Raw genomic sequence first — 57671 nt, 5'->3', positions numbered from 1 at the left:
TACCGCAGGCAGCTCAGGTCCCGCCAGCAGGAGTCGCCGCGCAGTTTGATCAGCCCGGCCCCGAACTCCACCCGAAAGAGCAGCCAGCGGACCAGCAGCAGCATCGGGAACGGCGGCGCGACCTGCGCGTTTCCCAGGAAACAGGCGAGGAAACCGGCCTCCAGCAGCAGCGACTCCCAGCCGAAGGCGTACCAGGTCTGCCCCACGTTGACGATCGAGAGGTAGAGGAACCACAGCGCGGCCCAGAGCAGCATCGAGGCCCACAGCGGCACCGCGTCCGCCAGCCCGGCGCAGATCCCCGCCGCGAGCGCGGCCCCGCTCCAGGCGACGGCGGCGAAGCGGCGGTCCGAGTACCCCCACTGGAAGAGGCTCGGCGCCTCCCGCCACCCCCGGTGGCGCAGGTAGCGCGGCACCGGCAGCAGTCCGTGCTCGCCGATCAGCGCCCGGAACTGCTGGGCCGCCGTCAGGAACCCCGTCAGGTAGACGGCGGCCAGCAGACGCTGCAGGACCAGTCTGCTCAGTGCGTAGTCGGGCGCGGTGAACCACTCCACGCGCCCATCCCACCACCTGCGGCTACGGCTTGCGGGCCACCGCGCCGTAGTAGTACGCCGAGTCGACGTCCACGCCGTCCGGCACCTCGCCCCAGCCGAGCACCGGCACCACGCCGGGCTCGACCAGCTCCAGGCCGTCCAGGAAGCGCGCCACCTCGGCGCGCGAGCGCGGGGTGAGCGTCACGTGCGCGTGCTCGGCGGCCCGCACCGCGATCGCCACCTCCTCGGGGGCGAAGTCCCCGCTCGGGTGGGTCAGGGCCACGTAGCTGCCCGAGGGCAGCGCGTCGATCAGCGCGCGGACCATGGCCCACGGGTCCTCGGCGTCCTTGAAGAGCATCAGCACCGCGATCAGCAGCAGGCCGACCGGCTGGTCCCGGTCGATGATCTTCCCGAAGGCCGGGTGGCCCAGGATGTCGGCCGGCTTGCGCAGGTCGCCGAGGATGAAGGAGGTCCGCCCCGCCGGGTGGCTGGAGATCATCGCCCGGGCGTGGGCAAGCACGATCGGGTCGTTGTCGACGTAGAGCACCCGGCTCTCCGGGGCCAGCGCCTGGGCCACCTCGAAGGTGTTGCCGGCGGTCGGGATGCCGGTGCCGACGTCCAGGAACTGCCGGATGCCGCCCTCGGTGACCAGGTGGCTGACGGCCTTGGCCAGGAAGTCCCGGTTGGCCCGGGCCATCGCGCGCATGTTGGGCACGGCCGCGATGATCTGCTCGGCCAGTTCCCGGTCGGCCGGGAAGTTGTCCTTGCCGCCCAGCCAGTAGTCGTAGACCCGCGCCGAGTGGGCGACGGTGGTGTCGATCTCGACGGGCTCCCAGTCGTCCGACAGCTCCGACTCGGTCACGGTGATCCTCCCCAACAGTGGCAACCCGATGGCCGCGCCGCGCAGCCTATATGACTGATCGTCATGCTGCCCGGGCAACTGTCCGAACGGTGTCAAGGTAACCGTCCGGCTCCCCACAACAGGCGCCCGACCTGCACTCTTCGTAGGCTGGCAGGTATGTCTGATGCGCACGCGGCCCGCCGGGAGCGGCTCAGCGAGTACTGCAGTGCGGGCGGAGCGGACGCGGCGCTGATCACCAAGCCCGCCAACGTCCGGTACCTCACCGGTTGCGCCCCGTGCGGCGCCACCCTGCTGCTCACCCGGGAGCGCGCGCTGCTCGTGCTGCCCGCCGGCCTGCCGCCGGACGACACCGGCGAGCACCCGTACGCGGTCGACCTGCCGCACCTGACCGCCGAGCCGGAGCAGGACACCGCCGAGGTCGCCGCCGAGTCGGCGGCCGGCCTGCGGGTCTCGGACCTGGCGGTGGAGGAGCACGACCTGACGGTCAGCCGCCTGCGCGCGGTCGCCGCGCTGGCCCCGGCGGTGCGCCTGACGGACCTCAACCGGGCGGTCGAGCACCTGCGGGTGGTCAAGGACGAGCAGGAGATCGCCGACCTGCGGATCGCCGCCGAGATCGGCGACCAGGCGCTCGGCGAACTGCTGGAGTCGATCCTGGTCGGGCGGACCGAGCGGCACCTGGCGATGGAGCTGGAGCGGCGGATGATCGACCACGGCGCGGACCGGGCCGGCTACCCCGTCTCGGTCGGCACCGGCGGCCACTCGGGCCGCAGCGCCCACCAGCCCACCGACCGGCGGGTCGAGGAGGGCGACTTCCTCACCGTCTCGCTCGGCGCCCAGTACCGCGGCTACACGGTCTGCAGCACCCGCACCTTCGTGATCGGCGCGGCCCCCGCGGCCTGGCAGGTCGAGCTGCACCGGCTGGTCTTCGAGGCCCAGCGGGCCGGTCGGGAGGCGCTGCTGCCGGGCGTGCCGGGCAGCGCGCCGGACCGCGCGGCCCGCGAGGTGCTGCGCGCGGCGGGCCACGTCGAGCAGTGGCCGCAGCCGTTCGGGCACGGTGTGGGGCTGGAGGTCAGGGAGGCGCCGCAGCTGGGACCCGACGAGATGGGTAAACTGGACAATCGCGTGCCGGTCACCGTCGGTCCAGGGGTTCACCTCCCGGGCCGCGGCGGGGTCCGGATCGAGGACACGCTCGTCGTACGCCCCAGTGAAGCGGGCGGGCCCGAGCTGCTCACCATCACCACCAAGGAGCTCCTCGCCCTGTGACCACCGACTCCGGTGGAACAGGCGCGCACCCCTTGGTTCCTTGACAGCTATATCAGGAGTAAGTGCGCCCGTGGCTTCCACGAACGATCTCAAGAACGGCATGGTCCTCAAGCTCGACAACGACCAGCTCTGGTCCGTGGTCGAGTTCCAGCACGTCAAGCCGGGCAAGGGCCCTGCCTTCGTGCGCACCAAGCTCAAGCACGTACTGAGCGGCAAGGTCGTCGACAAGACGTTCAACGCGGGCACCAAGGTCGAGACCGCCAATGTCGACAAGCGCGGCATGCAGTTCTCGTACAAGGACGGCGAGCAGTTCGTGTTCATGGACATGGACACCTACGACCAGCTGATGATCGGCCCCGAGGTCGTCGGCGACGCCGCCAAGTACCTGCTCGAGGGCTTCGAGGCCCTGGTCGCGGTGTACGAGGGCAACCCGCTCTACATCGAGCTGCCGGCCTCCGTCGAGCTGGTCATCGAGGAGACCGAGCCCGGTCTGCAGGGCGACCGCTCCACCGGTGGCACCAAGCCGGCCAAGCTGGAGACCGGTGCGGAGATCGCCGTTCCGCTCTTCATCACCACCGGCGAGAAGATCAAGGTCGACACCCGTGACGGCAGCTACCTCGGCCGGGTGAACAAGTAACCGTGTCGGCCGCACGCAGCAAGGCCCGCACGCGCGCCTTCCAGATCCTCTTCGAGGCCGACCACCGCGGCGTCGATCCGCTCTCGGTGCTCGCCGACTGGGTGGCCCGTGCGCGGGAGCCCAAGCCGGACGAGGGCGTCCCGCAGGTCGCCGAGTACACCATGCAACTGGTCGAGGGCTATGTGCAGCACGCCCGCCGGATCGACGAGCTCATCTCGAGCTACGCGGTCGGCTGGACGCTGGACCGGATGCCGGTGGTGGACCGCAACGTCCTGCGGCTCGGTGCCTACGAGCTGATCTGGGAAGACGGCGTGCCGGACGCGGTCGTCCTGGACGAGTCGGTGGAGATCGCCAAGGAGTACTCCACGGACGACTCGCCGGGCTTCGTCAACGGACTGCTGGCCAGGTTCCAGGAGAACAAGGCCTCGATCCGCCGCTGAGCCCCGCCACCGAGCCCCCGTGCTCCGATCGGCATGCGCTGATGGCCGCCAGACGAATCGTCTGGCGGCCATCGCCAGTTCACCGCCCTGGAGTAAGCTGCCTACTGGCCAGTAACTTCGTAGAGAGGGCGGCGTTCGCATGACCACCGCGACCGCGACAAGCAGTGAGTTCGACCAGGGCATCGCGCTGCACCCGGACGGCGAGTCCGGGTGCTACCGCGGTGAGTTGGGAACCGGCTGGCAGATCGGCGGCGGGATCAACGGCGGCCTTCTGCTCGCGGTCGCCGCCAACGCGCTGCGCCAGGAGCTGCCCGAGCACCCGGACCCGCTCTCGATCAGCTGCTACTACCTCTCCGCCTCCCGCCCCGGCCCGGTCTCGGTCCGTACCGAGGTGGTCCGGCGCGGCCGTTCGCTCTCCACCGCCACCGCCGTGCTCTACCAGGACGACGAGGACGGCACGCCGGTCGAGCGGCTCAGAGTGCTGGCCAGCTACGGCGAGCTGGCCGCCCTGGACGGCGAGGTGCAGACCTCGGCCACCCCGCCCGCCCTGCCGCCCAAGGAGCAGTGCATCGGGGTGGAGCACGCCCCGCCGGCCTTCGTCGAGCAGGCCGCCCTGCTGCAGCGCTTCGACCTGCGGCTGGACCCGGCCACCGTCGGCTGGGCGCTCGGGCAGCCGTCCAAGGAGGGCCGGATCCAGGGCTGGTTCCGCCTGGCCGACGGTCGCGAGCCCGACCCGCTGGCGCTGCTGCTGGTCGCCGACGCGCTGCCGCCGGTCACCTTCGACCTCGGGATACCCGGCTGGGCGCCGACCATCGAGCTGACCGTCCACCTGCGGGCCGTGCCGGCGCCGGGCTGGCTGCGGGTCAGTCACGCCACCCGCAACCTGGCCGGCGGCTACTTCGAGGAGGACTGCGAGATCTGGGACGAGGCGGGCCGCCTGGTCGCCCAGTCGCGCCAGCTGGCCCGCGCGCCCCGCGTGCAGCAGTAGCACCGCAGCGCGCAACGCGACCCGGCCGCCTCGGCCGAGCCCCCGAGCGCCCGGCGCATCCGGCAACGACAACGGCGCGGCCCGCAAGGGCCGCGCCGTGACGTTTCTTCAGCTAACGAGACTGGGCGGAGCTCAGCTCGCGTCCTCCTCGCGGACCGCGCGGCGCGCGTCGGAGTTGAGCACGCCCCAGCTGATCAGCTGCTCGGTGAGGATCGACGGCGACTGGTCGTAGATCACGGCCAGCGTGCGCAGGTCGTCCTGGCGGATCGACAGCACCTTGCCGTTGTAGTCACCGCGCTGGGACTGGATGGTGGCCGCGTAGCGCTGCAGCGGGCCGGCCTTCTCGGACGGGACCTGAGTCAGTCTCTCCAGGTCCAGCACCAGGCGCGGCGGCGGCTCGGCCGCACCGCCCGGGGTGCCGCCGGGCAGCAGCTCCTGCACCGGGACGCCGTAGAACTCGGCCAGCTCGGCGAGTCGCTGCACGGTCACCGCGCGGTCGCCGCGCTCGTAGGAGCCGACGACGACTGCCTTCCAGCGCCCCTGGGACTTCTCCTCAACGCCGTGCAGGGAGAGCCCCTGCTGAGTGCGGATGGCGCGGAGTTTGCCTCCGAGCTGCTTCGCGTAGTCGCTGGACATTGTTCTCCCCGGACGAGAATTGCGTGTTCATGGTGGTCACGGGGGAGAGGAGGGGTGCCCCGCTGCCCAGAACGTCCGACCGGTGGGTTCGACGCCCGTTCCGTAACTCACTGTGAGGTTACGTAGAGTAAGGTAGCCGCGTCAAGCCGAATGGGGCAGTCGTGCGAATGGTCTGCTACCTCTGCGTGAACACGACACAAAGGCTGGCGGGCACCGCATGATCACCCTGGTAGCATGGCTGAGGCCTCCGGCACGACCGGGCAGCCATCCCAAGACATCCTTTAAGGCCCGTCCAGTGAGGCGGGGAAGGAGGTCCGCTTCGGCATGACCACACAGACTGACACACCGCGTCCGCCGCACCAGGTGCTGGACGGCGCGGACATCTCCCGGGTGATCACCCGGATCGCGCACGAGATCGTGGAGCGCGCCAAGGGCGCGGAGGACGTCGTCCTCCTCGGCATCCACACCCGTGGCGTCCATCTCGCCCGCCGGCTGCACGCCAAGCTGACGCAGATCACCGGCCGCGAGATCCCGCTCGGCACCCTCGACATCACCATGTACCGGGACGACCTGCGGCTCAAGCCCGCCCGCGCCCTGGAGCACACCGAGATCCCGCCCACCGGGATCGACGGCAAGCTGGTGATCCTGGTCGACGACGTGCTCTTCTCCGGCCGCACCGTGCGCGCCGCCCTCGACGCCCTCGGCGACATCGGCCGCCCGCGCGCCGTGCAGCTCGCCGTCCTGGTCGACCGCGGCCACCGCGAGCTGCCCATCCGCGCCGACTACGTGGGCAAGAACCTGCCCACCTCGCTGCGCGAGGCCGTGCAGGTCCAGCTCTCCGACACCGACGGCCAGGACGCCGTGCTGGTCGGCGACCGCGACTACGCCGCCCGCAGCTCGCAGGCCCTCGCCGCCCCGTCCACCCCGGAGTAGAACCACCTGTGAAGCGCCACCTCGTCTCCGCCGCCGATCTCAGCCGCGACGACGCGCTGCTGATCCTGGACACCGCCGAGGAGCTCGCCCAGCTCTCCGGACGGGCCGTCAAGAAACTCCCCACGCTGCGCGGCCGCACCGTCGTCAACCTCTTCTTCGAGGACTCCACCCGTACCAAGACCTCCTTCGAGGTCGCCGAGAAGCGCCTCTCGGCCGACGTGATCAACTTCGCCGCCAAGGGCTCCTCGGTCTCCAAGGGCGAAAGCCTGAAGGACACCGCGCTGACCCTGCAGGCGATGGGCGCCGACGCCGTGGTGATCCGCCACCACGCCTCCGGCGCGCCGGCCCGCCTCGCCCAGTCCGACTGGCTGCACGGCAGTGTGATCAACGCCGGCGACGGCACCCACGAGCACCCCACCCAGGCCCTGCTCGACGCCTTCACCATGCGCCGGCACCTCAACCCGGGCCTCGGCAAGGACCTCAACGGCCGCCGGATCACCATCGTCGGCGACGTGCTGCACAGCCGGGTGGCCCGCTCCAACGTGCTGCTGCTGAACACCCTGGGCGCCCAGGTCACCTTCGTCGCGCCGCCCACCCTGCTGCCGATCGGCATCGACAACTGGCCGTGCGAGGTCAGCTACGACCTCGACGCCACGCTCGCCAAGAGCGACGCGCTGATGCTGCTGCGGGTCCAGCGCGAGCGGATGAACGCCGCGTTCTTCCCGACCGAGCGCGAGTACTCGCGCCGCTACGGGATGGACGGTCTGCGGATGGCCCGGCTGCCCGAGCACGCCATCGTGATGCACCCCGGCCCGATGGTCCGCGGCATGGAGATCACCGCCGAGGTGGCCGACTCGCCGCGCTGCACCGCCGTCGAGCAGGTCGCCAACGGCGTCTCGATCCGGATGGCCGTCCTGTACCTCCTGCTGGGTGGGGCAACCCTGGCAGACAACCACAGCACCAACACCAGTGAGGCCGCCAAGTGAGTAGCTACCTGATCCGCAACGCCCAGATCCTCGGCGGCCCCGCGCAGGACATCCTCATCGTGGACGGCCTGATCGAGCAGATCGGCACCGGCCTGACCGCCGACGCCGACGTGGACATCGACGCGCACGGCCTGATCGCCCTGCCCGGCCTGGTCGACCTGCACACCCACCTGCGCGAGCCCGGCCGCGAGGACGCCGAGACCGTGCTGACCGGCACCCAGGCCGCGGCCAAGGGCGGCTACACCGCCGTCCACGCGATGGCCAACACCTTCCCGGTCGCCGACACCGCCGGTGTGGTCGAGCAGGTCTGGCGGCTCGGCCAGGAGGCCGGCTACTGCGACGTGCAGCCGGTCGGCGCCGTCACCGTCGGCCTGGAGGGCAAGAAGCTCGCCGAGCTCGGCGCGATGCACGACTCGGCCGCGAACGTGCGGGTCTTCTCCGACGACGGCAAGTGCGTCGACGACGCGGTGATCATGCGCCGCGCGCTGGAGTACGTGAAGGCCTTCGACGGGGTGGTCGCCCAGCACGCCCAGGAGCCGCGGCTGACCGAGGGCGCCCAGATGAACGAGGGCCAGGTCTCCGGCGAGCTCGGGCTCGGCGGCTGGCCGGCCGTGGCAGAGGAGGCGATCATCGCCCGCGACGTGCTGCTCGCCGCGCACGTCGGCTCCCGGCTGCACGTCTGCCACGTCTCCACCGCCGGATCGGTGGAGATCATCCGCTGGGCCAAGGCCAAGGGCTGGGACGTCACCGCCGAGGTGACCCCGCACCACCTGCTGCTCACCGACGAGCTGGTCCGCTCCTACGACCCGGTCTACAAGGTGAACCCGCCGCTGCGCACCGCCGAGGACGTGCACGCGCTGCGCAGCGCGCTGGCCGACGGCACCATCGACGCGGTCGCCACCGACCACGCCCCGCACCCCGCCGAGGACAAGGACTGCGAGTGGGCGGTCGCCGCGATGGGGATGGTCGGCCTGGAGACCGCGCTCTCGGTGGTCCAGCAGGCCATGGTCGACACCGGCCTGCTGACCTGGGAGGGCGTCGCCGACCGGATGTCGCACCGCCCCGCGCGGATCGGCCGGCTGGCCGGCCACGGGCGGCCCGTCTCGGTCGGTGAACCGGCCAACCTGGTGCTCTTCGATCCCGCGTACCGTGGCACCGTGAACCCCGACAGCTTCGCCACCCGCAGCCGCAACACCCCTTACAAGGGCCTTGACCTGCCGGGACGGGTGCACGCCACCTTCCTGCGCGGGGTGGCCACCGTGCTGGCCGGCGAGCTGGTCGAGCCGGGCGAGCTCGTATGAGCGAGCGGAGCGAGCTCACGAACGGCACCGTGGGCGCGCTGCAGGCGATGGAGAAGGCCAAGGTCAACGACTGGCCGACGCACATCGGTTGGATCGTCGGCCTGCTGATCCTGGTCGCGCTGGTCTACTGGCTGATGCGCCAGGGCTGGAACTGGCGGCGGACCCTGCAGTCCGACCTGTCGGCCCTGCCCGCCGTGCCGAGCGAGACCGGCACGCCCATCCTGGAGAGCAGCGGCCGCTACCACGGCAGCACCACCGCCGGGAACTGGCTGGACCGGGTGGTGGCGCACGGGCTGGGGACCAGGAGCCTGGCCGAGCTGACCCTGACCGAGCGGGGCCTGCTGGTCCGCCGCCCGGGCGACGTCGACCTCTGGCTGCCCGCCGAGGAACTGACGGGTGCTCGGACCGACTCCGGCATCGCCGGCAAGGTGGTCCCGGCCGGTCTGCTGGTGGTCGGCTGGACCTTGCAGGGCAAGGCGTTGGAGTCCGGCTTCCGGCTGGACCACCCGGACCAGCACGCGGCCTGGGTCACCGAGATCGGCCGGCTGGCCGCCGAAAAGACTGCAGTACGTACGAAGAAGACGGAAGGCGTAACACCATGACCGCACCTGCCCCCACCAAGCCGCGCCCCTGGCGGGAGCGTGTGCCTGCCGTGCTGGTCCTGGAGGACGGTCGTACCTTCCGTGGCCAGGCGTACGGCGCGATCGGCGAGACCTTCGGCGAGGCCGTCTTCAACACCGGCATGTCCGGCTACCAGGAGACCCTGACCGACCCGTCCTACCACCGCCAGGTGGTGGTCATGACGGCCCCGCAGATCGGCAACACCGGCTGGAACGACGAGGACGACGAGTCCAAGCAGATCTGGGTGGCCGGCTACGTGGTCCGCGACCCCGCCCGGGTGCCCTCCAACTGGCGCTCGCTCCGCTCGCTGGACGAGGAGCTGGCCAGCCAGGGCGTGGTCGGGATCAGCGGCATCGACACCCGGGCGCTCACCCGGCACCTGCGCGAGCGCGGGGCGATGCGGGTCGGCATCTTCTCCGGCGAGGCGCTGGCCGAGCAGGCCGAGCTGCTGCAGCGGGTGCTGCGGGCGCCCGAGATGAAGGGCGCCGACCTGTGCGCCGAGGTGGCCACCACCGAGACCTACGTGGTCCCGGCGATCGGTGCCAAGAAGTTCACCGTGGCCGCCGTCGACCTGGGCATCAAGGCGATGACCCCGCAGCGGATGGCCGAGCGCGGCATCGAGGTGCACGTGCTGCCGGCCAACGCCACCGTCGAGGACATCTACGCGGTCAAGCCGGACGGCGTCTTCTTCTCCAACGGCCCCGGTGACCCGGCCACCGCCGACCACCAGGTCGCGGTGCTGCGCGAGGTGCTCAGCCGCAAGACCCCGTTCTTCGGGATCTGCTTCGGCAACCAGATCCTCGGGCGCGCGCTGGGCTTCGGCACCTACAAGCTCAAGTACGGCCACCGCGGCATCAACCAGCCGGTGCAGGACCGCACCACCGGCAAGGTCGAGGTCACCGCGCACAACCACGGCTTCGCCGTGGAGGCCCCGCTGGACAAGGTGAGCGACACCGCGTTCGGTCGCGCCGAGGTCTCCCACGTCTGCCTCAACGACGACGTGGTCGAGGGCCTGCAGTGCCTGGACACGCCCGCCTTCTCCGTCCAGTACCACCCGGAGGCCGCCGCCGGTCCGCACGACGCGGCTTACCTCTTCGATCGTTTCGCGCAGCTCATGGAGGGCCAGCGTGCCTAAGCGCACTGACATCAAGTCCGTTCTGGTCATCGGCTCCGGTCCGATCGTGATCGGCCAGGCGGCGGAGTTCGACTACTCCGGCACCCAGGCCTGCCGGGTGCTGCGGGCCGAGGGCCTGCGGGTGATCCTGGTCAACTCCAACCCCGCGACGATCATGACCGACCCGGAGATCGCCGACGCCACCTACGTCGAGCCGATCACCCCCGAGTTCGTCGAGAAGATCATCGCCAAGGAGCGCCCCGACGTGCTCCTGCCCACCCTGGGCGGCCAGACCGCGCTGAACACCGCGATCTCGCTGCACAAGGACGGGACCCTGGAGAAGTACGGCGTCGAGCTGATCGGCGCCAACGTCGAGGCGATCAACAAGGGCGAGGACCGCGAGCTCTTCAAGCAGGTCGTGGAGGCCGTCAAGGCCAAGATCGGCCACGGCGAGTCGGCCCGCTCGGTGATCTGCCACTCGATGGAGGACGTGCTGGCGGGCGTCGAGACCCTCGGCGGCTACCCCGTCGTGGTCCGCCCCTCCTTCACCATGGGCGGCGCCGGCTCCGGCTTCGCGCACGACGAGGAGGACCTGCGCCGCATCGCCGGCCAGGGACTGACCCTCTCGCCGACCACCGAGGTGCTCCTGGAGGAGTCGATCCTCGGCTGGAAGGAGTACGAGCTCGAGCTGATGCGCGACCGCAACGACAACGTCGTGGTGGTCTGCTCGATCGAGAACTTCGACCCGATGGGCGTGCACACCGGTGACTCGATCACCGTCGCCCCGGCGATGACGCTGACCGACCGCGAGTACCAGATCCTGCGCGACATCGGCATCGCGGTGATCCGCGAGGTCGGCGTCGACACCGGCGGCTGCAACATCCAGTTCGCGGTCAACCCCGAGGACGGCCGGGTCATCGTCATCGAGATGAACCCCCGGGTCTCCCGCTCCTCCGCGCTGGCCTCCAAGGCGACCGGCTTCCCGATCGCCAAGATCGCCGCCAAGCTGGCCGTCGGCTACACGCTGGACGAGATCCCCAACGACATCACCGAGCAGACCCCGGCCTCCTTCGAGCCGACCCTCGACTACGTGGTGGTCAAGGTCCCGCGGTTCGCCTTCGAGAAGTTCCCGTCCGCCGACGCCACGCTGACCACCACCATGAAGTCGGTCGGCGAGGCCATGGCGATGGGCCGCAACTTCACCGAGGCGCTGCAGAAGGCGCTGCGCTCGCTGGAGAAGAAGGGCTCCCAATTTTCTTGGGGTCAGAGGGGCACCTGGATCGGCGAGGTCGGCGACAAGGCCGAGCTGCTGACGAAGGCCCAGGTCCCGACCGACGGCCGGATCAACACCGTGATGCAGGCGATCCGGGCCGGCGCCACCCCGGCGGAGGTCTTCGACGCGACGAAGATCGACCCCTGGTTCGTCGACCAGCTCTTCCTGCTCGACGAGATCGCCCAGGAGCTGGCCGGGGCCGAGCTGCTCGACCCGGAGCTGCTGCGGCACGCCAAGCGGCACGGCTTCTCCGACCAGCAGATCGGCGAGATCCGCGGCCTCAAGCCGGACGTGGTCCGCGAGGTGCGGCACGCGCTGGGCATCCGCCCGGTCTTCAAGACGGTCGACACCTGCGCCGCCGAGTTCGCGGCCAAGACCCCGTACTTCTACTCCTCCTACGACGAGGAGAACGAGGTCGCGCCGCGCACCAAGCCCGCGGTGATCATCCTCGGCTCCGGCCCGAACCGGATCGGCCAGGGCATCGAGTTCGACTACTCCTGCGTGCACGCCTCCTTCGCGCTCGCCGAGGCCGGATACGAGACCGTCATGGTCAACTGCAACCCGGAGACCGTCTCCACCGACTACGACACCTCCGACCGGCTCTACTTCGAGCCGCTCACCCTGGAGGACGTGCTGGAGATCGTGCACGCCGAGCAGCAGGCCGGACCGCTCGCGGGCGTCATCGTCCAGCTCGGCGGCCAGACCCCGCTGGGCCTGGCCCAGGCGCTCAAGGAGAACGGGGTGCCGATCGTCGGCACCCAGCCCGAGGCGATCGACCTGGCCGAGGAGCGCGGCGCGTTCGGCCGGGTGCTGCGCGACGCGGGCCTGCCGGCCCCCAAGCACGGCACCGCCTTCTCCTTCGAGGAGGCCAAGGCGATCGCCGACGAGATCGGCTACCCGGTGCTGGCCCGCCCCTCCTACGTGCTCGGCGGGCGCGGCATGGAGATCGTCTACGACGAGGCCAGCCTCGCCTCCTACCTGGAGCGGCACGCCGGTCTGATCTCCGAGCACCCGGTGCTGATCGACCGCTTCCTGGACGACGCGGTGGAGATCGACGTCGACGCGCTCTACGACGGCACCGAGCTCTACCTCGGCGGCGTGATGGAGCACATCGAGGAGGCCGGCATCCACTCCGGCGACTCGGCCTGCGCACTGCCCCCGATCACCCTGGGCGGCTACGACATCAAGCGGCTGCGCACCTCCACCGAGGCGATCGCCAAGGGCGTCGGCGTGCGCGGTCTGATCAACATCCAGTTCGCGCTGGCCGGCGACATCCTCTACGTGCTGGAGGCCAACCCGCGGGCCTCCCGGACCGTGCCGTTCACCTCCAAGGCGACGGCCGTGCCGCTGGCCAAGGCCGCCGCCCGGATCTCGCTCGGCGCCACCATCGCCGAGCTGCGCGCCGAGGGCCTGCTGCCGGCCGAGGGCGACGGCGGCACGCTGCCGGCCGACTGCCCGATCTCGGTCAAGGAGGCCGTGATGCCGTGGAGCCGCTTCCGCGACATCCACGGCCGCGGCGTGGACACCGTGCTCGGCCCGGAGATGCGCTCGACCGGTGAGGTCATGGGCATCGACAAGGTCTTCGGCACCGCGTACGCCAAGGCCCAGTCCGGTGCCTACGGCGCGCTGCCGACCAAGGGCAAGGTCTTCGTCTCGGTGGCCAACCGGGACAAGCGCAACCTGGTCTTCCCGGCCCGGGCGCTGGTCGAGCTCGGCTTCGAGGTGCTCGCCACCGCCGGCACCGCCGAGGTGCTGCAGCGCGGCGGCATCCCGTCCACGCTGGTGCGCAAGCACAGCGAGGGCGAGGGTCCGAACGGCGAGAAGACCATCGTGCAGCTGATCCACGACGGCGAGGTCGACCTGATCATCAACACGCCGTACGGCACCGGCGGCCGCCTGGACGGCTACGAGATCCGCACTGCGGCGGTCTCCCGGGGCGTCCCCTGCCTGACCACCGTGCAGGCGATGGGCGCGGCCGTCCAGGGCATCGACGCGGTGACCCGTGACGACGTCTCGGTGATGTCGCTGCAGGAGCACGCGGCGCTGATCAACGCCGGCCGCAAGTAGCAGCATCCTGAATGGGAGGCGCCCCGTGGGGTGCCTCCCATTCCCATGCGAGGAGCCCTGTGTACAAGATCCTGTTCAACCTGGTCTTCCGGAAGATGGACCCGGAGAAGGCCCACCACCTGGCCTTCTTCTGGATCCGGCTGGCCGCCTCGGTACCCGGTCTGCGGCAGCTGGTCGCGCTGGTGCTGGCGCCGCGCGACCGGGCGCTGCGCACCACCGCGCTCGGGCTCGACCTGCCCGGCCCGTTCGGGCTCGGCGCGGGCTTCGACAAGAACGCGGTCGGCATCGACGGCCTGACGATGCTCGGCTTCGACTTCGTGGAGATCGGCACCGTCACCGGTGAGCCGCAGCCCGGCAACCCGCAGCCGCGGCTGTTCCGCTTGGTCGAGGACCGGGCGCTGATCAACCGGATGGGCTTCAACAACCAGGGCTCGGCCAGGATCGCGGCCCGGCTGGCGGCCCGTCAGCGCGGTTCGCTGTCGCCGGTGGTCGGGGTCAACATCGGCAAGACCAAGGTGGTCGAGGAGGCCGACGCGGTCGCCGACTACGTGAAGAGCACCGAGCGCCTGGCCAAGCACGCGGACTACCTGGTGGTCAACGTCTCCTCGCCGAACACCCCCGGGCTGCGCAACCTGCAGGCCGTCTCCCACCTGCGCCCGCTGCTCAGTGCGGTGCGCGAGGCCGCCGACGCGGCCACCGCGCACCATGTGCCGCTGCTGGTGAAGATCGCGCCCGACCTGGCGGACGAGGACGTGGACGCGGTCGCCGACCTGGCCCTGGAACTCGGCCTGGACGGGATCATCGCGAACAACACCACGATCGGCCGCGAGGGTCTGATCGCACCGGCCGCCCAGGTCGAGGCGATCGGCATGGGCGGGCTCTCCGGCGCGCCGATCAAGGACCGCTCGCTGGAGGTGCTCAAGCGGCTGCGCTCGCGCACCCAGGGCCGGCTGGTGCTGGTCTCGGTGGGCGGCATCGAGACCGCCGAGGACGCCTGGCAGCGGATCCTGGCCGGCGCCGACCTGGTGCAGGGCTACAGCGCGTTCATCTACGAAGGGCCGTTCTGGATGCGCCGGGTGCACAAGGGCCTGAGCGCCCGGCTGCGGCGCGGCGGGTACCAGAGCCTGGCTGAGGCGGTCGGGGCCGGGGCCGGCACGGGGGCCTAAGGTTTCGTGTACCACCAGCTCGGAGCGGTCGAAAGGTGTCCGTCCATGGCCAACCCCCTGCAGCTGCGAGCCGAGGTGCTCGCCAACCGGTCCGAAGGGGCCTACCACCGGCTGGTGCTGCGCGCGCCCGGCGTGCCGGAGCGGGTGCGGCCCGGGCACTTCGCGACCCTCGCGGTCGGCGGTGAGAGCAGCGCCCTGCTGCTCCGCCGGGCCTTCTCGATCCACCGGGCCGACCCGGTCGAGGGCACCGTCGAGCTGGTGCTGGCCGCGCACGGGGCGGGCACCAGGGAACTGGTCGCCAGCCCGGTCGGCGCCGAACTCGACCTGATCGCCCCGCTCGGCACCCCGTTCCCGCTGCCCGACGGACCGGTCAGCGCGCTGCTGGTCGGCGACGGCTACGGCAGCGCGCCGCTGTTCGCCCTCGGCGCCGAACTGCTGCGGCGCGGCGGCCAGGTCGGTTTCATCCTCGGCGCGGCCACCGCCGACCGGCTCTACGGCGTCGACCAGGCCCGGGCCCTCACCCCCGACGTGCTGGTGCTCACCGAGGACGGCTCGCTCGGCCTGACCGGACGGGTCACCGACCCGCTGGCCCAGGCCGTCGAGGCGATCGACGCCACCGTGGTGCACGCCGGCGGACCGATGCCGACCCTGGCCGGGGTCAGCGCGATCGCGGCCGAGCTCGGGATCCGGGTGCACACCTCGGTGGAGGCCGAGATGGCCTGTGGTGTGGGCATCTGCATGAGCTGCGTGCTGCCGGTGGTCGGCGAGGACGGCCGCAGCCGGTTCGTCCGGTCCTGCACCGACGGCCCGGTCTTCGACGGCGCCCGGGTGCGCTGGGCCGACCTCGGGACCGTGCCGGCCGATCTGGAAGGCGCCGCCGCGATGGGGGTGCACGGATGAGCGAGGGTGCACGGATGAGTGGGGACGCACGGATGGTCGGGGATGCACCGGTGATCGCCGCCGAGGACGTCGACCTGAGCGCGCCGCTCGGCCCGCTCACCCTGCCCAACCCGCTGAGCACCGCCTCCGGCTGCGCCGGCTACGGGCGCGAACTGGCCCGGTTCGTCCCGCTGGACCAGCTCGGCACCGTCACCACCAAGACGATCATGCCGTACCCGCGCTCCGGCGAGGCCGCCCCGCGGATGGCCGAGACGCCCTCCGGCATGCTCAACGCGATCGGCCTGCAGGGCTCGGGCATCGAGGCCTTCGTCCGCCAGGAGCTGCCCTGGCTGGCCGAGCGCGGCGCCCGGGTGCTGGTCTCGATCGCGGGCGAGCGGCTGGAGGAGTTCACCGAGACCGCCGAACGGCTGAACGGCCAACCCGGTGTGGTCGGCATCGAGGTCAACATCTCCGGCCCCAACGTCGCCGACCGCGGCCTGGTCTTCGCATGCAACCCGGCCACCTCCTACGACGTGGTGCGCGCCGTACGGGCGGTGGCCGACCCGCAGCTGCCGGTCTACGCCAAGCTGACCCCCGACGTCACCTCGATCACCGAGATCGCGGCCGCGTGCGTGCACGCCGGGGCCGACGGCCTGTCGATGATCAACACCGCCCTGGGCCTGGCGATCGACCTGGACACCCTGCGCCCGGCCCTGGCCGCCGGCGCCGGCGGGCTCTCCGGCCCCGCGCTGCGCCCGATCGCGGTGCGCTGCGTCTACCAGGTGCACGCCGCGATGCTCGCCGGGCGGATCCCGCAGGTGCCGATCCTCGGCATGGGCGGCATCCGCAACGGCCGCGACGCACTGGAGTTCACCCTGGCCGGGGCCGCCGGAGTGGCGGTCGGCACCGCGCTCTTCCAGGACCCGGCGGCGCCGCTGCGGATCCTCGCCGAGCTGCGCGAGCTGCTCGCGGCCCGGGGACTGGCCAAGTACACCGACGCGGTGGGACTGGCCCACCGCGCAGACTCGCAAAGGACATCATGACCCCCTTCGACCCCGAGCCCTTTGGTGGGCGCCTGCGCCACGCCATGGACGAGCGCGGCCAGCTCTGCGTCGGCATCGACCCGCACGCCGCGCTGCTCGCCGCCTGGGGCCTGGGCGACGACCTGGCCGGACTGGAGACCTTCAGCCGCACCGTGGTCGAGGCGCTGGCCGACCGGGTCGCCGTGCTCAAGCCGCAGGCCGCCTTCTTCGAGCGGTTCGGCAGCAAGGGCGTCGCGGTGCTCGAGCAGACCGTGGCGGACGCCCGCGCGGCCGGCGCCCTGGTGCTGATGGACGCCAAGCGCGGCGACATCGGCTCCACCATGGCCGCCTACGCCGAGGCCTTCCTCGCCCCGGGCAGCCCGCTCTTCTCCGACGCCGTCACGGTCAGCCCCTACCTGGGCTTCGGCTCGCTGCAGCCCGCCCTCGACCTGGCCCGGGCCAACGGCTGCGGCGTCTTCGCGCTGGCGCTGACCTCCAATCCCGAGGGCTTCGAGGTGCAGCGCGCCACCGGCCCGGACGGGGTGAGCGTGGCTCAGCAGGTGCTGCGCCGGCTCGCGGCCGAGAACGCGGGCGCCGAGCCGCTCGGCTCCTTCGGCGCGGTGGTCGGCGCGACGCTGGCCGACGCCGGTGTGGACCTGGCGATCAACGGCCCGCTGCTGGCCCCCGGGATCGGCGCCCAGGGCGCCACCATGGCCGACCTGCCGCGGGTCTTCGGCGGCGCGGTGCGCGATGTGGTGCCGAGCGTCAGCCGGGACGTGCTCAAGCACGGGCCGTCCGTTGCGGCGCTGCGGGAGGCCGCGCAGCGCTTCGTCGACGAGGCTCGGGCCGCGGTCGCGATGTGAGCGCTGTCACATTCGTTTGACGAACTGGGCTCAAAGCGGGCCGATTTCTCCCGAAAAGTCCTGGCCTACCTATGCTGACCAGGACTTTTCGGGTTCTTTTCCTGACGTGGGCGCGCAATGCGGGTAATGTCCGGCGGTAGGTGCCCTTGGCGGTGCGTTTCTCGTTGCTCTCGCAGGTCAGAGCGGCTAGGTTCCACTGCGGCCACAGCCCCGGGGGGTTGCGGCAGGCTCCTGGTTCGACCAATGTCCTAGCACTTCATTTCCTTCCAGACCCTGAGGTGAACGGCGTGGCTCTTCCGCCCCTTACCCCTGAACAGCGCTCCGCTGCGCTGGCCAAGGCCGCCGAGGCTCGCCGGGAGCGCGCCGAGGTGAAGAACCGGCTCAAGCACTCCGGCGCCTCCCTGCACGAGGTGATCAAGGCCGGCAAGGCCGACAACGAGGTCATCGGCAAGATGAAGGTCTCCGCACTGCTGGAGAGCCTTCCGGGCGTCGGCAAGGTCCGCGCCAAGCAGATCATGGAGCGGCTCGGCATCAGCGAGAGCCGTCGGGTCCGCGGCCTCGGTACCAACCAGATCGCCTCGCTGGAGCGCGAGTTCGGTGGTACCGCGTCCTAGTGGGGACCGGTGGTCCCGGGTTCGTCCAGGATCCGGGATAATCGGTGCATGAGTGAACGTCCGCGGCTGACCGTGCTCTCCGGCCCTTCGGGGGTCGGCAAGAGCACGGTCGTCGCTCATATGAGGCAGCAGCACCCCGAGGTCTGGCTCTCGGTCTCGGCGACCACCCGGCGCCCCAGGCCAGGCGAGAAGGACGGGGTCCACTACCACTTCGTCGACAACGACGAGTTCGACAAGCTGGTCGCCAACGGCGAACTGCTGGAGTCGGCCGTCTTCGCCGGCAACCGGTACGGCACCCCGAGGGCCGCGGTCGAACAGAAGCTGGAGCGCGGCGAGCCCGTGCTGCTGGAGATCGACCTGCAGGGCGCCCGCCAGGTCCGCGAGTCGATGCCCGAGGCGCAGCTGGTCTTCCTGGCTCCGCCGAGCTGGGAGGAGCTGGTCCGCCGGCTCACCGGCCGGGGCACCGAGCCGCAGGAGGTCATCGACGAACGGCTGGCCGCCGCCCGGGTCGAACTGGCCGCCGAACCCGAATTCGACACCACGCTGGTGAACACCTCGGTCGAGCAGGTCGCGGCCGAGCTGCTAGCCTTGCTCGGTGTAGTCTGACCTTTTCTTTTCCACCCTTTCGGAAGGTTTTCGCGTGTCCTCTTCCATGACCGCGCCCGAGGGCATCATCAACCCGCCGATCGACGAGCTGCTCGAGGCCACGGACTCGAAGTACAGCCTGGTGATCTACGCCGCCAAGCGTGCCCGCCAGATCAACGCGTACTACTCGCAGCTCGGCGAGGGTCTGCTGGAGTACGTCGGCCCGCTGGTCGACACCCACGTGCACGAGAAGCCGCTGTCGATCGCGCTGCGCGAGATCAACGCGGGCATGCTGACCGCCGAGGCGGTCGACGCCGCCTGACGGCTGCTCACTGCCCAGCAGGGGCTCACCGGATTCCTCCGGTGGGCCCTTTTGCGTATTCGCGAACGTCTGAGCAATAAGCTGACCGCGTGAGTGAGACGAGCCCCCTGAATCAGCCCCGTGTCGTGCTCGGCGTGAGCGGCGGGATCGCCGCGTACAAGGCGTGCGAGCTGCTGCGCCGCTTCACCGAGTCCGGCCACCAGGTGACCGTGGTGCCGACGGCGGCCGCGCTGCACTTCGTGGGCGAGGCGACCTGGGCGGCGCTCTCCGGGCGGCCGGCGGCGGTGGAGACCTGGGAGCGGGTGCACGAGGTCCCGCACGTGCGGATCGGCCAGCAGGCCGACCTGGTGGTGGTCGCCCCCGCCACCGCCGACCTGATGGCCAAGGCGGCCCACGGCCTGGCCGACGACCTGCTGACCAACACGCTGCTCACGGCCCGCTGCCCGGTGGTCTTCGCGCCCGCGATGCACACCGAGATGTGGGAGCACCCGGCCACCCAGGAGAACGTCGCCACGCTGCGCCGGCGCGGCGCGGTCGTGCTGGAGCCGGCGGTCGGCCGGCTGACCGGCAAGGACACCGGCAAGGGGCGGCTGCCCGACCCGGACGCGATCTTCGCCGCCTGTCGACGGGTGCTGGCCCGGGGGACGGCGGCGCCGGACCTGGCGGGCCGCCACGTGGTGGTCTCGGCCGGCGGCACCCGGGAGGCGCTGGACCCGGTTCGGTTCCTGGGCAACCGCTCCTCCGGCAAGCAGGGGTACGCGCTGGCCGTCACCGCTGCGGCGCGCGGCGCCAGGGTCACCCTGCTGGCCGCCAACGTCGAGCTGCCGGACCCGGCCGGGGTCGATGTGATCAGGGTCTCCTCGGCGCTGGCGCTGCGCGAGGCGGCCCACAAGGCGGCCCTCGACGCCGACGCCATCGTGATGGCGGCGGCGGTCGCCGACTTCCGTCCGGCCGTATATGCCGAAGGCAAGATCAAGAAGGTCGAGGGCGAGGAGCCGGCGCCGGTGGCGCTGATCCGCAATCCGGACATCCTGGCCGAGCTGTCGGCGCAGCGGGCCCGGCCCGGCCAACTGGTCGTCGGATTCGCCGCCGAGACCGACAACGTGCTGGTCAACGGTCGGGCCAAGCTGGCCCGCAAGGGGTGCGACCTGCTGGTGGTCAACGAGGTCGGCGAGGCCAAGGGTTTCGGGGCGGACACGAACGAGGCCGTGGTGCTGGGGGCCGACGGCTCCGAGACGGTGGTTCCGGACGGTCCTAAGGAGGACCTCGCGGACTTGGTCTGGGACTTGGTGGCTGTGCGACTGGTGTGACTCCTGGGCTTCCCGAGGCGTGAGACAGAGTGTCCAAGAACATGGTGGGGGAGTGTTGAACGGCGATAGCTGACCGTTACACTCCAGGAATCAAGTCTTTCCGGATGCCCCGGCCCGGCCGGGAGCGTTCAGTCAGCAGCCGCTGCAACCCCAGGGAGCGCTGTGTCTCGCCGCCTGTTCACCTCGGAGTCCGTCACCGAGGGACACCCCGACAAGATCGCTGACCAGATCAGCGACACCATTCTCGACGCCCTGCTCAAGGACGACCCGACCTCCCGGGTCGCTGTCGAGACGCTGATCACCACCGGCCTGGTGCACATCGCCGGCGAGGTCACCACCAAGGCCTACGCGCCGATCGCGCAGCTGGTGCGCGAGAAGATCCTGGAGATCGGGTACGACAGCTCGAAGAAGGGCTTCGACGGCGCCTCGTGCGGCGTGTCGGTGTCCATCGGCGCGCAGTCGCCGGACATCGCGCAGGGCGTGGACTTCGCGCACGAGGCCCGGGTCGAGGGCGACGAGGACGACCTGGACAAGCAGGGCGCGGGCGACCAGGGCCTGATGTTCGGCTACGCGTGCGACGACACGCCGGAGCTGATGCCGCTGCCGATCACGTTGGCGCACCGGCTGTCGCGTCGGCTGACCGAGGTGCGCAAGAACGGGACGATCCCGTACCTGCGCCCGGACGGCAAGACCCAGGTCACCATCGAGTACGACGGCGACCGGGCGGTCCGCCTCGACACGGTGGTGGTCTCCACCCAGCACGCCAGTGACATCGACCTGGACTCGCTGCTGGCGCCCGACATCCGCGAGTTCGTGGTGGAGCCGGAGCTGCAGGGCCTGACCATCGACACGTCGAACTACCGGCTGCTGGTCAACCCGACCGGGCGGTTCGAGATCGGCGGCCCGATGGGTGACGCCGGTCTGACCGGCCGCAAGATCATCATCGACACCTACGGCGGCATGGCCCGCCACGGCGGCGGCGCCTTCTCCGGCAAGGACCCGTCCAAGGTGGACCGTTCGGCCGCGTACGCGATGCGCTGGGTGGCGAAGAACATCGTCGCCGCGGGTCTGGCGACCCGGGCCGAGGTGCAGGTCGCGTACGCGATCGGCAAGGCCGAGCCGGTGGGCCTGTTCGTGGAGACCTTCGGCACCGAGACCGTGCCGGTGCTCAAGATCCAGGAAGCCGTCACCCAGGTCTTCGACCTGCGCCCGGCCGCGATCATCCGCGACCTGGACCTGCTGCGCCCGATCTACGCGCAGACCGCGGCGTACGGGCACTTCGGCCGTGAGCTGCCGGACTTCACCTGGGAGCGGACCGACCGCGCCGAGCAGCTGAAGGCGGCGGCGGGCGCCTGAGGCTCACCTGCTTGTCGCGCTGAGCCTGCTCTGCCGAGCGGGTCGGCGCGCTGACATGCCGCGGCGGCGGCCACCCTCCGGGTGGTCGCCGCCGCGGCATGTCAGCGCGCCGTGGTACCACTGGGGGCGAGCGGCCCAGGGAAGGACAGATGAGCAGCGAAGACACCACCCCGGGGGCACCCCCCGAGCAGCTGGCGCTGATCCGGGAGACGGTGCGCCGGGCCAAGCCCCGCACCTGGCGCGGCGCGCACCTGGCCGAGGAGCTGCCGGTGGCCCGGGTGGTGGTGGACAAGGGGCTGCTCCACCTCGACCAGTACTACGACTACGCCGTCCCGGTGGCCATGGCCGAGTCCGCCCAGCCGGGGGTCCGGGTCCGGGTCCGGTTCGGCGCCCGGATGACCTCGGCCGGCCGGCGCGAGGGCGGCGAGCTGCACGACGGATTCGTGGTCGCCCGCCTCGCCAGTAGCGACTACCCCGGGGTGCTGGCTCCGCTGGCCCAGGTGCTCTCGCCGGAGCGGGTGTTGACGCCCGCTCTGCTGAAACTCAGTCGGACCATCGCCGACCGGTACGCGGGCACCCTCGCGGACGTCCTCCAGCTCGCCGTGCCGCCCCGGCACGCCAAGGCCGAGGCCGAGCCCTCGCCGGCTCCGCTGCCGCCGCCGGTGGCCCCTGCCCCCGGCAGCTGGCAGCGCTATCCGCAGGGCCCCGAGTTCCTGGCGGCGCTGACCGCGGGGCACGCCCCGCGCGCGGTCTGGACGGCGCTGCCCGGGCCCGACTGGCCGCAGGAGATCGCGCTGGCGGTGGCGAGCACGCTGGCGGGTGGGCGCGGGGCGCTGGTGGTGCTGCCGGACGGGCGGGCCGTGGCACGCGTTGAGCAAGCGCTCACTCAGCTGCTCGGCGGACCGGAGCGGCACGCCGTGCTCACCGCCGACCTCGGCCCCAAGGAGCGCTACCGCAACTGGCTGGCGGTCAGCCGCGGCTCGGTCCGGGCCGTGATCGGCACCCGGGCGACCGTCTTCGCCCCGGTCCACGACCTCGGCCTGCTGGTGGTCTGGTCGGACGGCGACAGCAGCCACAGCGACCCGCGGGCCCCGCACCCGCACGTGCGCGAGGTGGCGCTGCTGCGCGCCGCCGAGGAGGGCGCCGCGGTGCTGCTCGGCGGGCTGGCGATGACCGTCGAGGGCGCGCAGCTGCTGCGCACCGGCTGGGCCCGCCCGCTGGCCGCCGAACGCCCGGTGGTCCGGGAGACGGCGCCCCGGGTGCGCACCGTCGAGGACGCCGACCAGGCCAGGGACGCCGCCGCCCAGGCCGCCCGGCTGCCCTCGGTCGCCTGGCAGGCGGCCCGCGAGGGGCTGCGCGAGGGGCCGGTGCTGGTGCAGGTGCCGCGCCGCGGCTACGTGCCGCGGCTGGCCTGCGAGCGCTGCCGTGAGCCCGCCCGCTGCGCGCACTGCGCCGGGCCGCTGGAGGCGGTCGGCGCGGCCGAGGCGCTGCGCTGCTCCTGGTGCGGGGTGCCCGAGGGGGAGTGGCACTGCGTGGAGTGCGGCGGCTTCCGGCTGCGGGCCCAGGTGGTGGGGGCCCGGCGGACGGCCGAGGAACTGGGCAAGGCCTTCCCCGGCATCCCGGTGCGGACCTCCGGGCGGGACTCGGTGCTGCCGGGCGTCCCCGCCGAGCCGGCGTTGGTGATCTCCACGCCCGGTGCGGAGCCGGTGGCCGAGGGCGGGTACGCGGCCGCGCTGCTGCTGGACGGCTGGGCGCTGTTGAACCGGCCCGACCTGCGCGCGGGCGAGGAGGCGCTGCGGCTCTGGCTGGCGGCGGCCGCGCTGGTGCGGCCTGCGACCCGGGGCGGGGTGGTGGTGGTCGTGGCGGAGCCGACGGCCCGTCCGGTGCAGGCGCTGGTCCGCTGGGATCCGGCCGGACACGCGGATCTGGAACTGGCCGAGCGGGCCCAGCTGGGCTTCCCGCCGGTCTCCCGGATGGCGGCGGTCACCGGCTCGCCGGCCGCTGTCGCCGACCTGCTGGGCGTCACCAGACTGCCGGACGGCGCGGACATCCTCGGCCCGGTGCCACTGCCGCCGTTGCGCGGTCAGGAGCAGGAGCGCGCCCTGCTGCGGGTGCGCCCGGGGCAGGGCGGTGCGCTGGCGGCGGCGCTGAAGGCGGCGCAGATCGCGCGGTTGGCGCTGCGCGGGGCGGAGCAGGTCAAGGTGCGGATCGACCCCACGGACATCGGCTGACGGTGGTGGGCCGTCGTCGGTTGACCCGGTGCAGGAAGTCGGCCCGGCCGACTTCCTGCGCACTTTGGATGGTTCCTGCGCACACCTTGGGCGGTTTCAGCCGCGCAGTTGAACGCCGGGCCGGTCGCTGAGGCCGCCCTGGCGGGCCGCCGGGACCGTCCGGGCGGCGGCCAGTGGGGCCGGCGCCGGGGCGGGGGCGGCGGATTCGTCGTCGCGCGGGGCGGCCGGGGAAGGCACGGCGGGCGCCGGCCCCACTGGCAGCGCGGCACCGGCCGCGCCGAGCAGCTCGGTGGCCGAGCGGCGCATCCCGTACCGGCGGTGCACCGCCTGCTTGGTCACGCCGAGGGCCGAACCCACCGAGTCCCAGGAGAACCCGAGCGCCCGGTCGAACTCCACCGCCGCCGCCACCAGGGTCTCCACGCTCTCGCGCAGCTCCTGGGCCAGCCGCACGGTCGGGGCCGGCGCCCGTCCGTAGACCACGAACCCGCCGGAACTGCTGGGGCGGCGCGGGCGGTAGACGTTGCCCAGCTGGGCGGTGAGGGTGCGCAGGGCGTCCACCTGGCGGCGCACGCGTTCGATGTCACGCACCAGCAGGTGCAGACTCGCCCGTGCCCGGGTGTCGTGGTTGATCTGCTCGGCCATCGGCTCGGGCCACCTTCCGGTGTGACTCTCATGGTCGGTCAATCTCACTTGACCAACGCGAAAGCGGGGTCCGGGGTAACGCGTCACGCCAGATCCGGGATATGCCATCTCCGCGGGCCAACTAGACTGACGTGCTGCCCTGTGGGAAAGGAGCCCGTTGCCGTGGCGATCCAGCCGATCCGGATCTTCGGTGATCCGGTACTGCGCGCGAAGGCGCAGCCGGTGACCACCTTCGACAAGGAACTGCGCAGGCTGGTGAAGGATCTCACCGACACCATGCTCGACGCCCCGGGCGCCGGCCTGGCCGCGCCCCAACTGGGGATCTCGTTGCGGGTGTTCACCTACCACGTGGACGGGGTGACAGGCCATCTGATCAATCCTGACCTGTCGCTGTCCGAGGAGGAGCAGGACGGGCCCGAGGGTTGCCTGTCGCTGCCCGGGCTGCGGTTCGACACCAGGCGCGCCTTCGGCGTGGTGGCCCGTGGCTTCAACGAGTACGGCGACCCGGTGACCGTCGAGGGCACCCAGCTGCTGGCCCGGTGCATCCAGCACGAGACCGACCACCTGGACGGGATCGTCTTCATCGACCGCCTCGACCGCGAGCTGCGCAAGGAGGCGCTGCGCGCGATCCGCGAGGCCGACTGGGGCGGTGGCCCCGCGCCCGAGGTGCGGCTGTCGCCGCACAGCACCTTCGGTCCGATCCGCTAATCCCTTTTCGAAAGGCACCCCCTTGCGTCTTGTCTTTGCCGGAACCCCCGAGGTCGCCGTCCCCGCCCTGGAGGCCCTGCTCGCCTCCGACCGGCACGAGGTGGTCGCGGTGGTCACCCGTCCCGATGCTCCCGCCGGGCGTGGGCGCAAGCTGGTCGCCAGCCCGGTCGGCCAGCGCGCGGCGGAGGCCGGGATCGAGGTGCTGAAGCCCGAGAAGCCCGGTGACCCCGAGTTCCTGGCCCGGCTGACCGAGCTGGCCCCCGACTGCTGCCCGGTGGTCGCCTACGGCGCGCTGCTGCGCGATCCGGCCCTGGACATCCCCGCACACGGCTGGGTCAACCTGCACTTCTCGCTGCTGCCCGCCTGGCGCGGCGCGGCTCCCGTGCAGCACGCGGTGCTGGGCGGCGACCAGGTGACCGGCGCCTCGACCTTCCGGATCGAGCGCGGCCTGGACTCCGGCCCGGTGTTCGGCGTGATCACCGAGGAGATCCGGCCCACCGACACCAGTGGTGAGCTGCTGGACCGGCTGGCCCGCTCCGGCGCCGGGCTGCTGGTCGCGACCATGGACGGCATCGAGGACGGCAGCCTGCTCGCCGTCCCGCAGCCCGCCGACGGGATCACCCTGGCGCCGAAGATCACCGTCGAGGACGCCCGGATCGACTGGGCCCACCCCGCGCTGCGGATCGACCGCCTGGTGCGCGGCTGCGCGCCCGCGCCGGGTGCCTGGACCACCTTCCGGGGCGAGCGGCTCAAGCTCAGCGGGCCGGTGAAACTGCTGACCGGCGCCGCCGAACTGGGCATCGGGGAACTCGCGGTGAGCAAGAACAGCGTGCGGGTCGGCACCGGCAGCCACGAGGTCGAGCTGGGCGAGGTCCAGCCGCAGGGCAAGAAGCCGATGCGGGCGGCGGACTGGGCGCGCGGGGTGCGGATCGAGAGCGGCGAGCTGCTCGGAGTCTGAGTCCTCGGAGTCTGAACCCGCAGAGTCTGACGCTGAGGTTTAGCTTTACTGTTTACCCATACTTCCGTAGCACCTTGAGGACCTCCCGATGAGCACCACCCCCGCCAAGCGCGCCCCCCGTCCGCACCGCCGGCCGAAGAAGGACCCGGCGCGGATCGTCGCCTTCCGCGCACTGCGCGCCGTCGACGAGCGCGACGCCTACGCCAACCTGATCCTGCCCTCGCTGCTGCGCGAGGCCGAGCAGAAGCAGGGCATGGACCGGCGCGACGCCGCGCTCGCCACCGAGCTGGTCTACGGCACGCTGCGCCAGCAGGGCAGCTACGACGCGATCATCGCCGCCTGCATCGACCGGCCGCTGCGCGAGGTGGACCCGCCGGTGCTGGACGTGCTCTCGCTCGGCGCGCACCAGCTGCTGGCCACCCGGATCCCCAGCCACGCGGCCGTCTCGGCCACCGTGGAACTGGCCCGGGTGGTGCTCGGCGACGGGCGGGCCAAGTTCGTCAACGCCGTGCTGCGCCGGATCAGCGCGCAGGACTTCGACGCCTGGATCGCCCAGGTCGCGCCGCCCTACGAGCAGGACGCCGAGGACCACCTGGCGGTCGTCCACTCGCACCCGCGCTGGGTGGTCGCCGCGCTCTGGGACGCGCTGGGCCGCTGGCAGCCCGGCTCGGCCGGGCGGGCCGCGATCGAGGAGCTGCTGCGCGCGGACAACGAGCGCCCGGAGGTCACCCTGGTGGCCCGGCCCGGGCGGATCGCCGTGACGGAACTGGCCGAGGCGCTGCCGGAGAGCACGCCGGGCCGCTGGTCGCCGTACGCGGTGCGGCTGGCCGAGGGCGGCGACCCGGCCGGGGTGACGGCGATTCAGCAGAACCAGGCCGGCGTGCAGGACGAGGGCAGCCAACTGGTCGCGCTCGCGCTGGCCGCCGCGCCGTTGGACGGTCCCGACCGGGTCTGGCTGGACGGCTGCGCCGGCCCGGGCGGCAAGGCCGCGCTGCTCGGCGCGCTGGCCGCCGAGCGGGGCGCCGCGCTGGTCGCCTCGGAGCGGCAGCCGCACCGGGCCCGGCTGGTGGCGCGCGCGTTGGACGGCAACCCCGGCCCGTACACCGTGATCACCGCCGACGGGACCAAGCCGGCCTGGCGGCCAGGCAGCTTCGACCGGGTGCTGGTGGACGTGCCGTGCTCCGGTCTCGGCGCGCTGCGCCGCCGGCCCGAGGCGCGCTGGCGCCGCCGTCCCGAGGATGTCGCGGGCTTCGGGCCGCTGCAGCGCGACCTGCTCCGCTCGGCGCTGGACTCGGTCCGGGTGGGCGGCGTGGTCGGCTACGCGACCTGCTCGCCGCACCTGGCGGAGACCCGCGCGGTGGTGGACGACGTGCTGCGGGAGAGGGCGGGCAGCGTGGCGTGGGTGGACGCCCGGCCGCTGCTACCCGGCGTGCCGGCGTTGGGCGAGGGGCCGGACGTGCAGCTCTGGCCGCACCTGCACGGCACGGACGCGATGTACCTGGCGTTGCTGCGCCGGACGAGCTGACGGGAGCCTTCCGGGCTGCGCCAATGACCCGGGGGAGGGATTCGGGCGGCCCCGGACGCGGTAGGGATGGGGGCATGGACGCGACTGAGCAGGTGGTGGCGCGGTTCGTGGCCGAGCTGCGGCGGAGCGTGCCGCTGCTGGCGGTCTGGGCGCACGGCTCGCTGGCCCTGGGTGACTACCAACCGGGGCGCAGCGACCTGGACTTGCTGGCGGTGATCGAGCGCGCCCTCGATCCCGGCGAGCAGGCCGCACTGACTGCCTTGCACCGCACGCTGGAGGACACCGCACCGCTGGCCCGGAAGCTGCACTGCTCGTACCTGGTCCAGGGGCGTCTTGGCGACCCCGCTGAACGCCATCTCACATGGGCTCACCGGGAGTTGTTCACCCGGCCGGTCTCGGTGGTGACCCGTCGCGAACTCGCGCTGGGCGGGCGGACCTTCTTCGGGCCGCCGCCGGGGGAGTTGGTTCCGCCGGTCAGCGACGAGGAGTTGGCCCAGGCGATCCGGGCCGACCTGCGCGAGTTCTGGATGCCGGCCACCGCGCGGTGGCGGCGCTGGCTGCGCGACGACTGGGTGGACGTCGGCCTCTTCACGCTGGCCCGGGCCTCGGTGACGCTGCGCACCGGGGAGCTGCTGACGAAGAGTCAGGCGCTCGCGGTGCTGCCCGAGTTCGGCGTCTCGGTGGAGCTGCTGCGGGATCTGGCGAACCGCAGGTACGGGCGTGCGGTCTCGCAGACCTGGCGCTGGCGCCGGCGTCGCGCGGACGAGGTGCGGCGGGTGCTGCGGGCGGGGATCGCGCGGGTGGCGTGACCGAGCCCCCGCGTGAGGGAGCCCCGCGTGAGGGGGCCCCGCGTGAGCGGGCGCCGCGTGACTGGGCCCCGCGTGAGCGGGTGCCGGGCCGGGCTGCCGGTCGTCCGTCAGGGCTCGAGGATCACCGGACGCGACAACCTCCACCTGGTCGGCCGCTTCCACCGCCTCGGCGCCCGCGAGGCCCGCCGCCGCAGCGCCGAACTGCTGGAGCGCTTCGGCCTGGCCGAGGTCGCCGACCGCCTGGTGCGCAGCTAGTCCGGTGGCCTGCGCCGCCGACTGGACCTGGTCGCCTGTCTGGTCACCCGGCCACCGGTGCTCTTCCTGGACGAGCCGACCACCGGCCTGGACCCCCGCAGTCGCGGTGAGATCTGGGACGCCGTGCGGGAGTTGACCGACACCGGCAGCACCGTGCTGCTCACCACGCAGTACCTGGACGAGGCCGACCGGCTGGCCGACCACGTGCTGGTGATCGGCCAGGGCCGGGCGATCGCCGACGGCCCACCGGACCGACTCAAGGCCTCGATCGGCGCCCGGGTCGAGGTGGCCGTCGGCAGCGTGGCCGAACTGCCGGAAGCCGCCCGGGTGGTGGCCCGGTTGACCGGTGGCGAGCCGCAGACCGACCCGCACCGGCTGCTGGTCGTCGCCGTCTCCCGGCCCGGCCGGGAGACCTCGCTGCCGCACCTGGTCCGGGAGTTGGACGCAGCCGGGGTGGCCGCCCGGGACGTCGCCCTGCGCACACCCACGCTGGACGACGTCTTCCTCGCGCTGACGGCCGGCGCCGCGGAGCAGGTGGCGGCCTGATGAACGACGCACTCACCTCGGCCCGTCGGATCCTGCTGCACTACCGCCACGCCCCCGGCCTGGTCGCCGCCTCGCTGGCGGTGCCGGTGCTGATGGTGGTGGTCTTCGGCTACGTCTTCGGCAGCGCGATGAACGTCCCCGGGAACTACCGGGAGTTCCTGCTGCCCGGCTTGCTCGCCATGGTCGCCGTCAACGGGATCATGCCGACCATGGTCGGCTCCGCCCGCGACCTGGACCGCGGCGCGGCCGACCGGATCCGGCCGACGGCGCTGGGCTGGTCGGTGCTGCTGCTGGCGGTCTGCGGCCCGCTCGCGGTGCGCAGTTACGTCAGGCACGGTCGGTGAGCCGGTGTCACTGATGGGGCGAAGCCATGGTCGAGCTGTGAACGACAGGAGAGGAAATCGGCCGAACTCCTACTGGACTGGCTGAATGATGATCCGTCAGGACCTCTTCCTGGTCAAGAAGATGAAAAAATTCCTATGATCAATTCGGGCATCCTTCGCAGACCCTGATGAATTCGAACCGCTGTCCGAAATAAGTGCTGTACCACTCACTCGGACGACAGGTATGAATGGGGCCGCCCATCGCCGTGCGGGTCTTGGGCATGAGCAATCCGTGGAGGAACGGTCGTGCCCCACTCTCTTCTCTCGCCTGCCCGAAAGGCCTGGCTGCGGCGGATTGTCGCGGTTCTGACCGGGCTCGGTGTGCTGTTCGCCTTCGCCACCGTGGACGCGGCGGCGTTCACCGCGAAGCTGGCGGCGGCGGCCGTGGGATCCGGTGCGAAGCCGGTGACGCCCGGTCAGCTGTCCGGCGGCGCGGACGGGAAGCCGGGCTCGGTGCCGGCCGGCGCGACGGACCGGGACGGCCGGTCGAACGACACCTCGCACCGGCCGGGCGCCGGCGAGCTGCCCGCGGCCAAGGGCACGGGCGGCGCGGGAGCGACCCGCGGCTCCGACGGACCGCCCGCGCCGGTCGCGGGCCGGGCGGCCACGCCTCCGCAGAGCCTCCAGCCGAAGCCGCGCACCGCCAAGAACGAGAGCGGCAAGGACGTCCGGGACGGCGGCCGGGCGGTCGACGACGGCAAGAAGGGCCAGGAGGGCGGCAAGCCCGCCACCATCGTGCCCGGGCCGGCGGCCGAGGGCGTCGAGGACGTCAGCAAGCGCACCGACAGCGCCTCCGTCTTCGTCAACCCGGACGGCACCAGGACCGTCCGGGTCTACCCGCGCCCGGTGCACTTCAAGGCGGCCGACGGCAGCTGGGCCGACATCGACACCACGCTCGCGCAGGACAGTTCGGGCCGCTGGACCGAGGCGGCCAACAGCCGGCAGGCGAGCTTCGCGGGCCGGGCGGACGATCCGAAGCTGGTCAGCTGGACCCTGGACGCCGGCCACCAGGTGTCGTACGGCCTGCGCGGCGCGTCGGGCGTTGCCGGCGCCGCCGCGGGCGAGCAGCTCAGCTACCCGGGCGCCCGGCCGGGCGCCGACGTGGTCTACAACGGCATGGCCCAGGGCATCAAGGAGTCGCTGGTCCTGCACGACGCCAACGCCCCGACCAGCTGGGACTTCCCGCTGAGCACGAGCGGCCTGACCGCGTCCCTGGGCACCGGCGGCCAGGTGCAGTTCCGCGACGAGCAGGGAACCGTCCGGCTCTCCATACCGGCCGGCTTCATGGAGGACTCGAAGATCGACCCGGCCTCCGGCGACGGGGTCTACAGCAGCGGTGTGAGCTACCAACTGCTCACCGAGGGCAGCACCCAGGTGCTGCGGATGAACCTGGACGCCGACTGGCTGCACGACAAGGCGCGGGTCTACCCCGTCAAGGTCGACCCGACGACCACGACCAGCGTCAACGTCGGCCAGTCCACCTACGTGGTGAACACCGACCACTCCAACTACTCCTCGGACTCCCAGCTGAAGATGGGTACGTACGACGGCGGTTCGCACCTGGCCAACACGTACCTGTACTTCCCGGCCGTCGCCAACATCGGCCTGAACTACATCGAGGCCGTCTCGCTCAACCTCAACAACTTCCACTCCTACGAGTGCTCACCGCACGATGTGACGGTCAGTCAGATCAACACGGCCTGGGACCCGCACTCGATCAACACCTTCCCCGGGGTGGACATCGGCCAGCAACTGGGCGACCGGGCCTGGTCGCACGGCGACACCTGCGGCGGGGCGGCCTGGGACTGGGTCAACCTCGGCCAGTCGCACAGCGATCCGGGCTCGCAGCTGGTCGAGAGCTGGGCACACGGCGGCTGGAACTACGGCCTGGCGGTGCACACCGACCCGTGGAACTCGTACTACTGGAAGAAGTTCTCCAGCGTCAACACCGCCTACCCGCCCTACCTGTCGATCGTCTACAGCGACTGGGCTGCCGCCTACTCGGTGCCGGGGAACTACAACCCGCCCACCGCCAACACGGCCGGCTCGCAGCAGGTGACGATGACCAACCTGGCGGCGAACTGGTGGAACTCCAACAGCATGCAGCTCAAGGCCCGGATCTTCGACGGGAACTGGGCCGAGCAGAACTTCAACGCCCCGCTCACCGGGGTCTCCGGGCTGGTGCGCACCGGTGACCAGGTGACCGTCAACGGCGTCATACCCCCGCTGCCGGTGGGCCGTTCCTTCATCCTCTGCTGGGACGGCTACGTCGGCGGCACCACCTCGCTGCACGACTCCTACGGCGTCCCGTTCGGCACCTGCACCTGGGTGGCCGCCAACAACGTGCCGCCGCAGCTGGACACCGTGGAGCCACTGGCCGACACCGTGGTCGGGGTGCTCTCCCCGCAGCTCTACGCGACCGGCCACGACCCGGACAACTACCCGGGCAGCGGCCTGCAGTACCAGTTCCAGGTCTACTCCGGCGGTGCCACGGTGGCCGACTCCGGCTGGGTGAGCACCTCCTCCTGGGCCGTGCCGACGGGCGCGCTGGCCTGGAACAGCTCGTACACCTACTCCGCCCGGGTCTTCGACGGCCAGGCGTCCAGCCAGTGGTCCACCCCGGCGCCCTTCACCACCGCCGTCCAGCAGCCGCTGATCACCTCGCGGCTGAGCGGCACGGCCGCCAACGGCTCCAGCCGCTCCTTCGACGCGCAGGTCGGCAACTACACCACCGCGGTGACCGACGCCTCGGTCAAGGCGGTCGGCCCGGCCCTCGAGGTGGCCCGCTCCTACAACTCGCTGGACCCGCGCAGCTCGACGCTGTTCGGTGCCGGCTGGTCCTCGGCGTACGACATGCAGGTGCTGCCGGACGCGGACACCACCGGCTCGGTGGTGCTGACCACCGCCGGCGGACGCACCGAGCGCTTCGGGCGCAACGACTTCCAGCTCACCCAGCTGGCCGGCATCGGCGACCAGACCGGCGACGGCATCGACGACGCGGTCGCCGTGGACTCCAGCACCGGCAAGCTCTGGCTCTACCCGGGACCCGACTTCTCGCAGGCCAAGCGCAAGTGGCTGGGCGACGGCTGGAACGGCATCTCGCAGATCACCGGCGGCGACGTGACCGGTGACGGCATCGGCGACCTGATCGGCGTGGTGACCGGCGACGGCAGCCTGCGCCTCTACCCGGGCAAGGCGGGCGGCGGCTTCGGCACGCCGATCACCATCGGGAACTCCGACTGGAACGGCATGGCCAACCTGTCGGTCTCCGCCCCGCTCGCCACCGACGGGCGCAAGGACCTGCTGGGCGTCGAGAAGTCCAGCGGCAACCTCTACGCCTACCCGATCAAGGCCGACGGCACGTTGGACGCCCGGGTCTCGCTGGGCTGGGGCTGGAACGCCATGTCCGAGCTGGTGGCCGGCGACTTCAACCACGACGGCAAGGGCGACGTGGTCTGCGTCGAGGCCGCCACCGGCAGGCTGTTGGAGTACCTGGGCACCGGCAACGCGACCCTCGGCACCTCCACCCTGGCCAGCCCGGTGCAGATCGGCACCAACTGGACCACCATGCGCGACCTGGCCGTGGTCAACGGTCTGCCCGGCGACAGCGGCGGCACCGACCTGCTCGCCGTCGAGAAGTCCACCGGCGTGCAGTACCTCTACCACAGCGCCGGAGCCTGGTCCGGACCGTCCCGGACCGTCACCGGCATGGCCTTCTACACCTCGCCGTCCGGCGAGTACGAGACCCTGGCCACCGACGCCGGGGCCGGCGGCTGGATCCTCGCCGACACCACCGGCACCGTCTACCGGTTCGGCCAGCCGACCAGCGGCGGCGGCTACCTGCTCACCCAGATCACCGACCGGGACCAGCACAGTCAGCTGCTGCACTACACCGGCGGCAAGCTGGACACCGTCACCGACCAGGCGTCCGGGCGCGCGCTGCACCTGACCTGGACCGCCGACGGTCGGCACGTCGCCGCCGTCACCACCGACCCGGTCACCGGCACCGACCAGAGCACCGCGCTGAGTTGGACCTACAGCTACGACACGACCAACGTCGACCAGCTCGCCCAGGTGTGCACGCCGCCGGCCGGCACGGCCACCACCCGCCCCTGCACCAAGTACTCCTACACCCCCGGCTCGCACCTGCGCTCGGCGGTGCTGGACGCCGGGCCCAGCTCCTACTGGCGGCTCGGCGACACCACCGGGACCAGCGCGAAGAGCGAGGTGACGGCCAATCAGGGCGTCGACAACGGGACGTACACCGGCGTCAGCCTGGCCGCTTCGGCCGGTCCGCTGACCGGCTCGGCGACCAAGGCGGCCGGCTTCGACGGCAGCACCTCCTCGGTCGCGCTGCCGAACGCGGCGCTGCGCAACAGCTACCTGGCGGTCGGCCTGTGGTTCAGGACCACCGCGCCCGGCGTCCTGGTGGGGTACCAGAACACCGCCCTGTCCGGCACCCCCTCGCACGCCTCCTCACCGCTCTACATCGGCACCGACGGCAAGCTGCGCGGCGAGTTCTACGGCCCGGCGATCGGGTTCAACCCGATCACCACCACCGGGACGGTGACCGACGGCAACTGGCACTTCGCGGTGCTGTCCGGCGCGGGTGACACCCAGAGCCTCTACCTGGACGGCAACCTGGTCGGCTCCGTCGCCGGCGCGATCGACCACCTGGACACCGACTACACCTACCTGGGTGCCGGGTTCACCCGCGGCATCCCGTGGCCGGTCCCGCCGGCGGCGGGCAGCGACGGCAACAACCACTTCAACGGCCAGCTGGCCGAGGTCGCGCTCTACCCGCGCAGCCTGGGCGCGCCCGCGGTCACCGCGCTGTGGGCGGCCGGGCACAACGCCGCGACCGAGCTGACCGGGATGACCACCCCGCTGGGCAAGACCAAGCTCGCCGTGGTCTACGACGCGGTCGCCGACCGCGCCGCGCACATCACCGACGCCAACGGCGGTGTCTGGGACCTCAGCGCGCCGACCGTCTCCGGTTCCGAGCAGGAGTACCGCAGCGCGGTGCTCGGCTCCCGCCCGTCCGGCTACTGGCGGCTGTCCGAGGGTGCGGCCAGCCAGGCCACCAACACGATCACGGTGGCCCGGCCGACCCCGAACAACGGCAGCTACTCCAACGTCGCGCTCGGCGCGGCCGGCCCGATGACCGGCTCGGCCGGGGCGGCGAGCTTCGACGGCAGCACCTCCTGGGCCGAGATCCCGGCGGCGTACGCGCCGACCAGCGGCCCGGGTGCGCTCGCACTGTGGTTCAAGACCTCCACCGCCGGAGTGCTGGTCGGCTACCAGTCCTACCCGGTCGGCGGCACCCGCCCGGCCGGCGCGGACTCGAACCCGGCGCTGTACGTCGGCACCGACAACAAGCTGCACGGTCAGTTCTGGACCGGTTCGGCCGCCGCCACCCTGGTGTCCAGCGCCACCGTGACCGACAACAACTGGCACTTCGCGGTGCTCTCCGCCGACAGCGACTCCGCCCAGACCCTCTACCTGGACGGCGCGGCGACGGCCGGCCCGCTCAACGCCAAGATCCTCTTCAACGGCGACGCGCACGTGTACATCGGCGCGGGCTCGGTCGGCTCGGGCTGGCCGAACTCGCCGAGCGACCCGTCCGGACACTTCACCGGCCAGATCGCCGACGTCGCCGCCTTCGCCCACGGCCTGGGCTACGGCACCCGGATCCCGGACCTGTACAAGGCGGCCACCACCAACGGCGCGGCCGCGTACGACGCCGCCGTGGTCGACGCCCGCCCGACCGGCTACTGGCGTCTCGCCGACCCCGGCGGCAACGTTGCCGGCGAGCTGCTGACCTCGGCCGCGCTGGCCCAGAACCAGGGCAGCTACCAGAACGTCACACTCGGCGCCGCCGGCCCGTACGCGACCGGCGGCACCACCGCGGCCTCCTTCAACGGCACCACCTCGCTGGTCTCGCTGCCCGGCACGGCGGTTCCGCGCACCGGCAACACCGCCAGCGTCGAGGTCTGGTTCAAGACCGCGAGCGCCGGCACCCTGTACGGCTACCAGTCGTTCCCGCTGGGCGCCGCGCACGGCGGCCCGGACTGGTGGAACCCGGCGCTGTACGTCGGGACCGACGGCATGCTGCACGGCCAGATCTGGAACGGCAACACCGCCAACACCGCCGTCTCCGCGAAGGCCGTCAACGACAACGTCTGGCACCTGGCCACCCTGGTGGTCAGCAGCTCCAGCGGCACCACCTCGCAGCAGCTCTTCGTCGACGGCCAGCCGAGCGGCAACCCGGTGACCGGCAGCACCAGGTGGTGCGGGGACTCCTACGCCTACCTGGGCGCCGGAACCGCCGACGGTTCGCCGAACGCGCCGACCGACGTCAGCGGCCACTTCAACGGCTCGCTCGCCGACTTCGCGTACTACCCGTACGCGATGTCCAACAGCACGGTGGCGCAGCACTACAGCGCGGCCACGGTGGCGGGCGGGGAGGCGGGCTCGCAGTCCGCCGCGTACCGCAGCAGCGTCACGCTGGCCAACCCGTCCGCGCTGTGGCGGCTCGACGAGCCGGTCGGCTCCCCGATCGCCCAGGACGCGCTCGGCTCCGCGCTGCCCAACCAGGACCACGGCACCTACACCGGCGTCACGCTGGGCACCGCCGGGCCGTCCGGCAACTCCGACGGCACCGCCGCCACCTTCAACGGCACCAGTTCCTCGCTCCAACTGCCCTCCGGCGCCTCGGTGGTCAACGGTCCGCACAGCGTCGAGCTGTGGTTCAAGACGGCTGCGGCCGGGGTGCTCTACGGCTACCAGTCCTTCCCGCTGGGTGCCGCGCACACCGGCGGCACCGACCAGTGGAACCCGGCGCTCTACGTGGGCACCGACGGCAAGATGTACGGCACCTTCTGGACCGGTGACGCCGCCAACGCGCTGGTGTCCGGCAAGACCGTCAACGACAACGCCTGGCACCACGTGGTGCTGACCGGCGACAACTCGGGCCAGACCCTCTACCTGGACGGGGCCCAGGCCGCCACCGGCAAGCCGACCTCGCCGATGTTCTACAACGGCGCCGCCTACGTCTACGTCGGCGCGGGAACGGCCGACGGCGGCTGGCCCAACCACCCCACCAGCACGGACGGCCGGTTCACCGGTTCGATCGCCGAGGTGGCCGCCTACCCGGTCCGGCTGGGCGCCGACGCGGTGACCGCGCACTACAAGGCGATGGGCAACGCCACCCAGCCGACCAAGATCACCTACGCCTCCGTCAACGACCCGCTCGGCCACACCGACAGCTGGCGCTGGGACACCCGGTCCGGCCGGCTCACCGCGACCGTCGACGCCACCGGCGGCACCACCCGCTACAGCTACGACTCGCACGGCTTCCTCTACAGCACCACCGACCCCGACGGACACACCGTCACCACCGGCCACGACGACCGCGGCAACACCGTCTCCACCACCACCTGCAGTACGGCGGCGGTCTGCCACACCGGCTACGCCTCCTACTACCTGGACGCCGTCAACCCGTTCAACCCGCAGAACGGCCATCTGCTGACGAAGGCCGATGCCCGCTCCGCCGGGCCGGACGACGCCGGCTACGCGACCGCGTACACCTACAACAGCGCCGGCGACCTGCTCACCACCACCCTGCCGGCCACCCCGGACTTCCCCAACGGCCGCACCACGTCGGTCAGTTACACCACCGGCAGTGAGCCGGCCGTGGGCAGCGCCGGCACCCAGCCGAGCGCCCTGGTGGCCACCACCACCGGGCTCGGCGGCAGCAGTGCGACCGCGAGTTACGACCGGGCCGGAAACCTGACCAAGGCGGTCTCACCCACCGGCCTGTCCACCAGCTACAGCTACGACAACCTCGGCCGGATGACCGGCAAGACGGTCAACTGCGCGGACTGCGGACCGGGGCTGACCAGCACCACCGCGAGCTACGGCTGGGACGGGCAGGGCCACCTGCTGACCCAGACCGACCCGGCCGCCACCGACGCCGTCACCGGTGTGGTGCACACCCGGCAGACCCGCGACGACTACGACCCGGACGGCGAGCACACCACCCGGACGGTCGCCGACACCACCGGCGGCGACGCCCCGCGCACCACCAACTGGACCTACAACACGACCAACAGCCTGGTCGCCAAGACCACCGACCCGCTGGGCCGCAGCACCTCGTACAGCTACGACGGCAACGGCAACATCACCTCGAAGACCGACGCCGCCGGCACCAAGTGGACGTACAGCTACGACGGGCTGCGCAGGCCGATGCGCACCGCGATCAGCAACTTCACCGGCAGCCCCACCGAACCGGTCGCCTCGCGCAACCAGGTCCTGGTGTCCCGCGGCTACGACCCGGCCGGCCGGGTGGCCACCGTCACCGACGCGATGGGCCGCACCCTCCACACCTACTACAACGACGACAACACGGTGGCCGAGGTCGACCTCGACGGCTTCCGCAACGCCGACGGCACCCAGCGCACCGTCGTGCTGGAGCAGGACAGCTACGACCCGGCCGGCCAGTTGGTCCAGCAGACCACCGGCGGCGGCCGCACCACCACCGACACGGTCTTCGACGCGGCCGGGCGCACCACCAGCAGCACCGTCGACCCCGGCGGCCTGAACCGCACCAACAGCTACAGCTACGACGCGGAGAACCGCGTCCTCGCGGACGTGCTGACCGGCGGCGGCGCGAGCCAGCGGACCGAGTACACCTACAACGCGGCCGGCGCGGTACTGACCCAGACGGTCAAGGGCGGCACCGCCGACGAGGTCACCAAGTACACCTACGACCAGCTCGGCCGGCGGACCGGCACCATCACCCCGAACGGCAACGCGGCCGGCGCCGACCCGACCTCCTACACGAGCAGCCAGGCCTACGACGCGCTCGGCCGCCCCACCGTCAGCACCGGGCCGCTGGTGACCGCCGAGAGCTACGACCCGACCAGCCGGGGCAGCACGCCCACGGCCGTGCGGCCCATCCTCAGCACCGGCTACGACACCTTCGACGAGCGCACCACCAGCAGGGACCCGCTCGGCAACACCACCACGACCACCTACGACGCGGCCGGCCAGCGGATCGCCACCACCGGCACCGCCTACACCGACCCGCGCACCGGGGCGAGCCTCACCCCGACCACCAACTCGGCCTACGACGTGCTCGGCCGGCTCACCAGCACCACCGTCGACCCCGGCGGCCTCAAGCTGACGGTCGGCTACCAGTACGACCAGCTGGGCCGCCAGGTCGAGCAGGACCTGCCGGCCGTCAACGGCAGCACCCCGAAGTGGCTCAACTCCTACGACCTGGACGGCGAACTGCTCGCCACCACCAGTCCCACCGGCCAACGCACCGAGGCGACCTACGACGACTCCGGCCGCCGGATCACCGCCACCCAGATCGAGCGCTTCCCGACCCCGACCGCCCTCACCACCACCTTCGGCTGGGACGACGCGGGCAACCAGATCAGCTCCACCCAGCCGAACGGCGGCACCACCAGGGCCACGTACAACGCGATCGGCCAACTGACCAGCAGCACCGACCCGTCCGGCCGAACCACCCGCACCGACTTCGACGGCCTCGGCCGCCCGGCCAAGGTGACCCGGCCCGACGGCACCGCCGGCACCTTCGGCTACGACGCGCTCGGAAACACCGTCAGCACCAGCACGCTGGACACCTCGGGCGCCGTCAGCGGTACCAGCTACGCGGGCTTCGACCTGGAAGGCCGCGCCACCAGTGGCACCGACCAGGTGGCCAGTCAGGCCGACACCGCCCTGCACACCACCAGCCTGACCTTCGACCCGGCCGGCCGACTGGTCAAGCAGGTCGAGCCGGTGGCCGCCGGACAGACCATCACCAGCACCTTCGGCTACGACGCGGCCGGCCACCGCACCCGCTTCACCAACGGCAAGAACATCCCGGTCTACTACACCTACAACTCCCTGGGGCTGCCCGAGTCCACGGTCGAGCCGCCGACCGCCACCGCCCCGAACCCCGCCGACGGGACCTTCACCACCAGCTACGACGCGGCCGGCCGGGCGACCGCGCTGAGCGAGCCGGGCGGCGTGGTGCGCCAGCGCGGCTACGACCCGCTCGGCCGGCTGACCCAGGAGAGCGCCACCGGCGCCGAGGTCAGCACGCCGACCCGCACCCTCGGCTACGACAACGACGGCAGGCTCACCTCGGTGGGCGCCCCGACCGGGACCGACACCTACACCTACAACGACCGCGGCCAGCTGCTCACCGCGGCGGGCCCGGGCGGCAGCTCCGCCTACAGCTACGACGGCGACGGCAACCTGACCGCCCGCACCAACGCCACCGGCACCACCGCGTTCAGCTACGACCCGGCGGACCGGCTGAAGACCGCGGCCGATCCGCTGACCGGACGGACCGTCAGCTTCGGCTACGACAGCGCCGGGCGGGTGCAGACCGAGCAGTACGGCGTCGGCGGCTCCAGCCGCAGCTACGGCTACGACACGAACGGTCGACTCGCCTCGGACACCGTCAAGAACCCGGGCGGGACCGTGCTGGCCTCGATCGGCTACGGCTACGACATCGAGGGCCGGCTCACCGCCAAGACCACCACCGGAACCGCCGGGGCCGCCGTCAACCAGTACGGCTACGACCTGGCCGGGCGCCTCACCTGGTGGAACAACGGGACCACGACCACGGCGTACACCTGGGACGCGGCCGGAAACCGCACCAGCGCCGGGGGAACGGCGGCCAGTTACGACGAGCGCGGGGAGCTGCTCGACGACGGCTCGAACAGCTACACCTACTCCAGCCGGGGGACGCTCAGCAGCACCACCGCGCGCGGTGCCCAGCCCTCGGTGGTCCAGTTCGACGGGTACGACCGGATGGTCAAGGAAGGCCCCGTCGGCTACAGCTACGACTCGCTGGACCGGGTGACGCAGTCCCAGTCCGCCGTGTTCAGCTACGACGGCGGTTCGAACAACCTCGTCTCCGACGGCACCACCAGCTACAGCCGGCTGCCCGGCGGCGCGGTCCTCGGGGCCGCGAACGCGGGCGCCACGCCCAACCCGCGCCTGATGCTGACCGACTCGCACTCCGATGTGGTCGCCACCCTCGACCCGGCCGGCAGCACGCTCGCCGGCTCGGCCGCCTACGACCCCTTCGGCAAGCCGACCGCCTCTTCCGGGGCGGGCAACTCGCTCGGCTACCAGAGCGGTTGGACCGACCCGACGACCGGCGACGTCAACATGGCGGCCCGCTGGTACCGCCCGGGCAGCGGCGGCTTCGCCTCCCGCGACTCGTGGACACTCGACCCGACCCCGTCGAGCCAGGCCGGCCGGTTCGGTTACGGCGCCGGCGACCCGATGGACCGGACCGACCCGTCGGGGCACTGCCCGATCTGTGTGATCGGCCTCATCATCGCGGCGCACGTGGTGTTCGACGTGGCCAAGCAGGTCGCCATGCCCGACCCGACCGGGCGCGACGACTGCTGGTTCAACAACGGGGTCTGCCCGGTTCAGGGCGACTCGGCGCACGACATGTTCTGCGACACCCACTTCTGGACCCGCCAGTGCGGCGGCGACGGAAACCGGCCCGGCAACAACTGGGCCCCCTCGCGCCCGACGAGCTGCGAGGACACCGGCAGCTGCGGTGGCGGCGGTGGTGGCGGCGGAGGCGGCAGCAACTACAGCAGCGGCCACCACAAGCACCGCAACCCGGTGATCGGCATCCCGATCCCGCGGCCCAAGCCGATCGACATCACGCCCACCAACTCCCGTCCGACGGTGCACCACGACCCGCTGGACTGGTTCACCGACACGGTCATCCAGGTCGGCACGGCCGTGGTGGTGGCCGGTGCGACGGACGCCGCGGCCTTCGTGGTCGGGGCGGCGGCGGAGGGCACCACGCTGGTGGTGGCCGGCGCCGAGGCGCTGATCACCATCACCGACGACCTGTTGGGAGAGGACCCGGAACCCGAGCCCAAGCCGATCCCCGGCCCGGACCCCGGTGACCCGGGGCCGACCGGCCAGCGGCAGAACCAGAACTGCCTGCGGGGCGGCAAGGGCTGGGTCGACTACGGGGCCACCGACCCCGCGAACGGCGACCGGGCCACCGGGGTCGAAGCCTGCCTGGACAGCGCCTACCTGGCCGATCACAAGGGCACCCGAACCGATGTGGAGAAGGTCGCACCGCCCGGGTACCTGTGGGCCAAGAGGTACGCCGGCTGGCTCGGGCTGGTCTCCAGCCAGGCGATCAACGCCTGTCACCTGCTCGGCAGCCAGCTGACCGGTTCGGGTACCGACCTGCGCAACATCTCCACCTGCTCGCGGTCTGCCAACACCTACGTCAAGCAGTCGCAGTACGGGATCATCCCGGAGAACATGAACTACTGGGAGGACAAGGTGAAGGCCGCCATCGACGCGGGCCAGATCGTCCACTACCGGGTGGTGCCCAAGTACGACGGCGACCGTACCGTTCCGGTCTCGTACGAGATGATTGCCCAGGGCGTGTACGCCGACGGCAGGCCCGGCATCGACTTCGACCAACCCGTGCCCAACATGATCTACAGCCAGAGCAAGGGCTGGAAGAACCTGGGCTCGGTGACCGACAGCAGGACCGGTGACCCGGTGCCGACCGGGACGACACCGTGACCAGGAGGGTGATCCGATGAGTCTGGACCGACTCAGGACCATGCTGTCCGCTCCGGCGGGCGGTGGGGACAGCGTGGACTGGGAGGCGGCCGAGGCGGCCCTCGGCCGGCGTCTCCCGAGCGACTACCGCGAGTTCATCGCCGTCTACGGCGCGGGCTCGATCAGCGACCACCTGGGCGTGGCGATCCCGGTCTCGACCAGTGGCCCGGGTGAGCCGCCGATCGACGTGGTCGAGGAGACCGGCGAGGCGCGGTTCACCTTCGCCCGGGTCCGCAGCGGACTGCCGGCGGACGTCACCGACGAGTCGGCGCTGCTCGGTTGGGGCCACAGCGACAGCGCCGACACGCTCTGCTGGATCACCACCGATCCGGACCCGGACAACTGGCCGGTCGCCGTGTGGAGCGACTTCGAACAGCAGTGGCTGGTGTTCAAAGTCGGCATGGTCGACTTCCTGATCGGGCTACTGGCCGGCGAGTTCGACGAGTGTCCGCTCAGCGACCTCTCGCTCTGGGGCCGCCCGAGCCAGCGCTACCTCAGCTGGCGGGAGGCCTAGTGCGGGGCCGCACCCGGGTGGCCGTCGCGGTGGTCGGCGGCCTGGCGGCCGCCGCGGCGGCCGGAGCGGTGCTGCTGCTGGGCGGCTCGGGACATGCCCCGGTGCGCCCCGCGAAGGTGGTCGCCAACGACGTCTCCGGGCGGGGCACCGCCTGCCTGGCGGCGGACAGCGCGACGGCCGCCGCCGGGGCGACGGTCACCGGGGTGTGGAGCGCGATGCAGGCGGCGGCCGGGACGGGGCAGCAGCAGCGCAACGTCCAGCAGCTGATCATGCCCGCCACCGACGCCGAGCAGGCGCGGCCGTACCTGGCGGGACTGCTCAGCCAGCGGTGCGACCTGATCGTCACGGTGGGCCGGCCCTTCGGGCAGGCCGCCCCCGCGCTGTCCGTCGGGCACCAGGGGGTGCGGTTCGTCGCGGTCGACGCGGCGCTGCCGGGCGACCCGCCGCCCGGCGTCACGCTGCTTGCCGGCGACCAGGCCCCCGACGCCGTGCGCCGGCAGGTGAGTGAGATGGCGGTGTCCAAGAAGTGAGTTGAGGCTACGTCAGATCCAACTTGCGGGTCGCTCTGGACAAACAGGGCCGGTGCGGCAGAGGGTGGACAATCATGGAGTACACCCACCTCGGCCGGACCGGCCTCCGCGTCTCCCGACTCTGCCTGGGCACGATGAACTTCGGCCCGCACACCGAAGAACCCGACGCCCACCAGATCATGGACGTCGCACACGAGCAGGGCATCAACTTCTTCGACACCGCCAACGTCTACGGTTGGGCCGAGAACCGCGGCCGCACCGAGGAGATCATCGGCAACTGGTTCGCCCAGGGCGGCGGCCGCCGCGAGCGCACGGTGATCGCCACCAAGCTCTACGGCGAGATGGGCGCCTGGCCCAACGAGGGCAAGCTGTCCGCGCTCAACATCCGACGCGCGGTGGACGCCAGCCTGCGCCGTCTGCAGACCGACCACATCGACATCTACCAGATGCACCACATCGACCGGGCCACTCCCTGGGAGGAGATCTGGCAGGCGATGGAGGTGCTGGTCGCCCAGGGCAAGATCATCTACGTCGGCTCCAGCAACTTCGCCGGCTGGCACATCGCGCGCGCCCAGGAGGCCGCCAAGGCCCGCAACTTCCTCGGCCTGACCAGCGAGCAGTCGCTCTACAACCTGCTGGAGCGCAGCATCGAGCTCGAGGTGCTACCCGCCGCCGAGCACTACGGTCTGGGCGTCATCCCCTGGTCGCCGCTGCACGGCGGCCTGCTGGGCGGAGTGCTGCGCAAGGAACGCGAGGGCGTGCGCCGCACCAGCGGACGGGCCGCCGACGCCGTGGGCAAGCACCGCGAGCAGCTCGAGGCCTACGAGGACTTCGCCGCCGAGCTCGGCCACGAGCCCGGCGACATCGCCCTCGCCTGGCTACTCACCCGCCCCGCCGTCACCGCCCCGATCGTCGGCCCGCGCACCCTGGACCAGCTGCACGCGGCGGTTCGGGCGCTGGACGTCCAGCTGGACCAGAAGGCGCTGGCCCGACTGGACGAGATCTTCCCCGGCCACCGGCCCGCGCCGGAGGACTACGCCTGGTGATCGACCGCGGCCCTGGCGCCTGTTCCACCTCTCAAGGCGCCAGGGCCCTGGCCACCAGCTCCGCCGAGAGCGCCCGCAGCTGCTCGCGCGCCTTCGGGTCGTACGCCTGGGCGTCGGCCCGGGCCTCGGCGGTGCCGTTGTAGTAGTGGCCGCTCGCTGCGCCCGCCGGGCCGGTGACCAGCTCCAGGGTCGCCGCCACCCCCTGCTCGACGCTGCTCATCGGCTCGACCCCCGCCTCGCGGACCATTCCGGTGGCCATGAAGGTCGCGGGATGCAGGGCGTTGACGGTGACCGGCGAGCCCTCGGCGGCGAGTCGGTCGGCCAGGTCGAAAGTGGCGATGACCTGCGCCAGCTTGGCCCGCCGGTAGGCCGTCACCCCGTCGTAGGCGGCGAGCAGCTGCGGGTCGGCGAAGTCGATCGGATACTGCCCGGCCGAGGCCACGTTGACGATCCGCCCGCCCGCCTCGGTGAGGCGGGGGAGCAGCCGGTCGGTCAGGTGGTAGCCGGCCAGGTAGTTGACGGCGAAACGGAGCTCGACGCCGTCGGCGTTCTGCTCGCGCCCGCTGCCCGGCGCGCCGAAGCCGATCCCCGCGTTGTTCACCAGCACGTCCAGCCGGTCGAAGTCGGCCAGCACCTGGTCGGCAAGCCGGTCCACTTGGCGCAGCTCGGCCAGATCCGCCAGCCGCACCTCCGCCCGCCCACCGGCGGCCCGCACCTGCCGCTGAACCTCCGCCGCCCGCTCGGCGGAGCGCCCGTGCAGGATCAGCAGGGTGTCCGGGCCGGCCAGGCGCAGCGCCAGCGCGCGGCCCAGTCCGTCGGTGGCGCCGGTGATCAGGATCGTCCGTGGCGTCTGTGACATACCGTCAATCTATCGAAGCACCCGAGCACTTGGAGGCAGTGGTGACCCAGGCCCACGAGGATCCCCGGCTGGCGGCGGTGTACCAGCACGGCAACGAGATGCCGGCGGCCGCGCTGCGGGCCTGGGCGGCACTGATCGCCGGGTACCTGCCCGCCGCCACGGCCGTGCTGGAGGTCGGCGCGGGCACCGGGATGTTCACCGCCGCGCTGGCCCGGGAGCTGCCGTCCGCCGAGGTCACCGGAGTCGAACCCAGCGCCCCGATGCGCGCCGAGGCCGAGCGGCTCAGCGGCCACCCACGGGTGCGCTACCTCGCGGGCTCCGCCGAGGCGCTGCCCGTCCCGGACGCCGGCTTCGAGCTGGCGCTGCTCTCCCGGGTGGTCCACCACCTGCCCGACCGCCCGGCAGCCGCCCGCGAGTTGGCCAGGGCGCTGCGACCCGGCGGACGGCTGGTGCTCCGGACGACCGTGCGTGAGCGGCTGGACGCGCCGGTCTACCGCTACTGGCCGCGCCTGCTGCAGACCGACGCCCGCCGCTTCCCGAGCGAGGCCGAGCTGCTGGCCGACTTCACCGGCGCCGGCTTCACCGTGCACCAGGTGCGCTCCTTCGCCCAGCCCGTCGCCCGCGACCTGCGCGAGCTGCGGGAACGGCTGGTCCATCGGCCGCAGTCGAAGTTCCTGGCCCTGACCGAAGCCGAGTTCGCCGCCGGACTGGCGCGGCTGGACGCGGCGGGTGAGGGTGGTGGCCCGGTCGAGGAACGGTATGACGTGATCGTTCTGGAACGTGCGTCGTAAGCCTTCTGGACCGTGCGTCGTGATCGTTCTGGAACGCGCTTCCTGATCCGGGAGATGATGGGGGTCGGGCGACCGCCCGGAGCGACGATCGGTGAGGGTTTTCGGAAATGGCGCAGATCAACCCCAGCATCCTGTCCGCGGACTTCGCCCGCCTGGCCCAGGAGGCGGAGGCGGTGCGGGGCGCCGACTGGCTGCACGTCGATGTGATGGACAACCACTTCGTGCCCAACCTGACCCTCGGCGTGCCGGTGGTGGAGTCGCTGGCCCGGGCCACCGACACCCCGCTGGACTGCCACCTGATGATCGAGCAGCCGGACCGCTGGGCGCCGCAGTACGTGGAGGCCGGGGCCGGCTCGGTCACCTTCCACGTGGAGGCCGCCGCCGCGCCGGTCCGGCTCGCCCGGGAGATCCGCGCCAAGGGCGCCCGCGCCGCGATGGCGCTGCGGCCGGCCACCCCGATCGAGCCCTACGAGGACCTGCTCTCCGAGCTGGACATGGTGCTGATCATGACCGTGGAACCCGGCTTCGGCGGCCAGGCCTTCCTGGACATCATGCTGCCCAAGATCCGCCGCACCCGGGAACTGATCGCCAAGCACGGCCTGGAGCTGTGGCTGCAGGTGGACGGCGGGGTGTCGGCCACCACCATCGAGCGCTGCGCCGAGGCCGGCGCGGACGTCTTCGTGGCGGGCTCGGCGGTGTACGGCGCGGCCGACCCGGCCGAGGCGGTCCGCTCGCTGCGGGCCCAGGCCGAGGCGGCCAGCGCGAGCGCGCCGTGGGCCTGCGCGCACTGAGGCTGGTCGCTGCGCGCACTCAGGCTGGTCCCTGACCGCACTCAGGCTGCGTCAGAGTTACCTCGGGGCCGGGTCAGAGCTACCTTGGCCTGGTGAGCAACCTTGATCTCAAGCCCGTGGCAACCCTGTGCGCCGGCGACCCCAGCGCCGGTCCGGTCCGTGATCTGCTGACCGGCCGGACCGTGCAGCTGGGCGAGAGCACCCAGGTCCGTCGTCTGCTGCCCAACCTGGGGCGACGGATGGTCGGAGCCTGGTGCTTCGTCGACCACTACGGCCCCGACGACATCGCCGACGAGCCCGGAATGCAGGTCCCACCGCACCCGCACATGGGCCTGCAGACCGTGAGCTGGCTGCACGACGGCGAGGTCCTGCACCGCGACAGCCTCGGCAGCCTGCAGACCGTCCGCCCGCGCGAGCTCGGCCTGATGACCTCCGGCCGGGCCATCTCCCACTCCGAGGAGTCCCCGCGCCCGCACCCGCGGCTCCTGCACGGCGCCCAACTCTGGGTCGCCCTCCCCGACGCCCACCGCCACACCGCCCCCACCTTCGAACACCACGCCCAGCTGCCCGAGATCACCGCCCCCGGCCTGCACGGCACCGTGATCCTCGGCTCGGTCGACGGCGCCACCTCACCCGGCACCACCTACACCCCACTCGTCGGCGTCGACCTGACACTCCGTGAGGGCAGTACGGCCCAACTGCCCCTGGAACCCGGCTTCGAGTACGCGGCCCTGGCGATCAGCGGCAGCGTGGACGTCGACGGCGTCCGCGTCGAACCGGGCTCGGTCCTCTACCTCGGCTGCGGCCGCCGCGAACTCCCGCTGCTGGCCCGCACCGACAGCTCCCTGCTGCTGCTCGGCGGCGAGCCGTTCGAGGAGAAGCTCGTCATGTGGTGGAACTTCATCGGCCGCTCGGACCAGGACATCCGACAGGCCCGCGAGGACTGGATGACCACCGCCCGCTTCGGCGAGGTGCACGGCTACGACGGCGATCGGCTGGCCGCGCCGGAGCTGCCCCAACTGCCCCTGAAGCCACGAGGAAGGGCGTGCTGACCTGCGAGAATGTGGCTGCAGCCTGGGCGGTTGCCGGATCCGCACCACGGGTGCACCACCCACTGATGCGGCGTGGTCAGTCGACCGCTGAGCCGGCGCGAGGCCAGAACCCGGGGAACTACGTGACCGTCGATGGGCGGGGATACCGTGAGCCCGGTGGAGTACGTGTACCGAGTGACGAAGTACGACCCGGCCGACCGCGACGAGCGCGGTCGCTACGTCGGTGCCGAGGACAGTGAGAGCGACTACGGTCCGGTGGAAGCCGCGTACCTGCGTGCGGTCGAGGAGTTCGCGCGCGAGAGCGGGGTGACCCGGCTGGCCGTCCGAGAGCCGCACGCCCCGTCCCCGTACCACGACGGCGAGGAGATCCCGCTCGCGGTCGCCGTGGAGGTGGTGCGCGGGATGCTGCGCGGGGACGGGTTCTACTGCCGGTTGGAGGTAGCCGGCCGGTTCGAGGTCCAGGTCGGGTGGGACCTGTACCTGTACCTGGGCAGCGCGGTGCCGTGCCACGGGGCGGTGGAGCGCACCCGGGCGCTCGGTCTCTTCCCCGAGCCGCTGAGCGTGTCCCCGTACGAGCCCGAGGAGCCCGGCGAGCAGCGTCCGGCCGACGAGACCTTCTGGGCCCGGCTGCGCCACCTGCTGCTCGACCGGACGCTGCTCCTGGAGGAGGGCTACGTCCACAACGCCACCCGGTGGCACCGGTTGGCGCCTGACACGCTCGAAGCAGTGCGAGCCGGCCTCGCGCCGCGGGCCATGCTCTGCGTCTGGCCCGACCTGAGTACCGATGTCGCCGCAGTGCTGGCCGACCTTCCCCAGGACGGGTCGGCCGAGCTGGTCTGGGAGGACACGCAGGGCCGGATCAGCAGCGTGGACACCGAGGAGCCGGAGCCCGCTGACCTGGTCGAGCTGGCCGCCGGGGCCCGAGCCGCTGCCCTGCTCTCCTGTTGCCTGGACGACCGCAACCCGCTGCTCACTGCCGTACTGCCCGACGCTGACGGCGTGTTGCGCGCCCGTTGGCGGACCGACCCCACACCGGGCGATCAGGCGTGGGTACTCCTGCGAGGGCTCGCGGTCGGAGAGATCCGCTCGGGGGCCGAGCTCGCCGGGATCGAAGTGGAGGTCGAGGGCGTGGTCACCGAGGTGGGGGAGGAGACGCGAGTCGAGATCGTGGGGGTGGACCTGGTGCGGGAACGGGCCTCGGGGGTGCTTTTGGTTGGGGCTCCGGCCCGATACGAGCAGTAGCGCCAGTGGAGGGCCCCATGCGGGAACGGGAGGCCGTGGCGGTCACGAATCCCGCTCGGAAGGGCCTTCGGAGGGACGGTTCGGCTCGCCGTCGGCAGTAGCGGGTTCCTCGTCGAGCAGTTGGAGCAGGGAGGCCACGGTGCGGCCGGCTTCGGCGGGGTGCCGCAACTGGGTGTGAGGTGTCACCTGGTAGCGATTGCGCCGTCCTTCTCGCGAGTGGGTGAGGTAACCGTCCGCCTCCAGGTCGGCGACGATCGCCTGTACGGCGCGCTCGGTCAACTGGCAGGTCGCGGCCACGTCGCGCAACCGGATCGCGGGATCCTTGGCGATCAGCGAGAGCACCCGGGCGTGGTTGGTCAGAAACGTCCACGCCCGTCGGCCGACGGCATTCGTCTCCATCTGTCCATCGTACGAGCGATATTTCACGTCCTCCAATATGTGAACAAAGGAGCCGAGTACAGGCACGGATTCGGGTTTCTGCCCCCGCCGGCACGGGTTGCCGGAGATCGCTGCTCCGCTGGCCGTCAGCACCAGCGAGGCACGGGAGCTGTCGCGCGTCCTCCTGCTCCGCCTGCGGCATACGGAGCAGGGCACGGAGTTGCACTCCTATGTGCGCGGGACGCTGATCGAACTCAACGTGTCCCTCGTCAAGTTCGCGGCCAGGCGCTTCCGCAGCAGCCACGAACCGATGGACGACATCATCCAGACCGGCACGGTGGGCCTCATCAAGGCCATTGACCGCTTCGACCCGGACCGTGGAGTGGAGCTCACCACCTTCGCCCTCCCGACGATCATCGGTGAGATCCGTCGGTTCTTTCGCGACTCGACCTGGGCGGTGCACGTCCCCAGGCGCCTCCAGGAGGCCCGGCTCGCCGTCGTCAGGGGCTCGGACGAGCTCGAGCAGTACCTCGGTCGCGCGCCCACCACGGAGGAACTCGCCGTACACCTCTCGCCCACAGGACGAGGTGGTCGAAGCGCTCGCAGCTGCCACCGCGCGAACCGCCACCTCATTGGACGCACCGTCGGACGACGGCGATGTGGACAGCACCTGGGAGTGTTGCCTGGGCTGCTGCGACCAGGCGCTCGCCGTGGTGGAGGACGTGCAGTCCCTGAAGCCGCTGATAGCCGCACTGCTTGAGCGCGAGCGCACGATACTGCAATGGGGGGGCGGCCCGGCGAGGCCGACCAGGCACCCGGCGCGCCGACGGCGGTTGTCACGCCGTGCACGGGTAGGCCAGTGAAGCGTTCGGCACGAACGCTTCGAACCCTGCTTCCTCACACACCGTTCCAGCCTGCGCGGCCCGCAGCGCGGTCGCAGCGGGCCGGTGGCCCGCACGGGACCCGGCGGTCAGTCAGCGTCCGGCCCGCCCTCGTCGCCGCGCCGATCGTGAAGGATCGGGCCGACCATGGCTCCGGCGTAGACGGTGTAGCCGACGCCGATCAACCAGGACTGCACGACCAGCACGGTGCCGACCGTGCCGTAGGAGATCGCGTTGGAGACGATGAGCGGGGCGAAGACCAGTTGGGAGAAGACCCGCAGCCCGGCGAACGCGACGACTGTGGCGATCGCGCCGGGCAGCAGGGTGCGCCAGGCCACGCGGCCGCCGAGCAGCAGGTGCTGCAGCCACCAGAAGTACAGGACGCCGCCGAGGACGCTCACGGCGGCACGCAGCGCTGTGGTGGCGGTCGCGTGGTGGGGGAGCACACCACGCCAGGTGGTGAGCAGGATGTAGGCGATCAGTGCGGCCAGTCCGACGACCTGCCGCCATACGGTGTGCCAGGGTCCGGCGGACAGCTGCCAGATCCTCTCGTAGCTGCGCTGCAGGGCCGACATCAGGGAGATCCCGAAGACCGCGAGTGCGGCCAGACTCAGGGCCGTGGTGGCGCTGAGCACCTCGCTGCGCGTGGCGAACAGGTCGCCCACGGCGCGTGCCGAGCGCCCGGACAGCGCGAGGCCGTCGGTGATCCAGTCCGCGATCCCGTTGCCCCGGCTCGGCAGCGCTGCGGCGATCACCACCAGTAGCGGCACCAGGGTGACGAAGAAGAGCGCGGCGAAGGCCAGCGACCGGTACAGCAGCTCGATCTCCTGGCCGTGGCGCCAGAGCTCTCGGGTGAGTCCCACAGTTTGCCGGCCGAGCTCCCTGATCCGGTGACCCAGGGGTGTCGAAGCCATGGCCCTGCTCCTCGGGAGGTCGTGGTGGCCGACCCCGACCAGGATCGAGCGACCTGGGAGGGCGACCGGTCTCTGACATCCTCGGCGCGTTGCCGCCGGTGCTTGAGGACTGACCAGACCTTGGCCGTCGCGTCCAGGAGCCGTGCCGATCTCCTCCGATGAGACTGTGAGACCGGGCGAGTCGGTACACCGCCGGGGGCCGGCACCGGCCTGCCAGTCCAGCTCGGCGCCGCCTGCGGGCGAATGCCGGACGGAGCGGCCCCGCGCAGGGTGGCCGGCGCTGCCCGCGAGCCGGGCTGCCGGCCCGCATCGGCCGCCCGCGCCTCCGGCCTGGACAGCGACGCCGACCTGATCGACTCCCACATACGGCACACCGTGGACCTGCTGCTCGACCGCTCCCGCGTCCTCGCCGACCAGGTCGCCTCCGGCCGCGCCGCAGTGGTCGGCCTGGCCTACCAGCTGGCCGAGGGCAGTGCCCGGCTCGTCACCGTCCGGGGTATCCCCGCCGCAGAATCGGCTGCCACGAACAACGGATGAGAGCCGGCTTCGGCGCCGGCCGGCGAGCCGTCCTGATCTTCCGGATCTCGTCGGTTTCACGATCGTGAACCGGGCAGACGCGGGGGCGCGGAGGTACGACGATGATTCTCCTATTGGTGTTGCTGCTGGCGCTCATCCTCGGGCGGTGTCGGGTTCGCGGTGCATGTGCTGTGGTGGGTGGCGCTCGTGGTCCTGGTGTTCTGGCTGCTCGGCTTCGTGTTCCGGGACCCGTCCCACAGCGGCGGCCGAGCGCGCTGGTACCGGTGGTGAGTACTCCCATGCGTGCCGGTCCGCGTGGTGCTGTCTGAGGATCTTGCCCGGCTGGCGGCCGCGCTGGTCCGGGTGGGACTGTTCAAGACCTCCGCGAAGGAACCACAGGGGGTGCCATGAACCCGCTGGAACGCATGGTGCGCGCACTGGACCGGGTGCAGCAGGGGCACCCGGCGCCCGCCGTCGTGTTCGGCATCGTCAAGAAGTACGGGGACGACCGGGGCGGTTACCTGGCCGCTCTGATCACCTACTTCGGTTTCCTCTGCCTAGCTGCCGCTGCTGCTGTTGCTCAGCACGGTCCTGGGTTTCGTCCTGCACGGCCACCCCGGCGCCCAACGGGCTGTGGTCGACTCCGCGCTCGCCGACTTCCCGATCCTGGCTTCGCAGCTGCGGGAGAACGTGCACTCCGTCCAGGGCAACGGACTCGCGCTGGCGGTGGGCGTGTTCGGCCTGCTCTACGGCTCCCTCGGCGTGGCCCAGGCCCTCCAGCACACGATGGCGCAGATCCGCGCAGCATCGTGCAGCCGCCGCTCACGACGGTGATCGGCTGGCTGCGCCTGAGCTGCCCTAACTGCCCCTGAAGCCACGGGGACGGGCGCGCTGACCCGAGCCTGCTCGGGCCCGGGCGGCGAGGCCGGTGATCACTGCGGGCGGGGGCCGGCCGGAGGCGGGTTCAGTCGAGGGTGACGACCATCTTGCCGAGGGCTGTTCCGGCCTCCATCACCCGGTGGGCGTCGACGATCTCCTCGAACCGGAAGACGCGGGTGGGGCGGGCGCGCAGCGCGCCGGCGCTCACCTTGGCGTAGATCTCGTCCAACGGCACGTCGGTGAGCGGGAATTCGGGGGTGCCCAGGACGAAGGCGCTGCCGAAGAAGCTGAGCCGGACGCCGCTGGGGAGATCGGCGAGCGGGTCGAAGTCCGGCACCGGTGCGAATCCGCCGAGGAAGCCGAGCTGGCAGACCCGGCCGCGGGGCCGGACCAGGGCCAGCGAGTCGCGCAGGACGCTGTTGCCGATGAGGTCGAAGACTGCGTCGACGCCGAGCCCCCGTTCCTTGACCTGGGCGGCGAGCGCGCCGTCGTCAACGAGCACCTCGGCGGCCCCGAGCTCCTTCAACAGCGGTATGTGCGCGGGGTTTCGGGTGGTGGCGAGCACGGTCGCGCCGTGGTCGACCGCGAGGTTGACGGCGGCCTGGCCGAGCGAGGAGGTCGCTCCGCGCACCAGGACCGTCTCGCCCGGCCGCAGGTCGAGGTTCCCGAACAGACCGCTCCACGCCGTCGCGTACACCTCGGGAACGGCGGCCAGCTCGGCCCAGTCCAGCGCGGAGTGCACGGCCAGCACATTGGTCGCCGGTACGGTCACCAGTTCCGCGTAACTGCCGTTGCGGGTCCGCCCCATGCCGCCGAGGATCGCCACCACCATGGTGCCGACGGGGAGTTGGCCGGAGGGGTCGGCCTCGACCAGCCCGGCGCACTCGATTCCGGGAACGGCCGCGACCTCTCCCCAGGCGCCGCTGCGCATGTACGCCTCGGCATGGTTGAGGCCGAACGCCTTGACGCGGACCAGCACTTCGCCCTCGGCGGGCACCGGGTCGGGCAGCTCGGTGGGGGTGAGTACCTCGGGACCGCCGTGGGCGGAGATGACGATGGCCTTCATGTTCCGGGCTCGATTCTTGAGCGGTCATTCAAATATTGGGCCGACAGAAGGGCCACCGCGTGCGGTGGCCCGGGTGGCCGGCTGTCAGGCGAGAGCGGCGAAGGCGTTGTCGACGATCGCCCGCAGCAGTGTCTCGTCGGGATTCGCCTTCCCGACGACCATCAGCCCCTGGCAGGTCGCGACCAGCAGCTTCGCGCTGCCGGCCGGGTCCAGCGAGGTGCGCACCTGGCCCCTGCGGGCCGCGTTCTCCAGCGCGTGGGTCATGCACCGTTCCAGCCGGGCCAGGTGGCCACGGACGACGGCCGCCGCCTCGTCGTCCTCGGCGGCCTTCTCGATCGCCGTGTTGACCAGCAGGCAGCCCTGCCGGCCCTCGGGGCTGAGCAGGTCACGCACCAGCCCGTCGAAGTAGCCGCGGATCTCGGCCACCGAGGCGCCCGGGGCCTCCAGTTCGCCCAGCTTCTGGGGAACGACCAGCTTGGCGTAGCGTTCCAGGGACTTCAGGAACAGGGCGTGCTTGCCGCCCGGGAAGGCGCTGTAGATGCTGCCGGGCTTGACTCCGGTCGCCTTCACCAAGTCCTCGATGGACGTCGCCCGGTAGCCGCGCTCCCAGAACCGCAGCATGGCCTGGTTCAGGACGGCGTCGGGCTCGAACTCTCGAGGTCGGGGCATGCGGCCAACATACCTGAGCGACCATTCAAGAACAATCCCGATTCACCGGGTCGGCGGCTCGGGTCGGTGCCTGCGCAGCCATTGCCGGTAGGTCGGGCTGCGGGTGGCGGCGGCCCGGTGGGCTTCGGTGGCGTGCTCGACCAGGGTCGAGCCCAGCTGGGCCAGCGGGCCGGACCGGTGCCAGCCGAGCAGGTGCCGGTACCACAGGGGGTTGCCGGTGATGGGACGGACGGCGATGCCCGGCAGCTGCTCGAAGGTGGCCTGGCACAGGCTCACCGCGTGGCCGCTGCGGACCAGTTCGAGCAGCAGCCGCCCCTGCGCCTCGTGCACGGTGCGCATCCGGCGACCCAGCGCGAGGAAGGTGGTGGACCAGTACTCGCGGGTCCGGTCGTCGTCGGGAGGCGGGGAGGCCCAGTCCTCGTCGGCGAGTTCGTCCAGCGGAACCTCGCCGAGCGCGGCCAGCCGGTGGCCGGCGGGCAGGGCGACGAAGACCGGCTCGGTGGCGATCGGGTGCAGCGTGACACCGGGGCGAGGGGCCAGCTCGTAGCCGGGGCTGTCGCCGACCACGGCCAGGTCGAGGCGGCCGTTGGCGAGCTCCTCGGCCAGCGGCACCGAGGAACCCTGCTCGCGGGCGGCGATCCGGGCCCTCGGGTGGTGGGCCTTGAGGGCGGTGATCAGCCCGCCCAGCAGCGGCGCGTTGACCGAGCCGAGCCTGAACAGCGGGACCGGGTCGGCGAACCGGGCGGCCGACGTGGAGCTGCCCAGCAGGTCGTCAATGGTGGGCAGGACGGCCCGGGCCCGGGCGAGCACCACCTCGCCGAAGGCCGTCGGCATGGCCCCGGAGGACGTGCGGTCGAAGAGCGGGCCGCCGAGCAGGGTCTCGATCCGGCGCAGCTGGGCGCTGATGCCGGGCTGGGTGAGGCGTAGGGCGGCGGCCGCGCGGCTGAGGCTGCCGGTCTCGGCGATGGTGCAGAGGATCCGCAGGTGGCGTATCTCGAGCTCCATAACCGGATGTTATGGGCGGCTGGGGGCTCCCGGAAGGGAGCGCGGACCCTCAATCTTGTCCCACATGTGAAATGTCATATCGCATTACCCTCTGATCCTCGCCTGACTCTCGAAGGAGAGAGATGCGACTGTGCCCCCTCACCACCGCTCTGGCCCTGGCCCTTCCCCTGGTGACCGCCGCCCCGGCCGTCGCCGACCCGCTCCGCCCGTCCGGCGCAGCCGTCCCCGCCGCCGCGTGCGCCCTGCCGGGCCGGACCGGATGGACCGACGAGGGCCACGACACCGACCGCGCGCAGTTCCAGCAGCCGCTGGGCACCAAGCACGTCCTGATGCTCTTCGTCGACTTCCCCGACGCCCCGGCCACCGGTGCGCTCGCCGAGTACTACCGCCAACTCGCGCCGGCCGCCGACTGGATGAGGCAGGACTCGTACGGCAGGACCCGTCTGGACGTCACCCCGCTGAACCAGTGGCTGCACATGCCGCAGGACTCGGCCTCCTACGGCTTCCAGCGCGGCATCACCTTCGAGCAGCACGAGGCGTACGTGAAGCAGGCGGTCGAGGCCGCCGAGCCGTACGCCGACCCCTCCCGCTACGACATGCTCTACGTCGTCCCGACCAGGAGCGCCGCCGCGATCAGCTTCTCGCCCACCTACCTGTTCAACCCGACCACCGCCGGCATCACGGTCAACGGCAAGCGGATCAAGTGGGCGGTCACCTTCGGCCAGGACATGTACAACTGGGGCTACAAGGTCGCCGACCACGAGACCTCGCACACCTTCGGGCTGCCCGACCTCTACGCCTTCACCGGCCCCGACTACCACCGCTTCGCCGGTGGCTGGGACCTGATGGGCCTCATCTCGGGCCCGGCCCCGCAGCATCTCGGCTGGGAGCGCTGGAAGTTCGGCTGGATCGACGACCGGCAGGTCGCCTGCCTGCCGGCGGCGGGCAGCCGCACCGTCCGCCTGCAGGCCGTCGAACGCCTGGGCGGCACCAAGATCGCGGTCATCCGCACCGGCGAGACCACTGCCTACGTCGCCGAGTCCCGCCGAGCCGTCGACGCGGACGCGGGCGCCTGTTCCACCGGCGTGCTCATCTACAAGATCGACACCGCCGCCCAGACCGGGGAGGGGCCGGTCCAGATCGTCAACGGCAACCCGGACGCCACGCCACCGGCCGGCTGCAAGCCCCTCGACGTGGCCGCCTACGGACCCGGACAGTCCTTCACCGACCCGGCCGCCGGAGTCCGGATCGACGTGCTGCGCCGCGACCGGCTGGCCGACACCATCACAGTCACCCGGCGGTAGTCAGGTCGCGCGGTGGCCGCAGTGTGACGCAGTCGACCGGACACGCCGGCCGGCGGCTGGTGGCGGTGCGCCACAATGACTTCCGCACACGCTGCGGCGAGCCCGGGAATAAGACGGGCCAGCCCGGTGTCTTAGCTGGGTTGCGGTGAGGGACCGCAGCGCGGAACAGAGCGGAACAGAGGGGGAACGAAAGTGGAGCCGGGGAGCAGACGCCGGGACGTGGCGGCGCTGGAACGCAAGATCCGCGCGGCCGGAAGGCCGTGGACGATCGGCGACATCGCGATGGTCAGCCACTGCCAGTGGGCCGTGCGCACGCGGATGGAGGCGGTGGCCGAGGAGTCGGCCGTGCGGGACCGGATCGCGGACGAGCGCAGCGTGGGGCTGACCCTGGAGGAGCTGCTGCGGTCGGCCGGGGGCGACCGCGACGCCCGCGAGGACTGACGGCCGCCGGCGGAACCGCTAGCCGACCGGGTAGGCGTGCACCCCGGTCGGTAGCCCGTTCGACAACCCGTGCGGCAGCGCGGCCGCCGTCGGGAGCCACTGCGCGAGCACCCAGGCCGAGGGCCCGAACATCGGCTCCGGCAGCGCGTCCAGCCCGACCCGCTCCCACCCCGCGCAGGCGTGCGGCTCGGTGACGAAGGCGGGTGCGTCGCTCGGCGGGGCGAGCACGGCGGCGGTCAGCCGCGGGCGGCCGTCCTGGTGGTCGAGGATCACGCCGAGCACCCGCATCCGCTCGGCGGGCAGCACGATGCCGGTCTCCTCGGCCAGTT

General features: G+C 71.9%; 51 protein-coding genes and 1 pseudogene (2 of these 52 only partly in view). 41 read left to right on the top strand and 11 right to left on the bottom strand.

Annotation, left to right across the window (positions count from 1 at the left end):
* Both BR98_RS05860 and BR98_RS05855 read right to left on the bottom strand, forming a co-directional pair.
* Nucleotides 1-551, bottom strand: partial view of a lipase maturation factor family protein gene (locus BR98_RS05860; RefSeq protein WP_035840814.1) — the 5' end (the start) only. Its footprint begins 853 nt before the window's first position; only the first 551 of its 1404 coding nucleotides appear in the window; it begins with the start codon at nucleotides 549-551; its stop codon lies off the left edge, out of view.
* 22 nt (nucleotides 552-573) lie between these two features.
* The gene (locus tag BR98_RS05855; RefSeq protein ID WP_232247253.1) at nucleotides 574-1392 is read right to left on the bottom strand and encodes an SAM-dependent methyltransferase; all 819 of its coding nucleotides are present in this window, start codon (nucleotides 1390-1392) and stop codon (nucleotides 574-576) included.
* Nucleotides 1393-1548: 156 nt separating this feature from the next.
* Between BR98_RS05855 and BR98_RS05850 the strand changes: the two genes are divergently transcribed.
* The 4 genes from BR98_RS05850 to BR98_RS05835 all read left to right on the top strand — a co-directional run bounded on the left by BR98_RS05850 (nucleotide 1549) and on the right by BR98_RS05835 (nucleotide 4720).
* Nucleotides 1549-2655, top strand: a complete 1107-nt coding sequence (locus BR98_RS05850; protein WP_035840811.1) for a M24 family metallopeptidase — start codon at nucleotides 1549-1551, stop codon at nucleotides 2653-2655.
* Nucleotides 2656-2725: 70 nt separating this feature from the next.
* Nucleotides 2726-3292 (top strand): elongation factor P, encoded by a 567-nt coding sequence (gene efp / locus BR98_RS05845; RefSeq protein WP_035840808.1) that lies wholly within the window; start codon nucleotides 2726-2728, stop codon nucleotides 3290-3292.
* Between the two features lie 2 nt (nucleotides 3293-3294).
* Nucleotides 3295-3732, top strand: a complete 438-nt coding sequence (nusB, locus tag BR98_RS05840; RefSeq protein ID WP_035840806.1) for a transcription antitermination factor NusB — start codon at nucleotides 3295-3297, stop codon at nucleotides 3730-3732.
* A 139-nt stretch (nucleotides 3733-3871) separates the two neighbouring features.
* Nucleotides 3872-4720, top strand: a complete 849-nt coding sequence (locus tag BR98_RS05835) for a thioesterase family protein (RefSeq protein WP_035840804.1) — start codon at nucleotides 3872-3874, stop codon at nucleotides 4718-4720.
* A 132-nt stretch (nucleotides 4721-4852) separates the two neighbouring features.
* Here BR98_RS05835 and bldD read toward each other — a convergent pair whose 3' ends face one another.
* On the bottom strand, nucleotides 4853-5356 hold the full coding sequence (gene bldD / locus BR98_RS05830) for a transcriptional regulator BldD (RefSeq protein ID WP_035840801.1): 504 nt from the start codon (nucleotides 5354-5356) through the stop codon (nucleotides 4853-4855).
* A gap of 324 nt (nucleotides 5357-5680) precedes the next feature.
* On the opposite strand from bldD, the gene pyrR reads away from it, so the two are divergent.
* The 16 genes from pyrR to BR98_RS05750 all read left to right on the top strand — a co-directional run bounded on the left by pyrR (nucleotide 5681) and on the right by BR98_RS05750 (nucleotide 23999).
* Entirely contained in the window at nucleotides 5681-6289 is a 609-nt protein-coding gene (gene pyrR / locus BR98_RS05825) for a bifunctional pyr operon transcriptional regulator/uracil phosphoribosyltransferase PyrR (RefSeq protein WP_035840799.1), read from the top strand.
* A gap of 8 nt (nucleotides 6290-6297) precedes the next feature.
* Nucleotides 6298-7275 carry an aspartate carbamoyltransferase catalytic subunit gene (locus BR98_RS05820; protein ID WP_035840797.1) on the top strand — a complete coding sequence of 326 codons (978 nt, stop codon included), beginning with the start codon at nucleotides 6298-6300 and terminating at the stop codon, nucleotides 7273-7275.
* A complete protein-coding gene (locus tag BR98_RS05815) occupies nucleotides 7272-8576 on the top strand; it encodes a dihydroorotase (RefSeq protein ID WP_035840795.1) in 1305 nt (434 codons plus the stop codon). The genes BR98_RS05820 and BR98_RS05815 overlap by 4 nt, the downstream gene beginning before the upstream one ends.
* Nucleotides 8573-9178, top strand: a complete 606-nt coding sequence (locus tag BR98_RS05810; RefSeq protein WP_051969352.1) for a PH-like domain-containing protein — start codon at nucleotides 8573-8575, stop codon at nucleotides 9176-9178. The genes BR98_RS05815 and BR98_RS05810 overlap by 4 nt, the downstream gene beginning before the upstream one ends.
* Nucleotides 9175-10332, top strand: coding sequence for a glutamine-hydrolyzing carbamoyl-phosphate synthase small subunit (gene carA / locus BR98_RS05805; protein WP_051969351.1), 1158 nt, complete (start codon nucleotides 9175-9177; stop codon nucleotides 10330-10332). Before BR98_RS05810 ends, carA begins: the two co-directional genes overlap by 4 nt.
* The gene (carB, locus tag BR98_RS05800) at nucleotides 10325-13651 is read left to right on the top strand and encodes a carbamoyl-phosphate synthase large subunit (RefSeq protein WP_035840792.1); all 3327 of its coding nucleotides are present in this window, start codon (nucleotides 10325-10327) and stop codon (nucleotides 13649-13651) included. Before carA ends, carB begins: the two co-directional genes overlap by 8 nt.
* A gap of 59 nt (nucleotides 13652-13710) precedes the next feature.
* Nucleotides 13711-14817: a quinone-dependent dihydroorotate dehydrogenase gene (locus BR98_RS05795; protein WP_035840790.1), complete on the top strand. Its 1107-nt coding sequence runs from the start codon at nucleotides 13711-13713 to the stop codon at nucleotides 14815-14817.
* Between the two features lie 45 nt (nucleotides 14818-14862).
* On the top strand, nucleotides 14863-15717 hold the full coding sequence (locus BR98_RS05790) for a dihydroorotate dehydrogenase electron transfer subunit (protein ID WP_035840787.1): 855 nt from the start codon (nucleotides 14863-14865) through the stop codon (nucleotides 15715-15717).
* A gap of 14 nt (nucleotides 15718-15731) precedes the next feature.
* Nucleotides 15732-16739 carry a dihydroorotate dehydrogenase gene (locus BR98_RS05785; protein ID WP_157537427.1) on the top strand — a complete coding sequence of 336 codons (1008 nt, stop codon included), beginning with the start codon at nucleotides 15732-15734 and terminating at the stop codon, nucleotides 16737-16739.
* Nucleotides 16736-17581, top strand: coding sequence for an orotidine-5'-phosphate decarboxylase (pyrF, locus tag BR98_RS05780; protein WP_035840784.1), 846 nt, complete (start codon nucleotides 16736-16738; stop codon nucleotides 17579-17581). Before BR98_RS05785 ends, pyrF begins: the two co-directional genes overlap by 4 nt.
* A 287-nt stretch (nucleotides 17582-17868) precedes the next feature.
* Entirely contained in the window at nucleotides 17869-18195 is a 327-nt protein-coding gene (gene mihF, locus BR98_RS05775; RefSeq protein WP_035840782.1) for an integration host factor, actinobacterial type, read from the top strand.
* A gap of 48 nt (nucleotides 18196-18243) precedes the next feature.
* Nucleotides 18244-18801, top strand: a complete 558-nt coding sequence (gene gmk / locus BR98_RS05770; RefSeq protein WP_035840780.1) for a guanylate kinase — start codon at nucleotides 18244-18246, stop codon at nucleotides 18799-18801.
* Nucleotides 18802-18835: 34 nt separating this feature from the next.
* Complete coding sequence (gene rpoZ / locus BR98_RS05765) at nucleotides 18836-19102, top strand: DNA-directed RNA polymerase subunit omega (protein ID WP_035840778.1); 267 nt, start codon at nucleotides 18836-18838, stop codon at nucleotides 19100-19102.
* A gap of 107 nt (nucleotides 19103-19209) precedes the next feature.
* Entirely contained in the window at nucleotides 19210-20412 is a 1203-nt protein-coding gene (coaBC, locus tag BR98_RS05760; protein WP_035843123.1) for a bifunctional phosphopantothenoylcysteine decarboxylase/phosphopantothenate--cysteine ligase CoaBC, read from the top strand.
* 162 nt (nucleotides 20413-20574) lie between these two features.
* Nucleotides 20575-21768, top strand: a complete 1194-nt coding sequence (gene metK, locus BR98_RS05755; protein ID WP_035840775.1) for a methionine adenosyltransferase — start codon at nucleotides 20575-20577, stop codon at nucleotides 21766-21768.
* Nucleotides 21769-21917: 149 nt separating this feature from the next.
* On the top strand, nucleotides 21918-23999 hold the full coding sequence (locus BR98_RS05750; RefSeq protein WP_035840771.1) for a primosomal protein N': 2082 nt from the start codon (nucleotides 21918-21920) through the stop codon (nucleotides 23997-23999).
* Between the two features lie 96 nt (nucleotides 24000-24095).
* On the opposite strand, the gene BR98_RS05745 is transcribed toward BR98_RS05750, so the two are convergent.
* A complete protein-coding gene (locus BR98_RS05745) occupies nucleotides 24096-24641 on the bottom strand; it encodes a hypothetical protein (protein WP_035840769.1) in 546 nt (181 codons plus the stop codon).
* Nucleotides 24642-24803: 162 nt separating this feature from the next.
* Between BR98_RS05745 and def the strand changes: the two genes are divergently transcribed.
* The 11 genes from def (at nucleotide 24804) to BR98_RS05695 (ending at nucleotide 44554) form a co-directional block, all read left to right on the top strand.
* Nucleotides 24804-25349: a peptide deformylase gene (gene def, locus BR98_RS05740; protein ID WP_035840767.1), complete on the top strand. Its 546-nt coding sequence runs from the start codon at nucleotides 24804-24806 to the stop codon at nucleotides 25347-25349.
* A 22-nt stretch (nucleotides 25350-25371) separates the two neighbouring features.
* Nucleotides 25372-26307: a methionyl-tRNA formyltransferase gene (gene fmt, locus BR98_RS05735; protein WP_035840765.1), complete on the top strand. Its 936-nt coding sequence runs from the start codon at nucleotides 25372-25374 to the stop codon at nucleotides 26305-26307.
* Nucleotides 26308-26395: 88 nt separating this feature from the next.
* Entirely contained in the window at nucleotides 26396-27832 is a 1437-nt protein-coding gene (locus BR98_RS05730) for an RsmB/NOP family class I SAM-dependent RNA methyltransferase (protein ID WP_035840763.1), read from the top strand.
* A 74-nt stretch (nucleotides 27833-27906) separates the two neighbouring features.
* A complete protein-coding gene (locus BR98_RS05725) occupies nucleotides 27907-28641 on the top strand; it encodes a nucleotidyltransferase domain-containing protein (RefSeq protein WP_035840761.1) in 735 nt (244 codons plus the stop codon).
* Between the two features lie 57 nt (nucleotides 28642-28698).
* Nucleotides 28699-28896 (top strand): hypothetical protein, encoded by a 198-nt coding sequence (locus BR98_RS40905; protein ID WP_232247252.1) that lies wholly within the window; start codon nucleotides 28699-28701, stop codon nucleotides 28894-28896.
* A gap of 9 nt (nucleotides 28897-28905) precedes the next feature.
* On the top strand, nucleotides 28906-29442 hold the full coding sequence (locus BR98_RS40900) for an AAA family ATPase (RefSeq protein ID WP_324606666.1): 537 nt from the start codon (nucleotides 28906-28908) through the stop codon (nucleotides 29440-29442).
* Entirely contained in the window at nucleotides 29442-29786 is a 345-nt protein-coding gene (locus BR98_RS42480; protein ID WP_051969347.1) for an ABC transporter permease, read from the top strand. Before BR98_RS40900 ends, BR98_RS42480 begins: the two co-directional genes overlap by 1 nt.
* A gap of 285 nt (nucleotides 29787-30071) precedes the next feature.
* Complete coding sequence (locus BR98_RS05710) at nucleotides 30072-42425, top strand: LamG-like jellyroll fold domain-containing protein (RefSeq protein WP_157537423.1); 12354 nt, start codon at nucleotides 30072-30074, stop codon at nucleotides 42423-42425.
* 16 nt (nucleotides 42426-42441) lie between these two features.
* Entirely contained in the window at nucleotides 42442-42978 is a 537-nt protein-coding gene (locus tag BR98_RS05705) for an SMI1/KNR4 family protein (RefSeq protein WP_051969346.1), read from the top strand.
* Complete coding sequence (locus BR98_RS05700) at nucleotides 42978-43508, top strand: type 1 periplasmic-binding domain-containing protein (RefSeq protein WP_035840755.1); 531 nt, start codon at nucleotides 42978-42980, stop codon at nucleotides 43506-43508. The genes BR98_RS05705 and BR98_RS05700 overlap by 1 nt, the downstream gene beginning before the upstream one ends.
* A gap of 74 nt (nucleotides 43509-43582) precedes the next feature.
* The gene (locus BR98_RS05695; protein WP_035840753.1) at nucleotides 43583-44554 is read left to right on the top strand and encodes an aldo/keto reductase; all 972 of its coding nucleotides are present in this window, start codon (nucleotides 43583-43585) and stop codon (nucleotides 44552-44554) included.
* Between the two features lie 31 nt (nucleotides 44555-44585).
* Here the strand turns inward: BR98_RS05695 and BR98_RS05690 are convergent, their stop codons facing one another.
* Nucleotides 44586-45413 carry an SDR family NAD(P)-dependent oxidoreductase gene (locus BR98_RS05690; protein ID WP_035840751.1) on the bottom strand — a complete coding sequence of 276 codons (828 nt, stop codon included), beginning with the start codon at nucleotides 45411-45413 and terminating at the stop codon, nucleotides 44586-44588.
* A 41-nt stretch (nucleotides 45414-45454) separates the two neighbouring features.
* On the opposite strand from BR98_RS05690, the gene BR98_RS05685 reads away from it, so the two are divergent.
* The 4 genes from BR98_RS05685 to BR98_RS05670 all read left to right on the top strand — a co-directional run bounded on the left by BR98_RS05685 (nucleotide 45455) and on the right by BR98_RS05670 (nucleotide 49289).
* Nucleotides 45455-46204 carry a class I SAM-dependent methyltransferase gene (locus tag BR98_RS05685; protein ID WP_035840749.1) on the top strand — a complete coding sequence of 250 codons (750 nt, stop codon included), beginning with the start codon at nucleotides 45455-45457 and terminating at the stop codon, nucleotides 46202-46204.
* Nucleotides 46205-46311: 107 nt separating this feature from the next.
* Nucleotides 46312-46995, top strand: coding sequence for a ribulose-phosphate 3-epimerase (rpe, locus tag BR98_RS05680; protein WP_035840746.1), 684 nt, complete (start codon nucleotides 46312-46314; stop codon nucleotides 46993-46995).
* 92 nt (nucleotides 46996-47087) lie between these two features.
* Nucleotides 47088-48047, top strand: a complete 960-nt coding sequence (locus BR98_RS05675; protein WP_035840743.1) for a pirin family protein — start codon at nucleotides 47088-47090, stop codon at nucleotides 48045-48047.
* A gap of 156 nt (nucleotides 48048-48203) precedes the next feature.
* Nucleotides 48204-49289 carry an RNA-binding protein gene (locus BR98_RS05670; RefSeq protein ID WP_232247251.1) on the top strand — a complete coding sequence of 362 codons (1086 nt, stop codon included), beginning with the start codon at nucleotides 48204-48206 and terminating at the stop codon, nucleotides 49287-49289.
* Between the two features lie 42 nt (nucleotides 49290-49331).
* Here BR98_RS05670 and BR98_RS05665 read toward each other — a convergent pair whose 3' ends face one another.
* Nucleotides 49332-49688, bottom strand: a complete 357-nt coding sequence (locus BR98_RS05665) for a helix-turn-helix transcriptional regulator (protein WP_035840740.1) — start codon at nucleotides 49686-49688, stop codon at nucleotides 49332-49334.
* A gap of 97 nt (nucleotides 49689-49785) precedes the next feature.
* Between BR98_RS05665 and BR98_RS05660 the strand changes: the two genes are divergently transcribed.
* Complete coding sequence (locus BR98_RS05660; RefSeq protein WP_051969345.1) at nucleotides 49786-50427, top strand: sigma-70 family RNA polymerase sigma factor; 642 nt, start codon at nucleotides 49786-49788, stop codon at nucleotides 50425-50427.
* A gap of 210 nt (nucleotides 50428-50637) precedes the next feature.
* On the opposite strand, the gene BR98_RS05655 is transcribed toward BR98_RS05660, so the two are convergent.
* Nucleotides 50638-51462, bottom strand: a complete 825-nt coding sequence (locus BR98_RS05655; RefSeq protein ID WP_035840737.1) for a YhjD/YihY/BrkB family envelope integrity protein — start codon at nucleotides 51460-51462, stop codon at nucleotides 50638-50640.
* 243 nt (nucleotides 51463-51705) lie between these two features.
* Between BR98_RS05655 and BR98_RS05650 the strand changes: the two genes are divergently transcribed.
* The 3 genes and pseudogenes from BR98_RS05650 (at nucleotide 51706) to BR98_RS36045 (ending at nucleotide 52812) form a co-directional block, all read left to right on the top strand.
* Entirely contained in the window at nucleotides 51706-51999 is a 294-nt protein-coding gene (locus BR98_RS05650) for a carbonic anhydrase (RefSeq protein WP_198042133.1), read from the top strand.
* A gap of 101 nt (nucleotides 52000-52100) precedes the next feature.
* A pseudogene (locus BR98_RS05645) lies at nucleotides 52101-52269 on the top strand (hydrophobic protein).
* A 285-nt stretch (nucleotides 52270-52554) separates the two neighbouring features.
* The gene (locus tag BR98_RS36045; RefSeq protein ID WP_051969343.1) at nucleotides 52555-52812 is read left to right on the top strand and encodes a hypothetical protein; all 258 of its coding nucleotides are present in this window, start codon (nucleotides 52555-52557) and stop codon (nucleotides 52810-52812) included.
* A gap of 130 nt (nucleotides 52813-52942) precedes the next feature.
* Here the strand turns inward: BR98_RS36045 and BR98_RS05635 are convergent, their stop codons facing one another.
* The 3 genes from BR98_RS05635 to BR98_RS05625 form a co-directional block, all read right to left on the bottom strand.
* The gene (locus BR98_RS05635; RefSeq protein ID WP_035840735.1) at nucleotides 52943-53923 is read right to left on the bottom strand and encodes a zinc-binding dehydrogenase; all 981 of its coding nucleotides are present in this window, start codon (nucleotides 53921-53923) and stop codon (nucleotides 52943-52945) included.
* 84 nt (nucleotides 53924-54007) lie between these two features.
* Nucleotides 54008-54592 carry a TetR/AcrR family transcriptional regulator gene (locus BR98_RS05630; RefSeq protein WP_035840734.1) on the bottom strand — a complete coding sequence of 195 codons (585 nt, stop codon included), beginning with the start codon at nucleotides 54590-54592 and terminating at the stop codon, nucleotides 54008-54010.
* 42 nt (nucleotides 54593-54634) lie between these two features.
* On the bottom strand, nucleotides 54635-55597 hold the full coding sequence (locus BR98_RS05625) for a LysR family transcriptional regulator (RefSeq protein ID WP_035840731.1): 963 nt from the start codon (nucleotides 55595-55597) through the stop codon (nucleotides 54635-54637).
* A 122-nt stretch (nucleotides 55598-55719) separates the two neighbouring features.
* Here BR98_RS05625 and BR98_RS05620 point away from each other — a divergent pair, with 122 nt between their 5' ends.
* Both BR98_RS05620 and BR98_RS05615 read left to right on the top strand, forming a co-directional pair.
* Nucleotides 55720-56901, top strand: coding sequence for a M6 family metalloprotease domain-containing protein (locus tag BR98_RS05620; protein ID WP_035840728.1), 1182 nt, complete (start codon nucleotides 55720-55722; stop codon nucleotides 56899-56901).
* Nucleotides 56902-57120: 219 nt separating this feature from the next.
* Nucleotides 57121-57342: a hypothetical protein gene (locus BR98_RS05615; protein ID WP_324606658.1), complete on the top strand. Its 222-nt coding sequence runs from the start codon at nucleotides 57121-57123 to the stop codon at nucleotides 57340-57342.
* Nucleotides 57343-57360: 18 nt separating this feature from the next.
* On the opposite strand, the gene BR98_RS05610 is transcribed toward BR98_RS05615, so the two are convergent.
* Nucleotides 57361-57671: the 3' portion of a nucleotide triphosphate diphosphatase NUDT15 gene (locus BR98_RS05610; protein WP_051969342.1), read on the bottom strand. 178 nt of this gene lie beyond the right edge of the window; only the last 311 of its 489 coding nucleotides appear in the window; the start codon falls outside the window, past its right edge; the stop codon is at nucleotides 57361-57363.

This window comes from Kitasatospora azatica KCTC 9699 (assembly GCF_000744785.1).
In the GTDB taxonomy this organism is placed as follows: Bacteria; Actinomycetota; Actinomycetes; order Streptomycetales; family Streptomycetaceae; genus Kitasatospora; species Kitasatospora azatica.
Note: the sequence above shows the minus strand (reverse complement) of the source record. Positions and strands in the feature narration are given on the sequence as shown.

Coding starts and splice junctions, on each gene's coding strand:
- BR98_RS05850 (WP_035840811.1), top strand. CDS start 1,549: ATGTCTGATGCGCACGCGGCCCGCCGGGAGCGGCTCAGCGAGTACTGC.
- BR98_RS05835 (WP_035840804.1), top strand. CDS start 3,872: ATGACCACCGCGACCGCGACAAGCAGTGAGTTCGACCAGGGCATCGCG.
- bldD (WP_035840801.1), bottom strand. CDS start 5,356: ATGTCCAGCGACTACGCGAAGCAGCTCGGAGGCAAACTCCGCGCCATC.
- pyrR (WP_035840799.1), top strand. CDS start 5,681: ATGACCACACAGACTGACACACCGCGTCCGCCGCACCAGGTGCTGGAC.
- BR98_RS05810 (WP_051969352.1), top strand. CDS start 8,573: ATGAGCGAGCGGAGCGAGCTCACGAACGGCACCGTGGGCGCGCTGCAG.
- carA (WP_051969351.1), top strand. CDS start 9,175: ATGACCGCACCTGCCCCCACCAAGCCGCGCCCCTGGCGGGAGCGTGTG.
- BR98_RS05790 (WP_035840787.1), top strand. CDS start 14,863: ATGGCCAACCCCCTGCAGCTGCGAGCCGAGGTGCTCGCCAACCGGTCC.
- BR98_RS05785 (WP_157537427.1), top strand. CDS start 15,732: ATGAGTGGGGACGCACGGATGGTCGGGGATGCACCGGTGATCGCCGCC.
- pyrF (WP_035840784.1), top strand. CDS start 16,736: ATGACCCCCTTCGACCCCGAGCCCTTTGGTGGGCGCCTGCGCCACGCC.
- gmk (WP_035840780.1), top strand. CDS start 18,244: ATGAGTGAACGTCCGCGGCTGACCGTGCTCTCCGGCCCTTCGGGGGTC.
- BR98_RS05750 (WP_035840771.1), top strand. CDS start 21,918: ATGAGCAGCGAAGACACCACCCCGGGGGCACCCCCCGAGCAGCTGGCG.
- BR98_RS05745 (WP_035840769.1), bottom strand. CDS start 24,641: ATGGCCGAGCAGATCAACCACGACACCCGGGCACGGGCGAGTCTGCAC.
- BR98_RS05730 (WP_035840763.1), top strand. CDS start 26,396: ATGAGCACCACCCCCGCCAAGCGCGCCCCCCGTCCGCACCGCCGGCCG.
- BR98_RS05725 (WP_035840761.1), top strand. CDS start 27,907: ATGGACGCGACTGAGCAGGTGGTGGCGCGGTTCGTGGCCGAGCTGCGG.
- BR98_RS42480 (WP_051969347.1), top strand. CDS start 29,442: ATGAACGACGCACTCACCTCGGCCCGTCGGATCCTGCTGCACTACCGC.
- BR98_RS05705 (WP_051969346.1), top strand. CDS start 42,442: ATGAGTCTGGACCGACTCAGGACCATGCTGTCCGCTCCGGCGGGCGGT.
- BR98_RS05695 (WP_035840753.1), top strand. CDS start 43,583: ATGGAGTACACCCACCTCGGCCGGACCGGCCTCCGCGTCTCCCGACTC.
- BR98_RS05690 (WP_035840751.1), bottom strand. CDS start 45,413: ATGTCACAGACGCCACGGACGATCCTGATCACCGGCGCCACCGACGGA.
- rpe (WP_035840746.1), top strand. CDS start 46,312: ATGGCGCAGATCAACCCCAGCATCCTGTCCGCGGACTTCGCCCGCCTG.
- BR98_RS05665 (WP_035840740.1), bottom strand. CDS start 49,688: ATGGAGACGAATGCCGTCGGCCGACGGGCGTGGACGTTTCTGACCAAC.
- BR98_RS05655 (WP_035840737.1), bottom strand. CDS start 51,462: ATGGCTTCGACACCCCTGGGTCACCGGATCAGGGAGCTCGGCCGGCAA.
- BR98_RS05650 (WP_198042133.1), top strand. CDS start 51,706: ATGCCGGACGGAGCGGCCCCGCGCAGGGTGGCCGGCGCTGCCCGCGAG.
- BR98_RS05635 (WP_035840735.1), bottom strand. CDS start 53,923: ATGAAGGCCATCGTCATCTCCGCCCACGGCGGTCCCGAGGTACTCACC.
- BR98_RS05630 (WP_035840734.1), bottom strand. CDS start 54,592: ATGCCCCGACCTCGAGAGTTCGAGCCCGACGCCGTCCTGAACCAGGCC.
- BR98_RS05625 (WP_035840731.1), bottom strand. CDS start 55,597: ATGGAGCTCGAGATACGCCACCTGCGGATCCTCTGCACCATCGCCGAG.
- BR98_RS05620 (WP_035840728.1), top strand. CDS start 55,720: ATGCGACTGTGCCCCCTCACCACCGCTCTGGCCCTGGCCCTTCCCCTG.